44 protein-coding genes and 1 pseudogene are annotated in these 57,671 nt (G+C 36.7%); 29 read left to right on the forward strand and 16 right to left on the reverse strand.

All coding sequences use genetic code 11. The features are described from left to right. Nucleotides 1-237: 237 nt before the first annotated feature. The 10 genes from JEM65_RS22355 to JEM65_RS08050 all read right to left on the reverse strand — a co-directional run bounded on the left by JEM65_RS22355 (nt 238) and on the right by JEM65_RS08050 (nt 12,920). A complete protein-coding gene (locus tag JEM65_RS22355; protein WP_306465084.1) occupies nt 238-483 on the reverse strand; it encodes a DUF6095 family protein in 246 nt (81 codons plus the stop codon). A 146-nt stretch (nt 484-629) separates the two neighbouring features. Then, nucleotides 630-1,445 (reverse strand): DUF4249 family protein, encoded by an 816-nt coding sequence (locus JEM65_RS08010; protein ID WP_199598428.1) that lies wholly within the window; start codon nt 1,443-1,445, stop codon nt 630-632. A gap of 2 nt (nt 1,446-1,447) precedes the next feature. After that, entirely contained in the window at nt 1,448-3,823 is a 2,376-nt protein-coding gene (locus tag JEM65_RS08015; RefSeq protein WP_199598429.1) for a TonB-dependent receptor, read from the reverse strand. A gap of 109 nt (nt 3,824-3,932) precedes the next feature. Beyond that, nucleotides 3,933-6,170 (reverse strand): NADP-dependent isocitrate dehydrogenase, encoded by a 2,238-nt coding sequence (locus tag JEM65_RS08020; protein ID WP_199598430.1) that lies wholly within the window; start codon nt 6,168-6,170, stop codon nt 3,933-3,935. Between the two features lie 96 nt (nt 6,171-6,266). Next, nucleotides 6,267-6,839 (reverse strand): pentapeptide repeat-containing protein, encoded by a 573-nt coding sequence (locus JEM65_RS08025; protein ID WP_199598431.1) that lies wholly within the window; start codon nt 6,837-6,839, stop codon nt 6,267-6,269. A gap of 703 nt (nt 6,840-7,542) precedes the next feature. Continuing rightward, on the reverse strand, nt 7,543-7,893 hold the full coding sequence (gene rplS / locus JEM65_RS08030; RefSeq protein ID WP_199598432.1) for a 50S ribosomal protein L19: 351 nt from the start codon (nt 7,891-7,893) through the stop codon (nt 7,543-7,545). Between the two features lie 198 nt (nt 7,894-8,091). Then, complete coding sequence (trmD, locus tag JEM65_RS08035; RefSeq protein ID WP_199598433.1) at nt 8,092-8,769, reverse strand: tRNA (guanosine(37)-N1)-methyltransferase TrmD; 678 nt, start codon at nt 8,767-8,769, stop codon at nt 8,092-8,094. A gap of 101 nt (nt 8,770-8,870) precedes the next feature. Beyond that, nucleotides 8,871-9,488, reverse strand: a complete 618-nt coding sequence (locus JEM65_RS08040; RefSeq protein ID WP_199598434.1) for a tRNA (guanine-N1)-methyltransferase — start codon at nt 9,486-9,488, stop codon at nt 8,871-8,873. Nucleotides 9,489-9,630: 142 nt separating this feature from the next. Continuing rightward, a complete protein-coding gene (locus JEM65_RS08045; protein ID WP_199598435.1) occupies nt 9,631-11,079 on the reverse strand; it encodes a glyceraldehyde-3-phosphate dehydrogenase in 1,449 nt (482 codons plus the stop codon). Between the two features lie 419 nt (nt 11,080-11,498). Then, nucleotides 11,499-12,920 (reverse strand): trypsin-like peptidase domain-containing protein, encoded by a 1,422-nt coding sequence (locus JEM65_RS08050; protein ID WP_199598436.1) that lies wholly within the window; start codon nt 12,918-12,920, stop codon nt 11,499-11,501. Between the two features lie 182 nt (nt 12,921-13,102). Between JEM65_RS08050 and dapF the strand changes: the two genes are divergently transcribed. The 5 genes from dapF to JEM65_RS08075 all read left to right on the forward strand — a co-directional run bounded on the left by dapF (nt 13,103) and on the right by JEM65_RS08075 (nt 17,135). Then, a complete protein-coding gene (dapF, locus tag JEM65_RS08055) occupies nt 13,103-13,876 on the forward strand; it encodes a diaminopimelate epimerase (protein ID WP_199598437.1) in 774 nt (257 codons plus the stop codon). Then, on the forward strand, nt 13,876-14,400 hold the full coding sequence (locus JEM65_RS08060; RefSeq protein WP_199598438.1) for a GNAT family N-acetyltransferase: 525 nt from the start codon (nt 13,876-13,878) through the stop codon (nt 14,398-14,400). Before dapF ends, JEM65_RS08060 begins: the two co-directional genes overlap by 1 nt. Beyond that, nucleotides 14,401-15,444, forward strand: coding sequence for an endolytic transglycosylase MltG (mltG, locus tag JEM65_RS08065; RefSeq protein WP_199598439.1), 1,044 nt, complete (start codon nt 14,401-14,403; stop codon nt 15,442-15,444). A gap of 3 nt (nt 15,445-15,447) precedes the next feature. Then, on the forward strand, nt 15,448-16,362 hold the full coding sequence (locus tag JEM65_RS08070) for a DUF2279 domain-containing protein (protein WP_199598440.1): 915 nt from the start codon (nt 15,448-15,450) through the stop codon (nt 16,360-16,362). A gap of 104 nt (nt 16,363-16,466) precedes the next feature. Further along, complete coding sequence (locus JEM65_RS08075) at nt 16,467-17,135, forward strand: peptidoglycan-binding protein LysM (protein WP_199598441.1); 669 nt, start codon at nt 16,467-16,469, stop codon at nt 17,133-17,135. On the opposite strand, the gene JEM65_RS08080 is transcribed toward JEM65_RS08075, so the two are convergent. Together JEM65_RS08080 and JEM65_RS08085 are read right to left on the reverse strand one after the other, a co-directional pair. Further along, nucleotides 17,136-17,852 carry an SAM-dependent methyltransferase gene (locus JEM65_RS08080; RefSeq protein ID WP_199598442.1) on the reverse strand — a complete coding sequence of 239 codons (717 nt, stop codon included), beginning with the start codon at nt 17,850-17,852 and terminating at the stop codon, nt 17,136-17,138. Between the two features lie 393 nt (nt 17,853-18,245). Beyond that, entirely contained in the window at nt 18,246-20,087 is a 1,842-nt protein-coding gene (locus JEM65_RS08085) for a right-handed parallel beta-helix repeat-containing protein (protein ID WP_199598443.1), read from the reverse strand. A gap of 751 nt (nt 20,088-20,838) precedes the next feature. Between JEM65_RS08085 and JEM65_RS08090 the strand changes: the two genes are divergently transcribed. Beyond that, nucleotides 20,839-21,654, forward strand: a complete 816-nt coding sequence (locus JEM65_RS08090) for a phage integrase SAM-like domain and Arm DNA-binding domain-containing protein (protein ID WP_233530576.1) — start codon at nt 20,839-20,841, stop codon at nt 21,652-21,654. Here the strand turns inward: JEM65_RS08090 and JEM65_RS22360 are convergent. Further along, a complete protein-coding gene (locus JEM65_RS22360; RefSeq protein ID WP_233530577.1) occupies nt 21,643-21,906 on the reverse strand; it encodes a hypothetical protein in 264 nt (87 codons plus the stop codon). The genes JEM65_RS08090 and JEM65_RS22360 overlap by 12 nt on opposite strands. A gap of 72 nt (nt 21,907-21,978) precedes the next feature. Then, nucleotides 21,979-22,365: a hypothetical protein gene (locus JEM65_RS22365; protein WP_233530578.1), complete on the reverse strand. Its 387-nt coding sequence runs from the start codon at nt 22,363-22,365 to the stop codon at nt 21,979-21,981. A 905-nt stretch (nt 22,366-23,270) separates the two neighbouring features. Between JEM65_RS22365 and JEM65_RS08100 the strand changes: the two genes are divergently transcribed. The 18 genes and pseudogenes from JEM65_RS08100 to JEM65_RS23545 all read left to right on the forward strand — a co-directional run. Further along, nucleotides 23,271-25,574 carry a chondroitinase-B domain-containing protein gene (locus JEM65_RS08100; RefSeq protein WP_199598444.1) on the forward strand — a complete coding sequence of 768 codons (2,304 nt, stop codon included), beginning with the start codon at nt 23,271-23,273 and terminating at the stop codon, nt 25,572-25,574. A gap of 27 nt (nt 25,575-25,601) precedes the next feature. After that, nucleotides 25,602-26,651 (forward strand): polysaccharide lyase family 7 protein, encoded by a 1,050-nt coding sequence (locus JEM65_RS08105; protein ID WP_199598445.1) that lies wholly within the window; start codon nt 25,602-25,604, stop codon nt 26,649-26,651. Nucleotides 26,652-26,662: 11 nt separating this feature from the next. After that, nucleotides 26,663-28,546, forward strand: a complete 1,884-nt coding sequence (gndA, locus tag JEM65_RS08110) for an NADP-dependent phosphogluconate dehydrogenase (RefSeq protein ID WP_199598446.1) — start codon at nt 26,663-26,665, stop codon at nt 28,544-28,546. A 25-nt stretch (nt 28,547-28,571) separates the two neighbouring features. After that, complete coding sequence (locus JEM65_RS08115; protein ID WP_199598447.1) at nt 28,572-29,846, forward strand: Nramp family divalent metal transporter; 1,275 nt, start codon at nt 28,572-28,574, stop codon at nt 29,844-29,846. 367 nt (nt 29,847-30,213) lie between these two features. Further along, complete coding sequence (locus tag JEM65_RS08120; RefSeq protein WP_233530579.1) at nt 30,214-32,544, forward strand: chondroitinase-B domain-containing protein; 2,331 nt, start codon at nt 30,214-30,216, stop codon at nt 32,542-32,544. A 3-nt stretch (nt 32,545-32,547) separates the two neighbouring features. Further along, entirely contained in the window at nt 32,548-34,815 is a 2,268-nt protein-coding gene (locus JEM65_RS08125; protein ID WP_199598448.1) for an alginate lyase family protein, read from the forward strand. 110 nt (nt 34,816-34,925) lie between these two features. Next, nucleotides 34,926-35,300, forward strand: coding sequence for a cupin domain-containing protein (locus JEM65_RS08130; protein ID WP_199598449.1), 375 nt, complete (start codon nt 34,926-34,928; stop codon nt 35,298-35,300). Nucleotides 35,301-35,700: 400 nt separating this feature from the next. After that, nucleotides 35,701-38,895, forward strand: a complete 3,195-nt coding sequence (locus JEM65_RS08135; RefSeq protein WP_199598450.1) for a SusC/RagA family TonB-linked outer membrane protein — start codon at nt 35,701-35,703, stop codon at nt 38,893-38,895. Between the two features lie 11 nt (nt 38,896-38,906). Then, nucleotides 38,907-40,244, forward strand: a complete 1,338-nt coding sequence (locus tag JEM65_RS08140) for a RagB/SusD family nutrient uptake outer membrane protein (RefSeq protein ID WP_199598451.1) — start codon at nt 38,907-38,909, stop codon at nt 40,242-40,244. 260 nt (nt 40,245-40,504) lie between these two features. Continuing rightward, complete coding sequence (locus tag JEM65_RS08145) at nt 40,505-41,206, forward strand: FadR/GntR family transcriptional regulator (RefSeq protein WP_199598452.1); 702 nt, start codon at nt 40,505-40,507, stop codon at nt 41,204-41,206. A 190-nt stretch (nt 41,207-41,396) separates the two neighbouring features. Further along, entirely contained in the window at nt 41,397-42,698 is a 1,302-nt protein-coding gene (locus JEM65_RS08150; protein WP_199598453.1) for an MFS transporter, read from the forward strand. A gap of 30 nt (nt 42,699-42,728) precedes the next feature. Then, a complete protein-coding gene (locus JEM65_RS08155; RefSeq protein WP_199598454.1) occupies nt 42,729-43,493 on the forward strand; it encodes an SDR family NAD(P)-dependent oxidoreductase in 765 nt (254 codons plus the stop codon). A 25-nt stretch (nt 43,494-43,518) separates the two neighbouring features. Next, nucleotides 43,519-44,274, forward strand: a complete 756-nt coding sequence (locus JEM65_RS08160; protein ID WP_199598455.1) for an SDR family NAD(P)-dependent oxidoreductase — start codon at nt 43,519-43,521, stop codon at nt 44,272-44,274. Between the two features lie 31 nt (nt 44,275-44,305). Continuing rightward, nucleotides 44,306-45,328 (forward strand): sugar kinase, encoded by a 1,023-nt coding sequence (locus JEM65_RS08165; RefSeq protein WP_199598456.1) that lies wholly within the window; start codon nt 44,306-44,308, stop codon nt 45,326-45,328. A 33-nt stretch (nt 45,329-45,361) separates the two neighbouring features. Then, nucleotides 45,362-46,588, forward strand: coding sequence for a 6-phosphofructokinase (locus JEM65_RS08170; RefSeq protein WP_199598457.1), 1,227 nt, complete (start codon nt 45,362-45,364; stop codon nt 46,586-46,588). 1 nt (nt 46,589) lies between these two features. After that, nucleotides 46,590-47,258, forward strand: coding sequence for a bifunctional 4-hydroxy-2-oxoglutarate aldolase/2-dehydro-3-deoxy-phosphogluconate aldolase (locus JEM65_RS08175; RefSeq protein ID WP_199598458.1), 669 nt, complete (start codon nt 46,590-46,592; stop codon nt 47,256-47,258). Nucleotides 47,259-47,263: 5 nt separating this feature from the next. Beyond that, on the forward strand, nt 47,264-47,569 hold the full coding sequence (locus JEM65_RS08180) for a LacI family DNA-binding transcriptional regulator (RefSeq protein ID WP_233530580.1): 306 nt from the start codon (nt 47,264-47,266) through the stop codon (nt 47,567-47,569). A gap of 200 nt (nt 47,570-47,769) precedes the next feature. After that, nucleotides 47,770-47,996 (forward strand): annotated as a pseudogene (locus JEM65_RS23545) (IS91 family transposase); the annotation flags it as partial. Between the two features lie 440 nt (nt 47,997-48,436). Here the strand turns inward: JEM65_RS23545 and JEM65_RS08185 are convergent. Continuing rightward, nucleotides 48,437-48,826 (reverse strand): hypothetical protein, encoded by a 390-nt coding sequence (locus JEM65_RS08185; RefSeq protein ID WP_199598459.1) that lies wholly within the window; start codon nt 48,824-48,826, stop codon nt 48,437-48,439. A 451-nt stretch (nt 48,827-49,277) separates the two neighbouring features. After that, the gene (locus tag JEM65_RS08190; RefSeq protein ID WP_199598460.1) at nt 49,278-50,282 is read right to left on the reverse strand and encodes an alpha/beta hydrolase; all 1,005 of its coding nucleotides are present in this window, start codon (nt 50,280-50,282) and stop codon (nt 49,278-49,280) included. A gap of 548 nt (nt 50,283-50,830) precedes the next feature. On the opposite strand from JEM65_RS08190, the gene JEM65_RS08195 reads away from it, so the two are divergent. The 5 genes from JEM65_RS08195 to JEM65_RS08215 all read left to right on the forward strand — a co-directional run bounded on the left by JEM65_RS08195 (nt 50,831) and on the right by JEM65_RS08215 (nt 57,544). Then, entirely contained in the window at nt 50,831-53,215 is a 2,385-nt protein-coding gene (locus JEM65_RS08195) for a TonB-dependent receptor (RefSeq protein ID WP_199598461.1), read from the forward strand. A gap of 72 nt (nt 53,216-53,287) precedes the next feature. Further along, on the forward strand, nt 53,288-54,385 hold the full coding sequence (locus JEM65_RS08200; RefSeq protein WP_199598462.1) for a PepSY-associated TM helix domain-containing protein: 1,098 nt from the start codon (nt 53,288-53,290) through the stop codon (nt 54,383-54,385). Between the two features lie 227 nt (nt 54,386-54,612). Next, nucleotides 54,613-55,539: a quinolinate synthase NadA gene (gene nadA / locus JEM65_RS08205; RefSeq protein WP_199598463.1), complete on the forward strand. Its 927-nt coding sequence runs from the start codon at nt 54,613-54,615 to the stop codon at nt 55,537-55,539. Between the two features lies 1 nt (nt 55,540). Next, entirely contained in the window at nt 55,541-57,130 is a 1,590-nt protein-coding gene (gene nadB / locus JEM65_RS08210) for an L-aspartate oxidase (RefSeq protein WP_199598464.1), read from the forward strand. Between the two features lie 27 nt (nt 57,131-57,157). Then, nucleotides 57,158-57,544, forward strand: a complete 387-nt coding sequence (locus JEM65_RS08215) for a putative zinc-binding protein (RefSeq protein ID WP_199598465.1) — start codon at nt 57,158-57,160, stop codon at nt 57,542-57,544. Nucleotides 57,545-57,671: the final 127 nt, after the last annotated feature.

Below are 57,671 nucleotides of genomic sequence, written 5' to 3' on the forward strand. Positions count from 1 at the left end.
TATTGAAGCCTGAATAGTTACTAAACTTCTTAAGTTAGTTGACGTGTTGCAATTGTATAGATCGATTAAGAACCACTTTGATAATTGAATAGTTCAAATTGAGAGTTTTGGGTTGTGATTAGAAATGATGTAGACGCTATAAATCGAGGAAAAAACAGTGTTCGATTCAAAAATTTTATAGGAAAATTAATTTTTTAGTGTAGAAATAGGGTAGTCTAAGGATATGGAGCCTATGGATTAATTTTTAAATAGACTCTGCATAATAATGTGGATACCTCTAAATAGGAAAAAAATTGCACCAAGGCATAATACAATTGCGAAAATAAGGACTAGTATATAGGTAGGTTTATCTTGATTGCTAAATGCAATATGCAGCATTGTAGGGCCAGTGAGCATTAATATTAAACAGATGCCCATGTTTTGAATTCCCTTAACAAGTAAATTTTTATCTGTTTTTTTAGTTTCCATTGGTGTAGGATTCATTCTAATCCAATTGTTGAGGAGTTTAGTTTTTCCTCTATATTATTAATCTCAGATTTACAATAGTTTCAAAAGTACAAAATTTTGTTGATTACTTGTCCTTTCGATAAATAGTAAATTTCCCTTTTAAGTATGCCATACCAAAGTAGTTATTGAACGGTATAGTTTACCTCAGCAACTTCTGATAATCTAAAATATCCAAGTGGGAAATTCTCAGGATTTGTCTCATTAACACAATTGCCTTTAACTACTGCTGATTGTGTTTCAAACGGCCCGCCGCCGGAATCATTATTTTGTTGCAGTAAAATGAACATATAATTATAGAACCGTTCTGAGATGCCGAAATTTCTGATGGTGACTGTGTCTCCGGCTTTTAAATCTTCTTTGCTATAAAATCCGAATATTTCGTTACCATTGTTAAACCTATCTTCATACACCGATAACGAGGGGATGGCTGGAATATCGCTAATAAACTCGAAAAAATAAAAATTTTTCTCATCCGCAGGGTCAGTATAGTAGGCCTTTAATTCGATCTCGTCTCCTGAAAAACCACCTTCATTGTTTTGTCCTATACGGTCTATTGTCACAACTGATTTAAATATTTCTGTAGCCTTATACACTTCATCATTGTAGGCGATGTTGAGGGTATAGGACGCATTAATTTGAGGTACAAAATTGGTATTGCGATACATACCCGTAGTGCCTTCTTCAATAAACTTAAACACGGTATTGTATTGATTGGTTATGCTAACGACAGCGCCATTTGCGGGCGTAATGGTTTCTTCAAAGTAAGGTGCAGTCAGTGATAATTTAATGGCCTGTTCTCTACCTGAAGTACCCTTTGTCCAATTAATGGAGGCCTCTATCACCAATTTCGGATCAGCAGTATTCAAATCGACTTCAATAAGATCTTCACATGAGGTTAGAAGAAGTAGCAGACTTAAAATAAATATAAAATTTCTCATGTCTAAAATTTAAAATTATAAGAAACTGATGGAATAATTCCGAACAAGGCCAATCTGCTGGCTTCGTTGACGCCCGTATCTCTATTTTCGCTGAACCTGATGGAGGATGCATTTTTACGGGCATAGAGATTGTAAACACCAAACACCCATTCGCCCTTCCATCTTTTTTTGGAATTTGGGCTAGGATTGTAATTCGCTGAGAGGTCCAAACGGTGGTAATTTGTCAAACGGCTTGAGTTTCTAGCTTCATAATTAGGGATGCTTATGCCATTGTATTCATATTGACTATTTGGATAGGTTGTAGGCTGTCCTGTTTGAAAAACAAAAGTACTGCTGAAGCTCCATTTTTCATTGACTTCATAATTGGATGTTATGGAGATATCGTGCGTCTTGTCATGAGGTGTGCTATACCAATTACTGTTATTGATGCCTGTTTCCAAAGGTGTTCTACCTGAAGTTTTTTGTTCTGATTTTGAAAGTGTATAGGCAATCCACCCCGTTAATTTGCCTTCATTTTTTCTAAATAAAACCTCCAATCCATAAGCTCTTGCTTTTCCATTTAAAATAACCTGCTCAATGGCATCATTCGCAATTAAATTGGCGCCATCAATATAATCTATACGGTTTTTAATGTCTTTGTAAAAAGTTTCGACTTCCAGGGAGTACTTATTATCCTTAAAGGTCCTGAAGTATCCTAAAGCAACTTGATCCAATAACTGAGGTTTGATATACTTTCCACTAGGAGCCCAAATGTCTAAAGGCGTGGGGGAACTCGTGTTGGAGAGCAAGTGTAAATATTGACTCATTCTATTATAGCTGGCCTTAATAGAGGCATTGTCATTGAGCTGATAGGCCAGGGCCAATCGGGGTTCTAAATTCATGAATGATTCTATGACGTCAGAGCGCTCATAAGTCTTGACACCAGTAGGTTCTGCTTTTTCATAAATTTTAAGATCGTCATTGAAACTTACAGCCTGGTCATTCTCATAGATATTAAGCTCTGTTTGGCCAAGACGATGAAAACTGCTTAATCTCAATCCGTAGGATACAGCAATCCTAGAACTTAATTGATGTTCTGCATCAACATACACTGCATTTTCAAAAGCATATTTTTTAATCAGATTATATGCGTTAATGCCAGAATTTTCAGAAGTAGGTATAATCTCTCCGGGATTAAAAGTTAAGTACAGACTATTAAAACCATAATCTAATTTGAAGTTGGAACTGATATAATGTTTTAAATCGTATTTCAGATTGAAATTTTTAATTCCAGAAGTCCAGTCAAAGCCCACAAATTTAAGGGCAAGTCCGTAATAGTAATCAGAATAGATCAGAGATAGATTAGAGAACATTTTTTCAGAATAGAGGTGATTCCACCTAAAATTGATGACGGTATTGCCATAGGTGTTTTTAAAGCTGTCCGATATTTCAAAAACATCCCTTCCAAAATACCCGGAGAGGTAGATATTATTGTGCTGATTAATGTTATAACTCAATTTTGAGTTCAAATCGTAAAAATAGGCCTTACTATCAATATCAAATAACGGTAGGAAGAGATGCGCATAACTTGAACGCCCACCTACCAAGAAAGAACCTTTCTCTTTTTTTATTGGGCCTTCCGCTAATAGTCGGCTTGAAACGAGACCCACACCACCGCTCATATGAAACCCATTGCTGTTGCCTTCTTTTTGATAGATGTCCAAAACAGAGGATACGCGTCCGCCGTATTTAGCGGGAATCCCGCCCTTATAGAGTTTGAGATCCTTTATGGCGTCAGGATTAAATACAGAAAAAAGCCCGAACAGATGGGAGGAATTGAAAATGGTGGCTTCGTCCAAAAGAATTAAATTTTGATCTGCTGCACCACCTCTTACGTTAAAACCTGAAGAACCTTCGCCTGCATTGGTAACACCCGGTAGCAGAGTGATGGCTTTAAGCACATCAACTTCTCCTAAAATCACTGGCATTTGTTTTATGGTGCTTATGGAAAGCGAATTGACACTCATTTGAGGCTTCCGAATGTTCAATTTCTCCACATTTTCAGTAATGACTATTTCTTGTAAACTTTCGGTAGACTCGGTGAGTTTATAGTTGAGCGTTTTGCTGGCATCAATCGTAATCGTTTCTGAAATACTATTAAACCCTAAATAACTAATTTGAAAATTATACGTGCCTTTTTTCAGGGTTATGGAATAGAAGCCATATTCATTAGTAATGGTTCCTTTTTGGAGTTCTGGAAAAATAATATTGACCCCAATTAAAGTTTCGTTACTGCCTTGGTCTGTAATCTTACCGCTAAGCGTAAATTTCTCCTGAGAATTCATGAAGAGTGGCAAATATAAGATAAGCCATAGTGCAACCTTCAAGTGTGTGATCATCTGCAATTTTTCATAAAAATAGAAAAAGCTCCTCGATAAAAGGAGCTTTTTGTAGAAATTTTGTTTAATTATTTATAAATAAAAATAAACAAACTAAGAGCTGTAATATTTATACCGTGGCTACCTTGTTTTTAAGAATGGCATTGAAGGTGTCACTAGGTCTCATAGCCTCAGTTACCAACTTTTCGTTTGGTTCATAGTATCCACCAATTGAAACTGGTTTGCCCTGAACGCTATTCAATTCTTCAACAATAGTATTTTCATTGGTCTTTAATACTTCAACAAGTACTTTAAACTCCTCTTGTAATTGCATGTCTAAAGATTGGTTTGCCAATGCTTCAGCCCAATAGAGTGCCAAATAGAAATGACTGCCTCGATTGTCAAGTTCGCCAGATTTACGAGAAGGTGATTTTCCATTATCTAATAATTTACCAGTAGCCTCATCTAGAGTGTCTGCTAAAATCTGCGCTTTAGGATTGTCATTTTTTTCCGCTAAATGTTCTAAAGAGACTGCTAACGCTAAAAACTCACCTAATGAATCCCAGCGCAAATGATTTTCTTCAACAAACTGTTCAACGTGTTTAGGTGCTGAACCTCCTGCACCTGTTTCAAACAAGCCGCCACCATTCATTAAAGGTACGATAGAAAGCATTTTTGCACTTGTTCCCAATTCTAAAATAGGGAAGAGGTCGGTTAAATAATCCCGTAATACATTTCCTGTAACAGAAATAGTGTCTTTGCCATCTTTGAGACGCTGCAATGTGAAGGTAGTAGCTTCAACTGGAGATAGGATTTGTATATCTAAGCCTTGTGTATCGTGATTAGGAAGGTATTGATTTACTTTCTTGATCAATTCGGCATCATGGGCTCTATTTTTATCCAACCAAAAGACAGCTGGTGTAGCCGATGCTTTTGCTCTGGTTACCGCTAATTTTACCCAGTCTTGGATTGGTGCATCTTTAACTTGGCACATTCTCCAAATATCTCCTTTTTCAACATTATGTTCTACTAGGGTTTTTCCTTCAGAATCAACCACGATAACCTTCCCATCGTTGCTTATTTCAAAAGTTTTGTCATGAGAACCATATTCTTCTGCCTTTTGGGCCATCAAACCAACATTCGGGACTGTTCCCATGGTTGTTGGATCAAAAGCACCGTGTTTTTTACAGAAATCGATGGTCGCTTCATACAATCCAGCGTAACTGCTATCAGGAATAACAGCTAAAGTGTCTTCCGGTTTTCCTTGGGCATTCCACATTTTACCAGACGTTCTGATCATTGCAGGCATGGAAGCGTCAATAATCACATCACTAGGAACATGCAGATTCGTAATTCCTTTATCAGAATTTACCATGGCCAAATCTGGACCATTGGCAATTCCTTTTTCGATAGCTGCTTCAATTTCCTTACGCTTAGCCTCAGGAAGTTCTTGTAACTCATCATATAAATTGGCTAATCCATTACTTGGGCTAAAACCAATTTGTTTAAATTCCACTTGATATTGATCAAAGACATCTTTAAAAAATACTTCAACAGCATGACCAAAGATGATAGGGTCAGACACCTTCATCATAGTCGCTTTTAAATGCAATGAATATAGAATGCCTTTATCTTGTGCCTCCTTAACAGTATCTTTTAGAAAGGAGATGAGTGCTTTTTTGCTCATGATTGACGCGTCAATAATTTCGCCTTCAAGCAGGTTGAGTTTGTCTTTTAAAACGTCTTCCTTACCATCTGTTCCTACAAATTTTATACTGACAGTATCAGCTTTTTGAAGCGTCAAGGATTTTTCAGTATGAAAGAAATCGCCCTGCGTCATGGTTGCAACTTCCGTCTTAGAATTAGAGGACCATGCGCCCATGGAATGTGGGTTTTTTTTGGCGTAATTTTTGACTGCCTTAGGTGCACGTCGGTCTGAATTACCTTCACGAAGTACTGGATTAACCGCACTTCCTTTTATTTTATCATATCGAGATCTGATGTCTTTTTCTTCTACTGTTTGTGCGTCATCAGGATAATTTGGAATATTGAATCCTTGTGATTTCAACTCTGCGATAACCTCTTTAAGTTGCGGCACAGAGGCACTGATATTTGGCAATTTAATGATGTTGGCTTCAGGTTGTGTGGCAAGTTCGCCCAGTTCAGCTAGAGTGTTAGGTGCTTTTTGATCATCGTTTAAGAAATCAGGAAATACTGCCAAGATACGGGCTGCCAAAGAAATGTCTTTAGTAACAATGTCGATATTTGAGGATGCTGTAAATGATTTTATGATTGGTAATAACGAGCGTGTTGCCAACGCGGGAGCTTCGTCCGTTTTAGTATAGATAATGGTAGAAGTTTTTGCCATAAGAATTTTGAAATTTAAATGTTAAAGATTGGCCCCAAATTAGGCTCTGCAAATATACAAAATTGAGGTTAGCATATAAAACCGAAAAGCACTCAATTATACTATGTTAATTTGATAATGCTCAAGCAAGCCCAAAACATTTTCTTTAGAAAATTTCGCTTTTTTAATCACATTGTTTTCTGGATGGATGCTGAAATTTTCCGAAGTGCTCAGATCTGCGTTTTTGAGATTGGTTTGCTGAAAAATAGCGTGTTTGAAATCGCAGTTTTCGAATAAGGCACCTGTAAAATCGGTTTCTGAAAGATTTGAATCATTGAGATTGCAATTGATGAACCTAATATTTTTTAGTTTTAACTTATAGAAGGATGAGAATTGCAATTGACAATTGAAAAAGCTGAACGCTAATAAAAACGGGTTGCAATCTTGAAACTGAAGTCCTGTCAGCTTACAATCAATAAATTTGGCGTCCCTAAAAATGGTATATTTTACATTGGCATTGCTGAAATTACAGGTGTCAAACCGACATTCTAAAAACGTAATGGAAGAGAGGTCTGTATCCGTAAAATTACAGTTGGCAAAGCTGCAGTTGTCATATTCGGCTTTTTGAAGGGTGTCCTCCGTAAAATCTGTGTTGTTAAATTCCTTTGAATCGATAAAAGCTGGTGTCATTTAAGGTTGTAAATAGTATGAATGCGGAAAGTTAAGCCGAAAGTATCTAAATAACAAAAGCCATATCATTGTAGCGAAGCTACCTTGACATGGCTTTCTTTGAAATAGTAACGTGATCTAATTAACATTGCTGTTAAATCAGCCGACTAAAACTTACATTTTACAATCGTCTTTTTCAATTCAAGTTATGCTACTTCAATAAAACATTTTCTAACTTTCAAAATGTATTGACGTGTTAGTAAAATGTTTCAATGTGTTGTTTTTCTTGATGTATTATCTTTTGTTGTTCGTTTTTACAAACAACAATGTCCAACACATTACTTCCTACCTTGGTATTCACTTTAGTTGCTACCATCTTTGGAAACTTTCAACTCTACTAGTTTCACCCTACCTAAGCGTGGTGCACTTTTTAAAGTATCATGATTTTTTAATGTCCACATTTGCACGTAACTATTAAAACCTCTCGAAAAACAAACTAATAAAGAACGTTACTTTACGCAATTCAAATTAAGTTCAATTTTTTAGGTTGAAACCAACACAAGGTTGTTATCAAATCGTTATACTAAATTACAAAAATAAGTTGTAGAATCCAAGAATGGGAAGGATTTAGTTTTCAACGGGTTATGAACTTGAGTTGTTAACAATTGTTCATAAAAAAGCCTTGAAATTTTCAAGGCTTTTATATACTATAAGTTTAAGGAGTCTATCCTCTTCTCTCTTTAATTCTTGCTTTCTTACCAGTAAGACCTCTAAAGTAGAAAATACGTGCGCGTCTCACTTTACCTTTCTTGTTCACTTCAATTTTTTGAAGAGCAGGAAGGTTGATAGGGAAAATACGCTCTACACCAATTGTTCCTGACATTTTACGGATTGTAAACGTTTCTGAACTACCAGTACCTTTACGTTGCAATACAACACCTTTAAAGAACTGTGTACGTTTTTTTTCACCCTCTCTAATTTCGTAGTACACTGTGATCGTATCACCGGCGCCGAATTTAGGATATTCTTTTTTTTCTACAAATTCGTCTTGTACAAATTTTACTAAAGAATTCATTTCTTTTAATTTTAAAATTTAATCCAAACCAACATTCACGGAGATCGCCAGAGGTTAATATGAAATTGGATGCAAAAGTAATCAATAAATAATAATTGGCAATAGTATTGTGAAGAAAAGTTCGTGGAAATTGATGACGGATGACGGATGACGGATGATGGATGATGGATGACTGAGGACTGAAGACTGAACACTGAATTAATCTTCCAACAAATCTGGTCGTCTCGCTTTGGTATGTTCGTATGCTTTGTCTTCACGCCATTTTTCAATGTTCGCAAAATGACCGCTAAATAAAATCTCTGGAACTTTCATGCCTTTATACTCCCTTGGCTTTGTGTAAATGGGTGGCGCCAATAAATTATCTTGAAAAGAATCTGTTAACGCCGATGTTTCATTGCCCAGTACCCCAGGAATCAATCGTATCACCGCATCACATAGCACTGCTGCACCTAATTCGCCTCCAGAAAGCACATAATCACCAATTGAAATTTCTTTGGTGATCAATAGGTCTCTTACCCGTTGGTCTACACCTTTATAATGTCCGCAAAGAATAATAATGTTTTCTTTTAAGGACAGCGTGTTGGCAATGCCTTGGTTAAGCGTGTTGCCATCAGGTGTCATGTAAATAACTTCATCGTAGTTGCGAGCTTCTTTAAGCATAGAAATGCATTTATCAATGGGCTCTATCATCATCACCATTCCTGCACCACCCCCAAACTGTGTATCGTCTATGGATTTATAATTGTCAGTGGTATAATCTCTCAAGTTATGAAAATGGACTTCCACCAAACCAGCCGCAATGGCACGTTTTAAAATAGAGGCTTCAAACGGACTTTTAAGTAATTCGGGTAAAACGGTAATAATATCTATGCGCATGGTCTAATGTCTACGCTGCAAAGATGCGAAAAAAGTATTCAGCGTTCAATTTTCGGAGAACAGAAAAAAATCTGTAAGGTTAATTACAGATTTTTTGAGTTTTACTTTATGCTTTTTTGCTTGTTGATTTCATCCTGTAGCTGGCGTCTTACTTTTTGTTCGCGCTCCAACGCTGTCCGTCGATGCTCTTCAAATTCTTCTTCCGTTTCAACCAAGGATTTTTGGGCAAGTTTGGTGACAGAGTTACTGTTTCTATACTTATAAATAAACAATAGCAAAAGTGCAAATAGCGCGCCAATAATACTCCAGAGCAATACATTGTAATTGCTTTTGCTCATTTGTAAACCAAATAAAGCCATATTATCCTTCTCTTCGTTGGTGTCAGCCAAGGTTGATTTGGTCTGGGATAGATTGGTTTTTAATGTGGTGATTTCCTGTGCTAAACTGTCAACAGTGTTTTGTGACCTTGTTAAATTATGTTGAATGGCCTTTAAGGAATCTAGTGTGTGTGCCTTTAATTGATACAACCATGTTTTTTTAACATTTTTATATTCTTGATAATTGTAAGATTTTTGAATAACATATTCAAATTGGTTGTCAATGGTGCCTTCGGTCAAGGATAATTTGTCCTCTTCCTCTGTGGTGGTTTCTTGAGCGTTGGCTATTACAAAAAATAGGCAAGAAAGAAGGGTGAACGTTAGGGTTTTTAATGAATGCATTCGATTAGATTTTCTGATAAGGTTAAAATTTGCACAAGATAAAAAATTATATAGATGTCACTGCTACTATTTAAAACAAATAGCCTCACAATAAGGAGGCTATTTATATACGATTGAAGTATTATTTTAGATGTTCGGCCTACTAATAATATGTATAACGTCTGACTTTAGAGATATATTTTGCCAATCGGATAACTTGATGGCTATAACCATATTCATTATCGTACCAAATGTACAAAATTACATTTTTGCCATCAGGTCTGATAATTGTTGCTTTACTGTCATAAATTGCAGGTGCTGAGCAGCCAATAATGTCACTTGATACCAATTCATCACTTAACTCATATTTTATCTGCTCTACAAGATCGCCTTCTAAAGCATATTTTTTCATTGTGGTGTTAAGGCCATCTAAAGAGGTTGCGGTATCCAACTCTAAATTTAATATTGCCAACGAGCCATTTGGTACGGGAACACGAATGGCGTTAGACGTTAATTTCCCTTCCAAAGACGGTAATGCTTTTGCAACAGCACTTCCTGCACCTGTTTCTGTTATGACCATATTTAAACCTGCAGCGCGTCCACGACGGTATTTGTCATGAAAATTATCTACTAAATTCTGATCATTGGTATAGGCGTGAATGGTTTCCAAATGACCATAGGTTACACCAAATGTATCCTGTATAGCCTTTAAAACGGGCGTAATGGCATTGGTTGTACAAGATGCTGCTGAATAAATATCAACGGTATCAGGATCGTGTTCCAAATGATTAACCCCATGTACAATATTTGGAATGCCCTTGCCAGGAGCAGTGAGGAGTACTTTGCTAACACCCTTAGACTTGAGGTGTCTGCTCAAGGCTTCTTTATCTCTAAAAGCTCCCGTGTTATCAATTACCAAAGCATCTTTAATGCCATATGTAGTATAATCAATGTCTTCTGGAGCGTTAGCAGAAATTATATTAACAGTGGTACCATTAATTATGAGCGCACTATTTTCCAAATCTGCAATGACAGTTCCGGAGAAGTCGCCATGTACAGAATCATTGCGCAATAAGGATGCTCTTTTTTCTAAAACAGTTTGATCAATTTTTCCTCGCGTGACAATGGCTCTCAAACGCATTTGGCTTCCTTTTCCGGTTTTGGTCATCAATTCGCGCGCAACCAATCGTCCAATTCGTCCAAACCCATAAAGCACAACGTCTTTAGGTGTTATGGATTCATTATTGCTGGCGCTTTTAAGCTTGCCGGCTACAAATGCCGTGGCATTGGAATACTTCTGATCTTCTAAATGGTATTCGTAAGTCAGTTTTCCAATGTCCAGTTTTGCTGGTGGAACATCTAAGGTTTTGATAGCCTGTGCAATTTCAACAGAATCAAAAATTGAAATTGGCTTTTGAACAAACGCACCTGCATATTCATGCAAATTTAAAATCTCACTGACATTTCTGTCAATTAATTGATTTCTAAATAGCACCAGCTCAATGGATTTGTCATACCAAAGATCACTGACTATTTTGATAAATTCAACTGTGGCTTTTCGTCTGTCTGCTTGAAAAGCTAATTCGTTCTCATAAGTTCCATTCAAACCCATTGTTTCAAAGTTTAGTGTGCCTGCTTTTTAGCAGACTTGTTGTTGTGTTTAGCCCGACTATTCGGAAGTGCAAAAGTAACATATTTCAATCGTTTTCGTAAGCTTTTAAGAACTAAAAAACCCTTTGGAAAAGAATAGTTCCAAAGGGTTGAAATTTTAAAAAATGTTATAAGATTATCATCAGTGTCCGGTAAAACAGGTGAAAAGTTTGCAAACCCCCTTAAAGCATGATCTGGTTCGAGAACTTAAAAATGACACCTTGTTTTTGAAACCAATTTCACTTAGAGTGATTGGGCAAATTTAATTTAGAATAATGACTGTTTATCCGTCAGTTAAAATCAAGTCTTTGTTGTTTTCCCGATAGCTATCGGGACTATAAGCGCAGCGATCTTAATTCTTTATCGGACAATAATGTAAGATTATCTAAAAATAAAACTCTCTTTTTGTCCTGAACTTGTAATGACAGATAGTTTTTTAATATTCTTTTCCAAATCGTCGCCGTACTTGAGTTTTAACTTCATTACGTCATCTACGTTGTTTATTATCTGACCGTTGATTTCTGTAATTACGTAACCGGAGTTAATTCCCAAATTTTTATAAAGTGCGTAGTTGTCATTTTTGATTACGGCAACACCGTTGCTAATTTTACTACTTTCTTTAACATCGCTTGGGATATTTCTCAATTGCATATCCAAAAACTCAATGGTCATGATTTCACTCTTAGATAAGGTCACGGGGATTTTCTTTTCTGAACCATTTCTAATAATTGACAAATCCACCACATCATTAGGGCGCTTTGTACTCAAATACCCACTCAGATCTGAGAATTTCGAAATCGTAATATTGTCAATTTTCTTGATAATGTCTCCTTTCTTAACACCAGCTTTATCTGCTCCTGAGCGCTCTTCAACATCACTTACGTAAAATCCTTGGGTGGCATCCACCTCAAAAGATTCAGCCGATTTACTGTTCAGTTCACCACCTCTCACTCCTAAGATGCCATTTTGAACGTTTCCAAACTCCATAATATCTTCCACAACCTTTCTCGCAATGTTACTTGGTACAGCAAAGGAATACCCAATGTAAGAACCTGTTTGGGAAGTGATGGCAGTATTGATCCCAATCAGTTCTCCACGCGTGTTTACAAGGGCGCCTCCTGAATTCCCTGGATTTACCGCGGCATCCGTCTGTAAAAACGATTGGGAATTAATGCCCGACAAGTCTCTAGATTTAGCGCTAATAATTCCGGCAGTAACAGTAGAGGTTAAGTTAAATGGATTTCCAACGGCCAGAACCCATTCACCAACCTTAACCTGATCTGAATTTCCAAAAGTTGCAAATGGTAAATCTTCTCCTGCGTCAATCTTTAACAAGGCGATATCCGTCTTCTCATCCGTTCCAATCAGTTCAGCCTCGTATATTTTATTGTCATTTAAGGTAATGGCAAGTTGCTGAGAACCATTAATAACATGGTTGTTGGTAATGATGTATCCGTCCGGAGAAATAATAACACCACTTCCAGTCCCAACTTGGGCGCGCTCCGTGCTTCTGCCCATAAATAAATCTTGAAGTGTCATGGGTGCTCTGCTGAGTGTTGTGTTTTTAACGTGTACAACGGCGTGCACCGCATTTTCAGCAGCTTCAGTGAAATCAGGCGCATATAGGGTGCCGTAGGAAGTGACGGCTGTGTTACTTGTAGGGAAATAAGACGCACTGGAATTAGTGCTATTACTAGCAGCTGTACCATTGGTATGGTCTTCTTCTAAAAATATCTTGTAGGCAGAAAGTGTCATGATTCCACCTAACGCAGATACTAAAATTAGGGTTAAAATCTTCTTCATTTTAATTAGAGTTTAATAATGATTTATAAAATAAATAGTATAAATAGAATAGATAGGTACTTAACGTTTAAAATTAGAATTTTATTGATTCAAACGGTTTCTTTTAACGATTTTTAACGACAACTTTAACGCTGGATTAACAAGCCAAAAAACCATCCATATTTCCTATATTTGCCAAACCTATGAAACAGACTTTTTATAAATACCAAGGAACGGGCAATGATTTTGTGATGATTGACAATCGTCTCTTAACATTTGACAAAAATGATACCAAACACGTTAGTTACTTATGTGACAGACGTTTTGGCATTGGAGCTGACGGATTGATCCTGCTTGAAAGTCATAATGACGTGGATTTTAAAATGGTATACTATAATGCCGATGGAAATGAAAGTTCGATGTGTGGTAACGGAGGACGCTGTATAGTGGCCTTTGCTAAATTTCTGGGAATTGTAGAAAACACCACAACTTTTGAGGCTATTGACGGGTTGCATCATGCAACCATAGAAGCGGATAGTGTACACTTACAAATGCAGGATGTGGCGGCTATAGAACAGTATGAATCGCACGTGTTTTTAAATACCGGATCTCCACACCATGTGCAACTACAAGAAAATCTAGACCAACTTCAAATTAAAGAAATTGGTAGTAAAATTAGATATGGAGCGCCTTATTTTCAAAGTGGGACAAATGTGAATTTTGTCTCAAAAGTTTCCGATGATGTCTTTTCTGTTAGGACCTATGAGCGCGGTGTTGAAGATGAAACGTTGTCTTGCGGTACAGGTGTAACAGCTGTTGCGCTCGCCATGAATTATCTTGGAGAAACAGAAAAAAACCAAATTACTTTAAATACCCAAGGCGGGAAGCTTAAAGTCGCTTTTAAGAAAGCGGGTGATGGCTACGCCGATATTTGGTTGATAGGTCCTGCCATTCAGGTTTTTAAAGGCGAACTATAATGGAGACTCTAAAAGGAGAACATATCTATTTACGCGCTTTGGAGCCAGAAGATTTAAATTTTCTATTTTCCATTGAAAACGATGAGTACCTTTGGGAACTGAGTAACACGCAAACTCCATATTCGCGGTACATCCTTGAACAGTATCTTGAAAATTCCCATAGAGATATCTATGAGGTAAAGCAATTGCGATTGGTCATTTCAAACTATCAACACAAGGCCATCGGACTTATTGATCTGTTTGATTTTGATTTTAAAAACAGTCATGCAGGCGTGGGAATTTTGGTTCAGGAACTGGAAGATAGGAGTAAAGGTTATGGAAAGGAAGCCCTGCAATTAGTGATCGATTACAGTTTTAACCATCTGAACCTGCACCAACTTTATTGTAATATTACGGAAGACAATCAGGCGAGCATCAACTTATTTACCAATCAAGGCTTCCAAAAAGTAGGGGTCAAGAAAGATTGGATTTATACCAATAAAACCTATAAAAACGAATATCTTTTTCAACTTATCAACAACTAAATGTATTTCAAAAAAATCTTTGTCGCCATCGCCCTTATCGGTTTAGTAGTAGCAGCTTTTTTCGCCTATACTATTTACCAAACCATGTTTATATCCAACACAGCTTTTAATAATGATGAAGCTTATGTGTACATTCCCACCAATGCTACGTATCGGGACGTGAGAGCACAATTGCAGCCACTTTTAAAGGATATTGATAAATTTGATGCGCTTGCAGAGCGTAAAAAATACACTTCCAACATCAAAGCGGGTAAGTATGCCATTAAAAAAGGGATGAACAATAATGATATTGTCAACTCCATCCGAAGTAATAATATTCCTGTCAAACTTTCTTTTAATAATCAAGAGTCACTAGAACGTTTAGCAGGCCGTATCTCTACCCAAATTGAAGCCGATAGTTTGGAATTGTTTACCGTGATGTCTTCTCCTGAGTTTTTAAAGGCGAATGACTTTTCTTCCAAAACTGCTTTAGGGATGTACATCCCAAATAGTTACGAGTTTTTTTGGAACACGTCCGCAGAACAATTTAGAGAGCGTATGCTTAAAGAATATCATCGTTTTTGGAATGAAAATCGTATGGCAAAAGCTAAAACTATTGGTCTTACCCCAGAAAAGGTAATGACCATGGCATCCATTGTCCAAAAGGAAACTGCCAAGGTAGATGAGCGTAAACGAGTGGCAGGTGTGTATATGAATCGCTTAAATATAGGCATGCCGCTCCAGGCAGACCCAACGGTTATTTATGCTATTAAACTTACCTCAGGTAATTTTGATCAAGTCATAAAACGTGTCCTCTATAAAGACTTGGTGATAGATTCGCCTTATAACACTTATAAATATGCCGGCTTACCCCCAGGGTTGATTGCCATGCCAGACATTACGTCCATTGACGCGGTTTTGAATTTTGAAAAGCATGACTACTTGTATTTTGTGGCTGATGTCACCAACTTTGGTTATCATAAATTCGCAAAAACCTTGTCACAGCATAATGTCAACAGACAAGAATATGTGCGCTGGATCAATCAGCAAGGTGTAAACAGGTAACTGATGGCGCGGTTAACCTGTAGTTTGTTTTTTTTCCTAATCATTACCGCGCCATCCTTTTCCCAAACAAAACTAGAACAATTCCTTCAACCAAGTGATACGCTAAATACTTCAAGAAGGACTGCTGTCTATATCTCTGAAGGAGCTATAGGCGGGCTCACTTTAATAGGCCTCCACCAACTGTGGTATGCGGATTATCAGCAGTCCAATTTTCACACCATCAATGATAATTCAGAATGGTTGCAGATAGATAAGATGGGCCATGTGTTTTCATCCTATCAATTAGGGCGCTTAGGAGCCAACGCGCTGGCTTGGAGTGGCGCAAGTAAAAGCGAACAGTTGCCTTATGGCGCAACCCTGGGGTTTACATTTTTGAGCGCGGTGGAAGTTTTAGACGGCTTTAGCAAAGAATGGGGCTTTTCTTGGGGAGATATGTTGGCCAATGCATCTGGCGCCGGATTTTATATTGGACAAGAGGTGCTGTGGCACGAGCAACGGATCGCTCTGAAATATTCTTTCCATCAAACCAAATATGCCGAGGCGCAGCCGGATAAAGCATTAGGCGACGGATTTCTTGAGGAGCTTTTAAAAGATTATAACGGCCAAACTTATTGGCTCAGTTTTAATATGCATGCTTTCATTAAAAACGACCATATTCCCAAGTGGCTCAATGTTGCAGTAGGTTATGGCGCGGATGGCATGATGTTTGGTAATAGTGGGGTTATTGATAACAATATTACTGGTAAAAACAGAGCTCGACAATTCTATTTGAGTTTAGATGTAGACTTGTCGCGGATTGAAACAAAATCGCCTTTATTGAGGACGGTTTTTGACGTTTTAAACGTTATTAAGGTGCCTTTTCCAACTGTGGAGTTTGCTGGTAAAAATGGCGTAAAGCTCCATGGGGTCTATTTTTAGAGACTTAAACGATTAATTTTGAGGCTTTAATAAAAAAACGTATCTTTGCACGCTGAAATTTAAGTCTACTTAAAAAATAAAAGGCTTTACGAATATTAGGAAAAATGTTAAAAAAAATCACTAATTATTTTGTTATTCCTTTTGCAATTTGTGTCATATTAATGACGGCACTTTTTCCAAAAACGACTGTGGATATGACTAATTTTTCTACGGAAGGGTTAGAATTAAACTACACAGTTTCTGAAGACATCGCTATGTTGTCTCCAACAGAAGGAACTTTCCCAACAATTACATATGATAAGTATTTTCCATATTTAGGAAAATCGTATTTAGGATTCAAAGAAGCGCTTGCTTTTAAAGAATCGAGAGGTAATTATTTTACTGTAAATGATTTTGGGTATTTAGGAAAGTACCAATTTGGTGCTGAAACCTTAAAATTATTGGGGGTTTACAATCCGCAATTCTTTTTGTACACTCCGGAGTTACAAGAGAAGGCTTTTTTAGCCAATTCTGAGCGTAACAAATGGATACTCAGAAAAGACATTGCGCGTTTTGTCGGTAAAGAAATTCATGGAATTACCATTACGGAATCTGGAATTCTGGCCGCTGCCCATTTGGCGGGACCAGGAAGTGTAAAGAAATTTCTAAGAAGTTTTGGCGGCTACAATTACTCTGATGCTTATGGTTCTTCTATTTCACATTATATGAAACGTTTTTCCGGTTATGATACGTCGTTTATCAAACCAAACAGAAGAGCTAAAGCTGTTTTGTAATCAGTCCTTGTGGATGATAAAGATGGCGGGTCGTTTGTGTAAATCCACTTTGATGTGCTTCCAGTCTTTGGCAGGGTGAGTTTTGATATATTCTGTAGGCAGAGTTAAGTCGCACGCCACACAAATTCTGGTTTGCGGTTGCAGCGTTCCCCACAAATCTTCGAGCATTTTATTGTTGCGATAAGGCGTTTCTATAAATAATTGACTCTGGTTCTGATCATGGGAAAGTTTCTCAAGACGCTTTAATTCTGCTTTGCGTTCTTGTTTATCAATAGGTAAATAGCCATTAAAGGCGAAGCTTTGTCCGTTCATCCCAGACCCCATGAGTGCCATGATTATGGAAGAAGGACCAACCAACGGTACTACTTGAATGTTAAGCTCATGTGCCAACCTGACAATATCTGAACCTGGATCGGCCACTGCAGGGCAACCTGCTTCAGATAAGAGCCCCATGGGTTTGCCTGCTTTACACGCCTCTAAAAACGTCGATTTTTCAGATTCTTCCGTATACTTGTTTAAAACCTTAAAGTTCAATGAAGGTTGGGGTTTTTCAGGTTGGGTTTCTTTAATGAAACGCCGCGCTGTCCTTTCGTTCTCAACAATATAATCGTCCGTAAACTCTATGATTTTTCGTATCGATTGAGGCAACACATCCCACACTGGATTGTCGCCTAAACCTGTAGGTATTAAGTAAAGTTTACCAAATTGATTTTCCATGTGTTTTCTTTTCAGATTGTGAGAGAGGTGTTAACTACGGCGTTTGAATAATTCATAATTAGTAGTGTCCGATTAAACCTCTTTAAAAGCGGGATTTCCATAAAGGATTTCCCGCTTTAGTTTTATATCTTGTTTTTACCACAAAATCGAGAGATATGGACAAAAGTAAGAACTTTAGCGGACAGCCCATTATTAAGCCACTATTAAAATTACTTCCCTCCAATATAATCAGCTGGACAGGTCAGTTGAAACCATATAAAACAAAAAAAACTTATTAATTTTTTGATTAACAAGTTTTCTAAAATATGATAATTGCGCAGAAAGCTTTGAGGTCAATTTTTTATTGGAGCCTCAAACTTGAAGTTCAAACAGTATGAAAATTTAATTGCGTTGCTATTCTCTATTCAGCAGATCTATGGTTTTTCCGTTTAGTGTGTTATCGGTCACTTCCGCATTCAGCACTCGTTCAAAAAGAATTGCATTCGTATTGGAATGAAATGGGGGATATTCCTGGTTGGTAATCACTGTGTTGTTTTTAAAGATTAGCCCATTCACTGATTTAGCATAAAGAATCGGATGATCAAACGTTTCAAATTCATTATTTTCTATACGAATGCCCGAGTGGAAGTAGCTTGTTTGATTTCCCAAATCTGGAATTTCCGGATAGATGGAAATGATGGCTGATGTAAATTGATACATACTGGTAAGCGCATTCACAAACTTATTATCGCGAATTGTGACATCCGTGGAAGCACCAGTCTCATACCAGCCATTGCTATCGCCACACAATAGAATGGCACAACCTGAGGTATGGTCAAATAAATTGTTAGCAATAAGCGTTGGTTTAGGGGTGCTAAACAATGCGCCTCTTGCTCTGTTGTTCCGAATGGTATTGCCCGTAAAGATTACTGAAGGGGTCCAGGTAAGATTTTCAATGCCAATATCAAAATTTGCAGGATCAATCTCATTACCGAGATCCTCTGCAAATTCAATTCTGAATTCCTTAATGGGCTCATTTTTAGTGGTACGCACTGGCGTTATGGAAACGATGGTATTCTTATGGTCCCAGAGATCCATGGTTTTGGACTTTATAAATTGGACAGAGTCTCCAGCATAACCCCAATCAAATCCGTAGGCTTGATGATGCATATATTTCGCTATTACCGTATGTGCATCAACTTTTTTTAATAGTTTAAGATAGGTGCCATGAATGTTGATTGCGTCATCCATCATACCTTCATAGAGTCCGTCTGTGGAGGTAATTACGCCTTTACAACTGGAAAAATGGGTTGCATCTGCTTGTGTTGTAAAGTATCTCGGGTCATCTTTACCTCGGAGCGCTACCTCAAAACCATCCAATGATATGTTTTCAGTGAGCTGAGCTAACAGGCCCATGCCTTCAGCATAATGTACTTTCACATTTTCAAAATTTATATTTTCACCTTTATGGATAAAGATCCCTGGTGTTGGGCGGTGATAGCTTCTCATGGCAACCACGGTTCCCGGTATCAATTTGCTGTTTTTCCAATGATGGGCTTTAATTAGACCAGGGGATAGCTCGCTTACACCAGTTGTTCCGACTGCAATATCTCCACTATTATATACAATGCGTTTGGTTTGTTCTTCAAAGGCGATACCTGCAATAGGTTGCATTTCCCAACCCTCGCCTGCATTGTAAAAAATGCTATCTTTAATGGTGTAAGTAACCCAGGGTGCAGTTTCAAAAATGATGCTTCCGGCTATAGTATCATTTTTCACAACTTTCACTTGGGCTATATGAGGCTTTTCAAAATCGATACTTAAATTTTTAATCTTAACATTATTGTTTTCAATCAGTGCCAAAGGAAGCATGCGTCCGTGAAATATCAGGTCAGAACCATTCCCGTCAATTGTAATATTCTTGAAACCTTCCAGTTCAATGCCTACAATTTTAGGATTATCTTGGTCATGGTTTGAAATGTAGTATTCCCTTCTAACCGCTCCGTCAGTATGAAAATCATATCTACCCTTTTTGAATTGAATGACGACCGAATCAGCAGTGACCATTTCGCTCTTAATTTTCTTAAGTGCCGCCTCTAATAATGGAGCGCTATTTTCTCTTTGGTCCGGCAATACACCATAAGATTCCAATTTAAAGACCTTGGTCTTCTTCTGTGCCTGAATTGTAGAGGTTAAGCCAAATACTAACAAGATTAATAGGGAGATTTTTTTCAACATGGTGGTTTTAAATGTCATATGCTTTGACGGTATTTTTAAGGATACAAAATAATGAATAAAGCCCATAGAACAATAAATACCATATCATTCTTATTTCATTCTCTCAGTAAATCTAAAAGTGCACGTGCTAAAATGATCATTCAATTTTCATAAAAATTCGTCATTGTGGGGAATATGAATTTAATTAGTGAAACTCAATTTTTAAAAGTTGCGAAGCAATGAATTAAAAATTGTTAGTTGAACTAATCCCGCTTTTTAGCGGGATCCTTGGGTTTTATTCCCCGACGCTCTGCGTCGAAATAAAAAAGGAACTTCTACTTGATACCTCGTACCCTTGGGTCGAGGTTGTTCATTTTTTACATGAAATTTGTAGAAAATCCAGTTCTTAATACATTTTTTTATAAGGGTTGCTGTAAATTACAAATGCTGGTTAGAATGCCATTTTGTGTAGGTTATAAAAGATTTACAGGAAGTGTCTTGAAAAGATAAAAAACCTAGCTAATTTTTTGTTCTTGATCCATATTGTACCATTATAAAAAAAGCAGTTACAAATTAATGTAACTGTCTGATTATAAAGTAGCGATAAGGGGCTGCGATCCCCTGACCTCCGGGTTATGAAAATTCAGAATTGAAAATCGAAATCACATAAATATACTGATTTTCAATTGGTTACATTTAATTTAGGCTCCCTTGATATCATCTAATATCAAGGAAAATGGCCATTTGTTGTACCTAAAATGTCGCACCTTAATAGTCTAAAAATCAGGTTATGGCATCAATTCAAACAGTACTTAGAAACAAGCCAAATGGTCGAATGTTTTACCCAATTGCAATAAGAATTACCAAAGACAGGAAAACTTCCTACATTTTTACTGGACAATATATAGATAAAATGGAATGGAATGAGCAAAAAGGTCTCGTCAGGAAATCTCATCCAGACGCCATGTCTATTAACCAATTAATATTTATTAAACTAGGCGAAGCCAGTAGGCGTCTACTCAAAGTGCAGTCTGAACGAGAATATCAATCTGTGTCCACCATCAAAACTAACATTGTTAAAAAAGAGCGATTTGATTTTTTTAGTGCCGTTAAAATTCAATTGAGACGATTAGAGGAGCGAGGTCAATACCATCAACGTGATGTTGTTAAAAGTAGCATGGATAAGTTTAAAACTTTTTCGAAATCTGAAAAACTACATTTTAATGAGCTAACTGTTGATCTGTTGAAACGTTTCGAAGCTTATTTAAAGAATAATAGAGGATTGGCTCACCGTACCATAGTTAATTATATGATTGCCATTAGAACGATTTACAATATAGCTATTGGTGAGAATTGGGCAGAACGTAATTACTATCCCTTTGGTAGAGGCGGTTATACAATAAAACTTTTGGAGTCTCAAAAGATCGGACTGACAGTGGAAGAAGTTAAATTGCTTGAAAAAGCCGAAGCTCTAACACCTTTCCAGCAGCACGCTCTAAATATTTGGTTAATAAGTTTGTATTTTGCTGGTATAAGAATTGGGGATGTAATACAGCTCAAATGGTCAGATTTTATTGATAATGCGAATCAAGGGTTAAAAAATTAGTGTTATAAAAGCCGCCGTCAGTCTTCCATATGCATGAAGGGTCAAACCTTTTGTGGACCTGACCTTACTTGCTTTCTGTATATCGAATTTTTCAATAAGCCAACTGAACAATGCCTCTATGGGCTGTCTGATTTTAGACACAGCTCTTGAATATAGGTCGTTACAGGCTCTGTCAATTTTTCTCAGAACATCCGCCATTCCCTTTACGGCCTTTACGGGAGTTAGCATTTCAGAGTTAAAGTTGGCATTCATATTTTGAAAAAAAGCAGTGTCATTATATATTTTATCCCCAAAGAAAGTACGGTCTCCAATTTCGGACCAGGGCTATTTAAATAAGGTTAAGTCGTTTACGGAAGCTGGTGTAAATATAATTTGCTCTGGATGTGGCAATTTGTTTGGATTGCAAAACCCCAAAGCATGAAGTTTCATTCCATAATAGTACATACCCTTTGTAGAACAATATCCCTTGCTCGTTATTTCGGGTGCAACTTTACCTGAACGTTTTCCAGAACAGGTGATAATTGGCATAGAATCCAATACGCTTAACTTGTTGGAACAGCCCTTTGGGCCAAATTCGGTTAAAAGCATGCCTGCTAAAGTGCTCATGGCACCAGAGAGTCTGTTTATTCTATAATTAAAGGCTTGGTAAATTCCCAGATCAAAAAACCAGCTCATTAAATATTCACTTGCAAATTGATGTATCTTGTTCATTTTAATAATCCCTTGGTGCTGCATCACAAATAGATAAATGGTTATAATTTCCTGATCTGTAAGTTTTGGTGCATTATTATTGCTAAAGCGTTCGCATTCAAATTGTAAATGTGTTTCAAATTTTTCACAGACATAGTCATATTATTTTTATTAACTTGTAATCCTTGTTATTGCTATTTGTATCCAAAATAATCTTGTTGAAATTGACTATTAAGATACTGGTAATCAATAACTTAAACAAGTTTAAGGCGTTGTTTTTCAACTAATTAAGCTTGTTTTTTTGTTTATTTTCTACCCTTGATTCGCATTAATAATATTACAGTTTCAGAACTTTCATTCCAAATCAATGTTCTGGACAAATAGAATATAAAAAAGAAAGAAAATAGAATCGGTTATTGAAAATATATTATTAATGTGCAGTTTATTTCAATGACAACGGAATTGAATGTTTTGAGTTAAATAGCTCAGTTCAAAATGGATGAACTTATAAAAAGTGTATAAATTAAAATTCTCTTTCCCCATCATCATTACGGGTTTTCTTCTTTGATGCTGTTTTTCTGATAAAATCAATACGTAAACGCAAGATTAATATAACGCTACGCACTTTCGAATCCAAATAGCCAATACTTCTTCATTTGGCTAAACGCTCCCATTCGGATTAACAAAATTTGAGCATAAGAATAAGATAGGTTTACCTCTTCATAATTGCTGATTCAATAAAATTTTGAAGAAATATTTGATAATGCAACAGAAATATCTATATTTGGTAAACCAATCTGGTAAACCAATTTAGATTTATGTGATATCATCCAAATGTCCTTTTGAAAATTATTTTAAAACGGGTAATTATCTAGTCACAACAGATGCTAATGCTTTTGCTGAGGTGAAATATTATAATTTGAACTATGAAAAAACTCATATCCGTTGCATTCTGCCTTTGTATACTTTTTGGATGCGAAAAACCCGTTACGACAAACTCAATTAATGTTAATGATATTGCAGCTTTAACCCAAGCGATTAAAGACTGCAAACCGGGGGATGATATTATCATGGCCAATGGTATTTGGAAAGACGTCCAAATCGAGTTTTTAGGAAATGGCACCAAAGACAAGCCAATCATTTTAAGAGCGGAAACGCCTGGGAAAGTTACGATTGAAGGTGCGTCCAATCTAAAGCTAGGAGGTAGTTACTTGATTGTAAAGAACCTTTATTTTAAAAATGGTCATACCCCCACCAAAAATGTCATTCAATTCAAAATTGATGAAAAAACCGTCGCAATGCACTGCAAAGTGACCAATTGCGTTATTGAAGAATTTACCCAACCCAATCGCGATGATACGGACCATTGGGTGGAATTTTGGGGCAGACATAACGAGTTGAGTAATTGCTATATTGCCGGGAAATCAAATTTTGGGCCTACAATTAGGGTGCGATTAGATGGCAACGAAAATGTTAAGAATTACCATAAAATCATCAACAACCATTTTGGACCAAGACCTCGTAAAGGTGGGCCACATGGAGAGACTTTACAAATAGGTGACAGTGGAACATCCATGACACCATCGCATACCATTGTTCACAATAATTTATTTGATCGTTGCAATGGCGAAGTTGAAATTATTTCAAGTAAATCTAACTTTAACGTGTTTACCAGTAATGTGTTTTTTGAGAGTGAAGGCTCGTTGGTGTTGCGTCATGGAAACTATGCTAAAATCGATGGCAACGTTTTTATCGGAAATGACAATTCAGAATTTATTGGTGGCATCCGGGTCATAAATACCGGACATTGGATTACGAATAACTATTTCTACAAGCTAAAAGGTTTAACATTTAGAGCGCCTTTGGCAGTAATGAACGGCATTCCGAAATCTCCTTTAAATCGATATAATCAGGTTACTGATGTCGTTGTGGCATACAACACTTATATCGATTGCATATCGCCATTTCAATTTGGTGTTGGTTCTAATGTCAGTCAAAGCGAAGTATTGCCAAAATCTGAAATCCGTTCTGCCAGAGCCGAACGCATGATTCTTGCCAACAACTTAATTTACAACCAGAATCCAGATAATTATCCAATTGTGGCCCATGATTCTGTGGATGGTGTTCTGTTTGAAAAGAATATTTTGAATAGTGAAAATAAAAGCGGAGTCACTTCGGGTGGTCTTATCAGAAAAGATTTTAAGATGAAGAAATTAACCGATAATCTATTCGTGCCTATCGAGAATTTTGAAGATGTCTATCGAGGATTTGATTTCGAAACGATCAAAACAGATTTTTTCGGAACTGAAAGAAGTAAGCAAAACGCAGTCGGTGCCATGATAGTTCCCGTTAAAAATAGACCTGTTTTAATCGACAAAAAAAAATATGGAGCCGATTGGTTCGAAACAGAAAAGGAAGCTTACAAACCACAAACACTCCAAGTTTCTAATGCTGATGAACTTAAAGTTCAACTATCAAAAGCAAATTCTGGTGATATTTTGGCTTTAAAATCTGGAGTTTATACGATTGATAAAAAACTAATCATTAATAAAAACATCACAATTACTTCATTAGATATCAACACAAAAGCTGAATTGCAGTTCACTTCTGATAGTATCGCATTTGAAATGCAACCGAAAGCAAGACTTCAAATAAATGAGGTCATTTTGAAAGGGAATGGCAACCAAGATGCATTTGCAACCTTGGATAAAAACATGACCAAAGCATACGATTTATTTTTGGAAAATGTAGAATTGGATAATTTTAACAGCGTGCTAAGAGTCTCTAAAGGTTCTTTTGCAGATACAATTTCTGTGGTTAATTCAGTTATCAAAAACTGCAATCGTGGTTTCCTTTTGAATAAAGAAATAAATGATGGTGGCGATTATAATGCCGAATTTGTGATCATTAAGAACACTGAATTTACCGATATCAAAGAAACCATTCTCGATTATTACCGTGGCGGTTATGACGAGTCGACCATTGGTGGGAATTTAGTGTTTCAGAACAACACCGTTACCAATTCTGGAAAGCTGGAATCAGACCAAATTCTCATAAAAAACAGGGGCATCGTGAATGTCGATTTTTCTAATAACACATTTAAAAACAATCCTGTAAAACTGATTGCCGTGCTTTGGGGCGAGAAAGACCAAAAACCTGTGGATAATACCATTGAAAATTCAGGAAAGATTGAAGTGGTTCAAAACTTGAAACTTAAATTAATGTATTAATAGTTCTCTTATAAAACCAATTTATAAATGAAAAAAATAGTATATACCGTAGTCACACTTTTAACAATTGTTGCTTGCAAAAATAAATCAAAAACGACCTTAGACGCAACCACTAAAAGCAAAACTGAAAATGTAACAAAATATCCAAGTGATGTTCTTCCATTTTTAAATGAATGGAGTATTCTTTGTGGAGATGGCACGCACTCTGACGAATTAGTAAATTTTGAACACAAAGATTTTTTTTATGTTGAAAATGATGCAAACACTAATTGGGTAGTCTATAAAACACCGAACTCTGGAATTACCTCACAAAATTCGAGCAATACCAGGACAGAATTAGGACAAAGAGAGAAATGGACACCAGAAGAAGGTGGTAAATTAACTGGCACATTAAAAGTGATGCATGTGTCAACTTCCGGTGATGCTAGAGTTGCTGCTTCATACTCGGTAGTTGTTGGACAAATTCATGGTAAGGAAGGTCACGAAAACGAACCTTTAAAAATATTTTATAAAAAATTCCCTGGACATACCAAAGGGGCTGTGTATTGGAATTACGAAATCAATACTGAAGGTGATAATTCGGGAAGATGGGATTTCTCAACAGCAGTTTGGGGGTATGATATGTCCTTAATTGGGACAAGTCCTGATACCGCTCCTCCAGAACCTGAAGACGGGATTGCTTTAGGCGAAGAATTCAGTTATGAAATAAACGTTTACGAAGGTGTTATGTATCTGACGTTTACAAGTGACGGTCATGAAACTAAAACGTTTACAAAAAATTTATTAAAATCAGACTTTGCAACAAAAGAAGCTATTCCTCAACAAATATGGACTTTATATGCCTCTATAGGTCGTGACGGCATTGAACGCAAAAATGCCTATGCTGGGGAGACGCAAAATTTCAAACAAGGTGCTTATAACCAAACCAACGGAAAGAATCCTGAAGATAATATGGTGTGGAGTACTGGGTCAGAAACTTATGATGGCGATATCGCCAAACAATATGCAAATGGAGATTATGCCGAAGTATGGTTTAAGGAAGCGACCGTAGGCGAAGGTACAGCTCCTAACAAATAAAATAGAAAACATTGAAGAAAGTCATATTTATCATTGGGGTTTCTGGTGTTGGAAAAAGCACCATAGGTCAATTATTGGCAAAGGAGTTGAACATTCCTTTTTTCGATGGAGATGATTATCATCCCAAAGAAAATATTGCTAAAATGTCTAATGGACAGCCATTGAACGACGCCGATAGAGCAGGTTGGTTGGCTATTTTAAATCAGTTGGCAAAGGACCAAATAAAAAATAATAGTTGTGTTATTGTCTGTTCAGCTTTAAAACAAAGCTATCGAGACCTCTTAAATTCCGGTTTGGAAAAGAACTACAAATGGGTGTATTTGTCGGGTAGTTTTAAACAAATCATTAAAAGAATGAAAGCTCGCGACAATCATTTTATGCCCGCAAAATTATTACAATCTCAATTTGACATCTTAGAAAAACCTAAAAATGCCATTGAAGTTGATATCCGTTTAACGCCAAAAGAAATAGTGAAAAAAGTGAAAGATGCATTAGATCATAAATCGGAATTTGGACTCTTCGGCCTTGGAGTCATGGGGAAAAGTTTGAGTCGGAATTTAGCCAAAAAAGGGTTTAAGATTTCCATTTTCAATAGAGAACTAAAAGGAACTGAAGAAAATGTTGCCATCAATTTCAAGCATGAATTTCAAGAATTATCGTCAGCACTTCCATTTAACAACATTGAATCTTTTGTAAACTCTTTGGAAGTCCCACGTAAGATAATGCTTATGGTCAATGCAGGTAAAATTACCGATATGGTAATTAAAGATTTGATGCCGTTTCTATCGGCAGGCGATATTTTAATTGATGGAGGTAATTCAAATTATAATGAAACAAAAGAACGGTTCGATTATTTAAAATCAAAAGGTATTCATTTTGTAGGCGCTGGTGTTTCAGGCGGCGAAGAAGGCGCATTGAATGGACCATCCATTATGCCTGGTGGCGATAAAGAAAGTTATAAAGCTGTTCATCCATTTTTAGAAGCCATAGCGGCAAAAGATGAAAACGGTTTACCATGTTGTACTTATATAGGAACTGAAGGTAGTGGACATTTCGTGAAAATGGTTCATAATGGCATTGAGTATGTAGAAATGCAATTATTGGCAGAAGTGTTTACGATGCTACAAGCATTGGGAAATAATCCTGACCAAATTGCTGATATTTTAGAATCGTGGAAAGCGCATAGCAATAGTTACTTGTTAGAAATCACTATTGATATTTTGAGGAAAAAAGAAGGCGATGATTGGTTGGTAAATAAAATTATGGACAAAGCTGGCAATAAAGGTACAGGCAACTGGACAACTATTGCAACAGCTCAATTGGGAGTACCAAGTACCATGATAGCGTCCGCTTTGTTTGCTCGTTATTCCTCATTTTATAAGGAAGAACGAATAGTTGCAAGTGGAAATTTTCAATCCAATGAAAGTTCTAAATTCGATGTGACGAATGATGAAATTCTAAAAGTATACCAATTTGGGCGGTTGATAAACCATTATCAAGGTTTTAAATTAATAGATGAAGCTTCAAAAAGCTATAAATGGGATTTAAATTTGAGTGAACTGTCACGAATCTGGACAAATGGCTGCATCATCAAATCTGACCTGATGGTTGAATTGGTAACGGTATTCAAATCAACCAACAACATGTTGACCAATGAGCACATCATCCAACAGATAAAAAAATCAAAACCAGCCGTTAAAAAAGTAGTTTCCCAATGTGTTTTAAATGATTTGCCAATTCCAACCTTAAGCGAGTCTGTTAATTTCCTAAACAATTTCGCCATAGCAAAGTCATCTGCAAATTTAATACAAGCACAACGCGATTATTTTGGAGCACATACCTTTCAACGATTGGATGATGATTCTGGAAAATTCTACCATAGTACTTGGAAATAAAGAACTAAACTAAAACCACCACACCATGCCAACATCCGAAAATAAAAAGTCCTTACTTAAAAAATTTATCGCGATTATTTTGGGCTTTGGTCCTGGAATTTTTGCCATTGGTTATACCATAGGCACAGGTAGCGTAACGGCAATGATTGTTGCCGGAAGCAAATTTGGAATGCAGTTATTATGGGTGCTATTATTGAGTTGTTTATTTTCAGGAGTTTTAATGTTTGCCTATGGTAATTATGCTTTGATTACTGGCGAAACGGCGCTCTACGGATTTAAAAAGCATTTAAAGTTTGGTAAGGTTTTAGCCCTTTTAATTATCGTAGGGATCACTTTTGGACAATGGAATTCCCTGATGGGTATTTTAGGCATTTCAGCCAATATTATTTTTGAAATATTAGCGGCAAATTTTGAAGGCTTGATTCCCTATAAATATGAAACGGTTTTAATTACAGCCATTATCATCATCGTTATTTTCTACTTGCTAATGCTCGTGGGAAAATATACGTTTTTCGAAAAGATTCTGGTCATATTCGTAACACTTATGGGTTTGTCATTCGTTCTTTCATTATGTTTTGTACAGCCACTTCCGGCAGATGTCATTCAAGGGTTAATACCTACCATTCCAGATGTGCCTGGTGGTAAAATGTTAGTTGCTGCTTTTGTTGGGACTACGATGGCCTCGGCTACATTTTTGTCGCGACCTCTTTTTGTAAAAGGAAAAGGATGGACTATAAAAAATTTAGGTCAGCAAAAAAAAGATTCTATAACCGCTGCTATTTTAATATTCTTAATAAGTGCTACCATAATGGCAGTGGCAGCAGGTGCGTTGTTTCACCAAGGAAAAGTGGTTACTCAAGTACTCGATATGGCAAATACTTTAGAGCCAGTTGCGGGTAAATGGGCAGTTTCTATTTTCTTTTTCGGAGCGTTAAGCGCTGGTTTATCCTCTATTTTTCCTTGTTTATTGATAGCGCCATTATTGGTCGCTGATTATCAGTCGGGAGTTTTGGATACCAACTCGAGACAGTTTAGAATTATTACGGCCATCGCCTGTTTAGTGGCGTTAATTGGACCTGCTTTTGGAGCAAACCCAATTGAAGTCCAAATTTTGTCACAAGTATTTAATGTGTTTGTCTTGCCGATTGTTATTCTTGGAATCATATTAATGGTAAATAGTAAGAAAATAATGCAAGGCTATAAAACGGGTGTTTTTGTCAATATTGGGCTGTACGCGTCACTTCTTTTTGCATGTATCATTTCGTACAATGGGGTATTGGCATTAATGGATTATTTTTAAACATCCTCTTCATTAAAAATCATATTGTTGCAATAGAGGACGCTCCGATGGGGCTTAAGAGTCATGATGAGGTTATCTACTACAAGGACTACGCTCCTCTGGAACTGAAAAATCCGTAGGTATGTCATCTTAGTAATATGAATTATCAGATAAAATAAAGGCAAGAGGCGACGCTTTGAGATGGCAGCTATGGACGACATTTTAAAATTTGTTTTTAGTTTAATTTTCAAAATGTTTAATTGAGCAGTAGTATTTGATAATCAATTGAATATAGATTTATGTTAAATGTCTATATATTTTTTGGATAACACCAAAAATCGAGTATATTGGTAAACCAATCTGGTAAACCAGTTTAATGTCGCTAAATATGATGAATTTAAAACAGCTTTCCTTACTACTAATTAGTCTTATTTTTTCCTGGTCCCAATCACAAAACAACGATTTGGTCAGTACTATTTCAGAATTCAATCAAGCAGTTTTAAATGCAAAGCCTGGTACCACAATTACGCTGGCAAATGGGGTTTGGAAAGATGCTGAACTGGTTTTTGAAGGCATAGGAACAAAAGATAACCCCATCACACTTACCGTCGAAAAAAAAGGAAAGGTAACGTTAGAAGGCGCTTCAAATTTACAAATGGCAGGCGACTTTTTAATAGTAGAAGGTTTGGTGTTTAAAAACGGATATACACCAACCAACGCCGTCATTTCATTTAGAAAAAGCAGAGAAGAAATGGCGAACAATAGCCGACTGACAGAATGTGTGATTGACAATTACAACAATCCTGAACGTCAGGTGCAGGATTACTGGATTACCATTTATGGTAAAAATAATCGGATAGATCATAATCATATTTCTGGTAAAAAGAATTTGGGTGTGACAATGATCGTTGGTTTGGATACAAGAGGGAGTATAGAAAACAACCATAAAATTGACCATAATTATTTTGGACCTCGACCAACCTTTGGAAATAATGGAGGCGAGACCTTGAGAATTGGAACAAGTCATAATGCATTGGAAAATTCGAACACGTTGGTAGCGTCCAATTATTTTGATAGATGTAATGGTGAGCACGAAATTATTTCAAACAAATCATGTCAAAACACCTTTAAGCACAATACTTTCTTTGAGTGTACAGGGACGTTGACCATGCGTCACGGCAATGAAACCTTAGTGGACGGTAATGTGTTTATAGGTAACGGAAAACCTAGTACAGGTGGCGTTCGTGTCATCAACGAGACCCAAACAGTCATCAATAATTATCATATTGGCCTAACAGGATATCGTTTTAGAGGTGCTTTTGTGATGATGAATGGTGTGCCAAATTCACCACCCAATCGCTATGTGCCAGTCATAGACTCCAAAGTGAACCATAACACGTTTATCAATTGCGATCATATCTTATTTGGTGCTGGCAGTGATGCTGAAAGAAGTCAAGCACCTAAAACGTCTGAATTTTCGAAAAATATTATATATAATGAACACAAGAAAGACATTATTACGGTTTACGATGATATTAGTGGGATCACATTTAAGGATAATATTTTAGGTCGAAATTCAGAGACGAGTATTAAGGAAGGTTTTATAAATGCCGATATAAAATTGGTAAAAAATGAACAAGGGTTTTTAATTCCTACATCAAATGAAATAAAAACAAAGGTGACGATAAGTCCAAATATTGCCACCAAAGAAAACACAGGAACAACGTGGTATTCAAAGAAAGATAACAACGTAGCCTTAAATTCTGGTAAAATACTTAAAGTAAAAGCTGGAATCAATACCTTATTTGAGATTGTAAATACATCTAAAGCTGGCGATATTATAGAATTGGAAGCAGGAGGAAATTATCTATTAACGAAAGCGGTTCAAATAAATCATCCATTAACATTTAAATCTTCTGGACAAGAAAAAGCAACCATTATGTTTGAACGCATGATGGCTTTTGAGATTCAAAATGGCGGAAGTTTATCTTTAGAAAATATCACGTTTGATGGCGAAAAATCCCCAGATTACGCAGGCAATTCGGTCATAAGTACGAGTAAAAATTCGATGTTGGAAAATTACAAGTTGTTTATTGATAACTGCACATTTCAAAATATGGTCGTCAACCATTCGTTTGATGTATTGCGCGCTTCCAAAGGTACATTTGCAGATACCATCAGCATTCAAAATTCGACATTTAAAAACATCACCGGTAACATTGCGGCTTTGGATAAAGAAACCGATGATATTGGTGCTTATAACGTCGAGTACCTTATCATGAAAAATAATATAATTACCGATTTGCAAGGCGCAGCTTTGAGATTGTACAGAGGCGGGAAAGATGAAAGTACCTTCGGACCATTTCTCGAAATGGATCATAACGTGTTTGATAATGTAGGTCATGGTGCAAAAAACAAATACGATGTTGCAATATCTTTGTATGGTGTTCAGGTAAACGACATTGAAAATAATATTTTCAATGATTCGAAAGCACTTCATATGCATTTGGTGGTTGGTGAACCTATTGTAAATATTTTGAATAACAATTTTTACAATACCGATGCCATTGAGGTTACCGGCGACGAGAAATATACCGTTAAAAATTCATGGAATTTAAATCCTAAATTCAAGGATGGTACCTTTCAATTATCCGATGCGTCAGAATTGAAAGGAAAAGCCACAGATGGTTCAGACCTTGGAATTATACGTAAAAAATAAAGCATGTTTATAAAAAACAACATCCTACTGATTTTTCTGGTTCTAGCTATGGCGACGTCTCCTAGCCATGCACAATCAAAATCACTGTCTAAAGGAAAGAAATCAAATTCAAAAGAACATCCAAATTTGATTCTGACAAAAAAGGGTGTTTCTGAAATAAGGTCAGCATTGGGAACGATTCCAATTTTTGATGCGTCTTTAGCAGAAACTAAAGCAGAAGTTGACGCCGAGATTGCTTTAGGAATAGAGACACCCATTCCAGTAGATTATTCCGGTGGTTACACACATGAACGTCACAAACAAAATTTCTTAATCTTACAAAAAGCAGGAGTTTTATATCAAATTCTGGATGACGAAAAATATGCGAAGTATGTCAAAGATATGTTGATGCAATATGAGGAAATGTACAAAACATTACCATTGCATCCAAAACCAAGATCGTATGCGAGAGGTAAATTGTTCTGGCAGTGTTTGAACGATTCTAATTGGTTGGTCTATGTGAGTCAAGCGTACGATTGTATTTATAATTATTTAACGGAAAAAGAACGGAACAAACTAGAAAAAAATCTTTTTAGACCATTTGCCGATTTTATTTCTGTAGGAAATCCGCAATTTTACAACAGAGTGCACAACCATAGTACTTGGGGGAATGCCGCTGTTGGAATGATTGGTTTGGTCATGGATGATGAAGAATTAATACAACGTGCTTTATATGGGATTAAAGGTCTTGAAATAGACAAAACCGCTAAAGATGATGATGGAGGCTATATCAATAAAGATGGAAAAGCTGGTTTTTTGGCTAATGTAGAACAACCGTTTTCACCTGATGGGTATTATACTGAAGGACCCTATTATCAAAGATATGCGATGTATCCATTTTTGATATTTGCTGAAGGCTTGCAAAATGTAAGACCAGACTTAAAGATTTTTGAATTTAAAGATGGTGTGCTTTTAAAATCTGTAAATGCATTATTAACTTTATCTGATGCAGATGGGGAGTTTTTTCCGCTAAATGATGGTCAAAAAGGGATGTCTTATTATTCTAGAGAACTAGTGACAGCGGTAGATATAGCCTATCATTATGGAAATCGGGATCTTGGTTTATTAAGTATCGCAAAACAACAAGATAAAGTGTTGTTAGATGATTCCGGATTTTCTGTAGCACTGGGTATCAAAAATGGAAACGAAAAACCGTTCGTTAAGAAATCAATTAATTTATCCGATGGTGCTGATGGGTCAGAAGGTGGTGTTGCAATATTAAGAAATGAAGACCTAGAACTTGTTTTTAAGTATGCTGCACAAGGATCCAGTCATGGGCATTATGATAAATTATCATTTTCCTTATACGAAAAAGGCGAAGAAATCATTCAAGATTACGGATTGGCGCGCTTTGTAAATATCGAACAAAAAGGTGGAGGAAACTATTTAAAAGAAAACAAAACTTGGGCAAAACAAACCATTGCTCATAATACAGTAACACAAAATGAAACCTCTCATTTTAATGCAAAATATGATATAGGAAGTCAATATCATTCCGTTTTAAATTATTTTTCTTTTGAAAATGAAAACGTTCAGGTTGTAAGTGCAAAAGAAGCAAACGCATATCCTGGAACAGAAATGCTTCGCACAATGGTGCTAATTAAAGACGAAGATTTCGAAAAACCATATCTGTTGGATATTATGAAGGTAACATCCAATGAAGCCAATCAATACGATTTTCCGTATTATTTTATGGGTCAATTACTTAAAACCAATTTTAAGTACAACACACCAGAAACTCTAAAAGCTTTGGGAACTGATAATGGATATCAACATTTATATCTTGAAGGTTCTACAAAGGCAGAAAGTGAAAACAGTAAGTTGTCATGGTTAAATGAAGGTAAATTCTACACCCTGACTTCTGTTACCAATACGGGCGACGAAATAGTATTCACAAGAATCGGAGCAAACGATCCAGAATTTAATCTGCGACGTGATGCAGCATTAATGTTGAGACGCAAAGACACCAAAAACACACTTTTTGTTTCAGCCATTGAAGCACATGGCGGTTATAGCCCAGTGTCTGAATTCGCTGTAAACTCTAACAGTAGTATCACAGACTTAAAAGTGATTTTAGAAACAGAAGATTACACGGCAATTGCAATAACCAATGTCAACGGAAACACAAAACTATTTATAACGGCTAATACAAACGCTTCAAAAGAAGCAACACATAACTTAAAAATCAATGATAATAATTACCAATGGTCAGGTGCTTATTATTTCAAATAAAAACAAATTAATTAAAAATTATGAAACGAGCTAGTTCGAAATTTCATCATTCATCGGAATGGTTTATAGCGAACAGCATATGACCATTAAAAAATAATAAATATAAACATATGAAAAGATTTAGCGAAAAGTACGTCATCACAAAAGAAATACAATGGGAAGAACTTGGCGGAGGAGTATCAAGAAAGTTCTTAGGTTACGATAACCAAATCATGATGGTAAAAGTAAAATTTGAGAAAGGAGCATTAGGTGCCCCACATCAACATTTTCACACGCAAGCTACCTATTGTGTTTCAGGTAAATTTGAATTTGAAATTAATGGAGAAAAGAAAATTGTAGAAGCAGGAGATGGAGTATATATTGAACCTAATTTATTGCATAGTGCAGTTTGTTTGGAAGAAGGGATGCTAATTGACACATTTAGTCCTGTAAGAGAAGATTTCTTAAGTGGAGGTAAGGTATCTTATTTTGGAGATAAACAGTGATAAGAAAAAAACTGATAGTCCTATCCGTGAAGACCTTATGAAATAGTAATAAAACTCTTACAGGCTGATTACACATTTGCTATATTAACCTAAACATTTACTTTTTTAACATATATAATTTACGAAAACGTTGTAATTAACAATTATTTAATATATATTTGGTAAACCAATCTGGTAAACCAATTTTATCAGGTTGATTTTAAGGCATAAAAAAAAGGACAGGTGCACGCCTATCCTTTCTAAATAAATACTTCTTTGGAGGGAAGTAGTTTTATGACATGTCAACTTTATGATGACACGCTTGGCAAAAGTACAAAAATTATTGTACTATGTCCGTGTTTTGATAGAGTGAATTAGCGTGGTTTATCCATATACACTTTAAACAAAAACAAAACGAATTATGAATCCAAAAATTAAATTGACATTGTTGCTTTTTGCGATATTCAATGTCTCGCTATTTGCTCAGGATGGCTTTACGCTGAAAGGTACCGTTGTTTCCGGTGCTGATTCTCAGCCAATACCAGGAGTAAATGTTCTTATTAAAAACACCACCAGAGGAACCAGTACTGACTTTGACGGCGCCTACCAAATAGAGGTGACGTCCGGAGATGTGTTGAGTTTTTCTTATGTAGGGTACACAACTCAAGAAATTACTGTTACAAATCAAAGTGAGTTAAACGTGTCATTGGCTGAAGATGCTGCCAAATTAGATGAAGTAGTCGTTGTAGGTTACGGTACTCGAAAAAAATCACATCTTACTGGAGCGATAGCTAAAATAGGAGGAGATGAGGTTGCAGCAGTACAGGCTGCGCGTGTGGATGAAGCATTGGCAGGGAAACTACCTGGAGTTAACATTCAAAATCAGAGTGGGGAACCTGGTTCAGATTTAAAGATTCAAATTAGATCAGGGTCATCACTTTCGAGTAATTCAGATCCGCTAATTGTTGTTGATGGGTTTCCAATTTCAGGAAATTTAGCAACGGTTAATCCTAACGATATAGAAAGCTTGGAAGTATTAAAAGATGCTGCTTCTGCTGCCATTTATGGTTCTTTGGGTGCAAATGGTGTTATCTTGGTGACTACTAAAAAAGGGAAATCAGGTAAACTTAATTTTAGTTATAATGCCTACACAAGTATTTCAAGAAAGTATGTAAAAGATATTGAAATGCTTAAGACTGCTGGAGAGTGGGCAGAAGATTTACAATCAGGGGCTTATGATCTTACTCAAACTGATCCACGATTGTTACAATATAGATTGGATGCCTATGCAAATGCACCAGATGTAGTTAGTATGGAAGATTGGCTTTTTAAGTCAGGGAGCAGTACGAGCCACGATTTTAGTATGAGTGGTGGATCAGACAATATAAAAGCGTTTGCTTCAATTGGATATTTAGATACTGAAGGTATTGTTAAAGGGCAAGGTTACGAAAGATATAATGGACGTGTGAATATTGATGCTACTTTAAATGATAAATTTAAGGCAGGAATCAGTATGAATGGATTTTATGGTAATCAGGATATTGTACCATGGGAAATGAGGGATCTTTTAAGAGCGTATAGTATTAGTCCTATATACCATACACAAGCGTCTATTGATTTTGTTCAACAATTGGATATTAAAAGACAAGCATTATTCAATTCAGGGTATACAGCAAACAATTTCGGTCGCTCTTTTGACCAAGACTATAGAGGCGATAAATCTTTAGGTTTAGATCCACAAAGCATCTATGATTTGCAACCAGGTGACGTTGTTCACGATTGGCAGTATGGTAGAAATCTTAATGGTATTGGAGGAACAGGTGATGCAGGTGTAGGTGCCAAATTCGACAATTCAAAAAGGTATAAGAAAACCCTTTATGGAAATGTTAGCACTTACGTACAATACGAAATTTTAGATGGTTTAAATGTAAAAACCATTTTTGGGGCAGATTCACGTGATGTGAATGAGTACTACTATCGTGGTATATTAACAGATGGTCAACAACGTTCCAATCAAACTGATTTGGACATATCAAATATCAAAAAATCTACCATATTAAGTACCACTACTTTAGATTATGCAAAAGTGATTGCTGATAAGCATGATATCTCCGCTGTTATTGGTTTGGAGTTTGTAAACACTAAGTTTAATGGATTGTCATCGCTTGGATCAAATGTGCAAGTTGGCTTGCCTTTAAACTACTCTTATTTTGGGGCTGAAGACGTTATTTCTCGCAGAATTGAAGAAAAGCAGGCTAGAAGAGGTGTTTTTGGACGGTTAGCTTATGCGTTTGATGATCGTTATTTAGTATCGGCTTCCATTAGAAGAGATGGGGATTCACGTTTTGGAGCAAATGAGAGATACGCCGTATTTCCAGCAGTATCTATAGGTTGGAATATTCATAATGAATCATTTTTAGAAGATAACAATGTTATAAGTCTTTTAAAGCCCAGATTTAGTATGGGTTCTTTGGGGACGTCTTCAGATTTAGGATCATACAGTGCCTTAAGTATTTTAGGTACTACGCCAACTGCTTTTGGACCAGGGTTCTTAATCCCGGATGATGTTGCAAATCCGGATTTAACCTGGCAAACGAACAAGGAAACTAACTACGGTCTTGATACAGGATTTTTAAATAATCGATACAGATTTAGTGTAGATTATTATACTTCGGATGTTGAGGATATGTTGATTAATCAAAGTGTTTCCGAGGTTCTTGGTACACCTCAAGTGAGACTTAACCGTGGTGATATTACAAGTTCTGGTCTAGAGTTTGAGCTAAATGCAAATATTATACAAAACGATGGTTTTTCTTGGAGTGTGAGTGCTAATTTATCTACGGTTAATTCAGAAATCACTAGCCTAGGTGATTTAGATGAATTACCTCGTCAAATTTACGGTGGACCCGCAGATAGAGGTGCTGAGTTTAGAAATTATGTTGGCGGAGAACTTGGTGAAATGTGGGGCTATGAAAGCGCAGGCCAAGTTGAGTCCATATACATTGCAGATCCAACTAGAAATGTTGGATATGGAAGTGGCGTTCATTATGTGGTAGATCAAAATGGAGATGGTGAAATTACTTACGAGGATGATTATGTTAAATTAGGATCAGCAACTCCAGATTTTTATTGGGGATTGTCAAGTAATTTAAACTATAAAGCTTTTGATTTATCATTTCAATTCCAAGGATCGCAAGGAGCGGAAGTATATAATATTGATCCAATTTACTGGCAATCATTATTCCGCGACGCTACAGGACCAAATTTTGATGCTAATAATGATGGCATTGCTGATGCTAACGGTCTACATTATTTAGAATCAAGAAACGTACATGGCGGATTTGTTCAAGACGCCTCTTACGTTGCATTAAGAAATATTACTTTAGGGTATACACTTGATTCAGATTTCATCAGTAAAGCCGGTATTGGTTCTATGAGAGTTTATCTTGCCGCTACTAATTTATTATATATCATGGGTAAAGACTACACATCATTTAACCCTGAAGGTATAGAGACCGAAAATAATGGTTATGCGGGTCCAACAACTTATGGATATCAAGAAGGTGCGAGCCCGATTGTTAGAAGTTTTACGTTTGGCCTTAATGTTAATTTTTAATTGAGAAACAGATGAAAAATATAAGATTTATATACGTAGCAATAGTGTCCTTTGTGCTGGTAACAGCGTGCGACAATGATTTGGATCAATCACCTGCTTTAGATTTGGAAGCAAGTAATATAGAGGATTATGCACCCGTTTTGAATGCAGCATATTACTATCATACTGGGGTTGCAATGCCACAATTGGTTATGGGCGATTTTAGAGCTGACAATATGTTAATGATTGAAAGCCCGTTTACCACAATGGATACGTATAATGCGGATTTAGAAGGAGGGGATATGTCTGGAGCATTTTTTAGCCCGGTTTATAGTAATTTGTACAAGTCAATTTTAAGTGCAAATAATGTTATTGATAATTCAATGAACGCTACGCAAGTAGCTGAGGCTAAATTTTTAAGAGCTTTATCTTACTTCAAGCTTGTATTGGTTTTTGGTGATGTTACAATTAATTTATCACCTTCACCAAGCATCTCCGATACTTCAATTTTAGTGAGACAGCCAGCGAATGACGTTTATAATGACGTAATTATTCCTGACTTTAAAGACGCCATAGCCGGTTTAACTAATTCTGGATTAGCATCTGGGCGCGCATCTCAAATTGCTGCACGAGCATTTCTTGGTAAAGTATATATGCACAGAGGTGATTATACTAGTGGGGTAACAGAGTTTGCAGCTGTTGTAAACGGAGCTGCTGCTGCAGGGATAACCTTAGAAGCCGATTTTGCAAACGTTGTAACGGATGTAAGTTCAGAAATTATATTTGCTACTCAAATTGCAGCTTCTATTCCAAATGCAGATGGTTCTACTTCTGCTTCTACGTTCGTAGGATGGTTTGGTGGCGCTGATACAAAAACGCTTACCCCTTTAGATCCACGCTTAACTGCTGCTTTTGATGCTAGTAGTGCTGCTGGTGGAGGTCCAGATTTAAGAAAAGCACTATCTATTGATGTGGCTAATAGAAGAGGTGTGAAATATACAGGAGGTCTTGATCAGGACTTTATAGAAATGAGATTATCAGATGTGATTCTATTGTATGCAGAAGCACTTAATGAAACTGGCACGCCTGCAGCAACTGTACTTACTTTATTAGATCCAATAAGAATGAGAGCAGGTTTAAATAGTTTAACGGGCACCGCAACGACTCAAGCTGATGTTAGAACAGCTATTGCTAATGAAAGAAGAGTAGAGTTAGCCATGGAAGGTCACAGATGGTTTGATTTGGTGAGAACTGGTGCAGTTGATGCTGCAATGGGTGAAACAGTTAATAGTAATTATTATGTGTTTCCAATTCCAAATTCAGAAATTCTTGCAACTAATGGGGTAATTACACAAAATCCTGGTTACTAGAGTCAAGTCAGCTCATAAAAACGCGTGATTATTTTCACTCGAAAGATAAAGGTGCTTTTGTCAAAGTGAACTATTACGGATTAAAAGTAAATCATTAGATTATTTGAGTTAGTCCAAATTAATGCCTTTGTTGAGTTTTACTGATCTTTATAGATTAGTAAAACTAGCAAAGGAAAAAAAATTAAAGTTTTTTTAAAATTTTTAACAGCCATTCTGGTTAACCAATTGTGTAATTTTGATTAAATCATTAAAATTAGTATATGAAATTAGACATACCTACAAAAGGCGATAACGAAAAGATAGCAAAGGATATTATTTCTAAAATAAGAGATTTTATAAATCATAAAAACTTAGAGCCTGGTGATAAGTTGCCCTCTGAGAGAAGTCTCTCAGAAAAATTTGGGGTATCACGAGGTAACGTAAGGGAAGCAATCCAAAAATTAGAGCTATATGGACTTTTGAAATCCATTCCCCAAAGCGGCACTTTTGTTGCAAATATTGGTATCATAGCACTTAATGGCATGATTGAAGATATTTTGCGTTTAGAAAAGCCAGATTTTAAATCTCTGGTTGAAACAAGGATTTTATTAGAGTTAAAAACAGTCAGACTTGCAGCAAAGAGAAGAACGCCCGAAGATTTAATTCAAATGAGGGAGGCATTGGATGCTTACACCAAAAAAGTTCTCAATGGAGAAAATGCTGTGCAGGAAGATTTGTTGTTTCATTTAGCGATTGCAAAAGCTTGTGGGAATAGTACCATGAATACGTTTATGCTTACTATTACACCAGAGATTATCACAAATTTTGAAAAACACCATGTTTGTGATATAAATGTACGGGTAATTGGTATTAAGGAGCATGAGGCCATTTTTGAGGCGATAAAAAATCAAGATCCAGAAATAGCAAAACAAAAGATGAAAGATCACTTTAGAGAACTTTATAAGTATTGTTACAATATTTAAAAAATTAGAATGAAAGTATAAATGCACGCTTGTGTTTTCATTGGGTAAAATGGAGGGAAGTAAGTAGATTCATAAATAATTTCATCCGAAATTATGAGGTAATCAGCTCACTTTTATAGATAAAAAATAGTTCTGTCACATTAATGGTTAATGGTGACACAGGAAGATTTTGTTTTAAATCGAAAAAATTATGAAAGTTAAAAATTTAAGATGGTGGGTAGTGGCGTTGATCGCTATTGCTACTGTAATTAATTATATCGATCGTACATCATTAAGTGTTCTTTGGCCAGAAATCGCTAAGGAACTGTACCCTGGACATTCAGCCGATGAGACCAAGTCCATTTACGCTCTTATTTCAATCATTTTCGTATTTTCTTATGCTTTTGGGCAAGCGATATTCGGTAAAATATTCGATTGGGTAGGTACCCGAATAGGATTTGTACTTTCTATTGGCGTTTGGTCCATTGCCACTGCGTTACATGCTTTAGCTCAAGGGGTTTTAAGCTTTGGTATATTCCGCGCCATATTAGGTGTTGCGGAAGCTGGTAACTGGCCAGGAGCTACTAAAGGTAATGCGGAGTGGTTTCCAACCAAAGAACGTGCTCTCGCACAAGGGATTTTTAACTCTGGGGCTGCAATAGGAGGCATTATTTCCATTCCATTAATTGCATTTTTAACCATCTATTTTAGCTGGAAATCTATATTCATCTTGATTGGTCTAGCAGGTTTGCTTTGGTTGATACCATGGTGGATTTTAGTAAAAGCGCCGCCTAAAAAACATCCTTGGATTACAGATAAAGAAAGGGAATATATTTTAACAGGCCAAAAAAATGAAGATTTTGACGGCGATGGAATCGAAGATCAGGAATATAATCCAAACACTAAAGAACTCCTTGGTCATAAACAAAGTTGGGGTGTAATTCTAGCATCAGCAGCTATTGATCCAATATGGTGGTTATTTGTTTTTTGGATACCCATTTATTTAAATGAAGTCTACGGTATGGATGTGAAATCTATTGGCCTTTATGGTTGGGTACCATATGCAGGGGCTATGTTGGGGGCTTGGTTTGGAGGACTATTAGCACAGAATAGATTAAAGGCGGGTTGGAGTGTTAACAAAACTCGAAAAATGGTCATTACCCTAGGATGCTTAATTATGTTACCAGCATTGTTGGCAATGGCAAGTCCGGGTGGTCCAACGACAGCAGTTATTATCATGGCAGTGATCTTGTTTGGATTCCAAACAGCGATTGGAAATATTCAGACTTTACCTAGTGATCTTTTTAGTGGAAAAACCGTAGGGACATTAGCAGGATTCTCTGGTATGGCGGCTAAACTTACCGCAGCCGGTCTAACGTATCTAGTGCCATGGTTAACGAGCGGAGGAAACTATACTCCAGCATTTATTATCGGAGCTGCGTTAGCTATTTTAGCGTTGGCTAGTGTGTGGATATTTATTCCGAAAGTTAAACCTATGATTAAAAAAGTATAGCATAATTATAAATTTAAAAAATTATTAAAGATGAGCAATTCAAAAGAAAAAGTAGCAGTAGTAACAGGCGCAACAGGCGGTATAGGTTTTGAAGTCGCAAAAAGATTAGGAAAAGATGGCTACACGGTAGTATTGAACGGTATTGACGATGCTGCTGGTGCTGAAAGGTTAAAGGAACTTAAGAAAGAAGGAATTACCGCCGAGTATTATGGTTTTGATGTGACAGATGAGAAACAGGTAACGTCAAACATCAAAAAGATTGGAGAAAAATATGGCAAAATTGATGTGCTCGTTAACAACGCTGGTGGATTAGGCGGAAGATCAAGATTTGAAGAAATGACCACTGAATTTTATAGATCTGTCATGGCGCTTAACCTTGACTCTGTGTTTTTTGCTTCAAGAGCTGCGATACCGTTTCTAAAAAAGGGTGATCATCCTTCTATTATTAACTACACTTCAAATGCAGGATGGACCGCAGGTGGACCGGGAGCAGGAGTATATGCAACCTCTAAAGCTGGTGTGCATGCCATTACTAGAGCCTTAGCAAAAGATTTAGCTGAATACGGCATTAGAGTAAATGCAGTATCTCCAGGGACTATTGACACACCTTTTCACGCCCAAATTAAAGCAACCAAGCCAGAAGTTTTTGCGTCTTGGGCAGATAATATCATGTTGGGAAGATTGGGTCAACCAGAAGATGTAGCTGGTGTTGTGTCATTTTTAGCAAGTAAGGATGCATCTTTTATAACGGCTGAAACTATCCAAATTGGTGGTGGACAAGCTTTAGGTATCTAATATTACAATTTTAATAAAAGAAGAAATGAATAAATTTAAAGGAAAAGTTGCCGTTGTAACGGGAGGTTCAAGAGATATTGGTAGAGCAATTTCTATTAGACTTGCAAAAGAAGGTGCTAAAGTAGTTGTCAACTACAATAGTTCTGAAGCTGGAGCTCATGAAACTGTAGCTGAAATAAAAGCTTTTGGAGGTGAAGCTATTGCAGTTAAGGCAGATGTCTCTAAATTAGATCACATTAAAAATTTAAAGGCAAAAACGGTTGAAGCATTTGGAGATAAAGTCGATATTCTGGTTAATAATGCCGGTGGTCTTTTTGCCCGTAAAACCTTACAAGAGTTAGATGGGTCATTTTATAACTTAGTTATGGATGTCAACTTTAAATCTACTGTTTTTGTAATGCAAGCATTTGAACCTTTAATGGGTAAAGGAAGCTCAATCGTCAATCTTTCATCTCAAGCATCAAGAGATGGTGGTGGAGGTGGATCTTCATTATACGCATCTTCTAAAGGAGCGGTAACGACCTTTACCAGAGCAATGGCAAAAGAACTTGGGCCTAAGGGCATTCGGGTTAACGCAATCTGCCCTGGTTTGATAGGAACTAAATTTCATGATGATTTTACTAAAGATGAAATTCGTACTAAAGTGGCCGCAGGTACACCTTTAAAAAGAGAAGGTAAAGCTGCTGAAGTTGCTGATTTGGTGGCGTATTTATGTTCAGACGAAGCTTCGTTTATCACAGGAAACAACGTGGATATCAACGGAGGACTTGCGTTTAGTTAAATTATGATTATAGTTCATAAAAGTAAGAAATATGGGTAAAGTAGTCACCTTTGGAGAAATTATGTTGCGGTTATCAACAGAACGGCATTTGCGTTTTTCTCAAGCAAATTTCTTTGCAGCGTCTTATGGCGGTGGCGAATTTAACGTCGCTGTTTCTCTAGCTAATTATGGTATTCCCACAGCGTTTGTAACACGTCTTCCTGATAATGAAATTGGTGCTTGTGCCTTAAAAGAAATGCGCAAGTTTAATGTGGAAACTACTAATGTCATTTATGGCGGCGACCGTTTGGGCATTTATTATCTTGAAACCGGTGCAGGTACTCGAGGAAGCAATGTCGTTTATGATAGAGCCAATAGTTCTATGGCCACCATTCAAAAGGGAGCAATAGATTGGAAAGCTGTATTGAAAGATGCCACTTGGTTTCATTGGAGTGGAATTACACCTGCCATATCAGAATCAGCCGCACAAGAATGTTTGGAGGCTGTAAAAGCAGCTCATGAATTAGGGATTACGATCTCATCAGATTTGAATTATAGATCAAAATTATGGCAATATGGAAAATCGCCAAAAGAGGTCATGCCAGAACTGCTGAAATACAGCAATGTCATCCTTGGCGATCTTGACACCGCATTTTTTATGCTTGGACAGGATAAAGTCAACCCAAATTATCAAGATGAAAAATCACTTCCGGTTTTATATGATAAATTGTTTGAAATTTGCCCAAATCTGAATACTGCAGCAACCACATTAAGATATTCTATTAGTGCATCACACCAACAAATTGGAGGTGTTTTATATGATGGTAAACGCTTGTTAACTGCTGATATTAAAGACGTCACTCCCGTAGTTGATCGCGTTGGAAGTGGTGATGCCTTTATGGGTGGATTGATTTACGGATTAGTTAATGATTCCAATGACAAAAAAAGAGCTTTGGATATTGCCGTAGCTGCATGTTGTTTAAAACATACCATTTCAGGGGATATTAATTTGACAACCCTTGATGAAATAGAAAAATTAATAAGTGGAGATGCTTCAGGAAAAGTGTCGAGATAAGTGATTATCATCTTCTTTTGTAACAAATAGCAAATGACAACAAATAAAAAATCAGTTTTGATTTTATGCGGTGGTGGTCCTGCACCTGGTATCAATTCTGTTATAAGCACTGTTGCAAAGGTTTTTCTAAATGATGGTTATCGTGTTATAGGTTTGCACGAAGGCTTTAAAGGGCTTTTTACTGAAAATCCAGAGCTAAAAGAATTTGATTTTTTTCACGCCGATAGAATATTCAGTAGAGGTGGTTCAACGCTGATCATGAGTCGTTTTAAGCCTAAAGATGAAAAATTAAATTTGAAGATTTTTAAAGATTATAATGTCAAATTATTAGTTACTATTGGAGGGGATGATACAGCATCGACCGCAAATAGAATTACCCAATATTTACAAAAGGAAAACATTTTAATTTCCAATATCCACGTTCCCAAGACCATTGACAACGATTTGCCGTTACCGGATAGAAACCCGACTTTTGGATTTCATTCTGCAAAAGACGAGGGAGTTAGAATAGGAAATACGGCTTATGAAGACGCAAGAACCAGCCAAAACTGGTTTGTGATGTCGGCCATGGGACGGTCTGCAGGCCATTTGGCATTTGGAATTGCCGCAAGCTGTCATTTTCCAATGATGGTCATTCCTGAAATGTTCAATAAGACTGAAATAACTTTGGATAAGGTAGTTCGCTTGGTTATTTCATCAATAATTAAAAGAAAACTATTAAATATCAATTATGGTGTAGCCATGATAAGTGAGGGTATTTTCCATAATTTATCAAAATCAGAACTTGACAAAAGCAGAATTAATTTCACTTATGATTCACACGGCCATCCAGAATTGGGAAATGTGAGTAAATCCCATATTTTAAATGTGCTGGTTGAAAACAGACTGAAGGAAATAGGATTGGATGTTAAAACACGACCTATTGAACTGGGTTATGAGCTCCGTTGTTGCAGGCCCATCGGTTTTGACCTGACTTTGTGTACCCTTTTGGGGATTGGAGTCAAAAAATTGTTTGATGAAGGAAAAAGTGGGTGTTTGGTATCTGCAAATTCACGAGGAGAAATACTTCCTCTATATCTCACCGATTTGCAGGATGAAGAAGGAAAAATTAGACCCCGGTTGGTTGAAATAGATTCTGAATTTGCACATTTATGTTTTCAGAATCTACATTATTTGAAAGCAAGTGATTATGGAATATTAAAGGATTTTAATATAAATCCTGAAGACTATGATTTTGATAAAATACTAATAGAAAAATAAAATGGCACAATATTCAAGAATTGAAGTCGCAACAGTAATGGCGAAAACTGGCTTAGTGCCATTATTTTACCACGATGATGTTGAGGTAAGTAAAAAAGTTTTAAAGGCATGCTATGATGGTGGTGCACGTTTGTTGGAATTTACAAGTCGAGGAGATTTTGCTTATGAGATCTTTGCAGAATTAAACAAATATGCCATTGCAGAACTTCCAGGAATGGTGTTGGGCATTGGGTCTGTTACGGATGCAGCGGCTGCGTCATTATATATGCAGCTAGGAGCCAATTTTATTGTTACTCCTGTGTTGAGGGAAGATATTGCATTGGTCTGTAATAGGCGCAAAGTACTCTGGTCCCCTGGTTGTGCTACCTTGACCGAGATTGCCAAAGCGGAAGAATTGGGCTGTGAAATTGTTAAATTATTTCCTGGTGATGCGTATAGCCCAGGTTATGTGAAAGCAATGAAAGGGCCGTGTCCATGGACAAGCATCATGCCTACAGGTGGCGTTGCGCCAACAAAGGAGAGTTTGACCTCATGGTTTGATGCTGGGGTTACTTGTGTAGGGATAGGATCTAAACTTATTGTGAAGCATAGCAGTGGCAACTTCGATTACGCCGAAATAGAACGATTGACGGCATTTTCCATAAAATGCATAAAGCAAATTAAAAGTTAATACTCATGCATCAAGCGGCAATCACACTTAAGAAAATTTCTAGACTCTCAGGGTATTCGGTTTCTACAGTGTCAAAAGCGCTTAATGATAAGAAAGACATGAGTACTGAAACTAGGGAAACTATTTTAAATATTGCCAAAAAGTACAATTATGTGCCGAATTATTACGCCATTGCTCTGCGTAAACAGCAAACAAAAACCTTGGCTGTCATTATTCCGCATAGTTCCGAGCAGTTTTATGGCGATCTTCTGTCTGAGATTCAAAATATGACTCCGAGCTTATTCGGGGCTAAACTAACTGACAGTCACTAAAATGTTCGTCAGTTTCTAATTTCTGAATTCGGAATAAGATTCTTGCCTTTGCCTAAAAGTCTTTTAACTTTTTCAGCCATTTGTCAAATTCAGTTGTTTTCTCACTAAAGAACATATGTATTGTATCTACTTGGATACAAGTCTAAGTAGAATTTCTGAATAATATTAGTTTGGATGGGTTTTTCAGTAGAGTGAGTTTAATTCTGAGCAGCAGTTGGAAAAAAGAGAAGTTGCCAAAACTACAGGCAGAACTGGCCACGGCAAAGATGGCACCTGAAATAAGAATACAGCCACTTTTGCACCGCTGGTGTCCTATCCCTATCTGTAAAAAAGGGAGATTGCATACGATTCCTGTTCAATGATCGTGGGCGTCCCGAGAATTGGCGAGTTTTACTAAAAGAATAGGAAATTGAATCTAAGCAACTAAAGATTATTCTGCAAATGCGGACTGGCTCTGCTATGCCCTAATTTTAAAATTAAACCATAAAAACCAGAGATTGTTAATCAAAATCACTAAAAAGCGGCAGAAAACCTTAGAAAACAAGCAAGTTTTGTATGTTTTGTCTACATCAATCAGAACCCAACTTCAACTATCATTCCCTCAACTTAACGTTTTACCCATAGACGGCAAATCAACCGGATTCGTCAACACAGGAGTCAGCTCTAGCCTATCGGCGAGCCGAATCCTTAGTTATTGTAAACTGGGCTTTTTTTCTCAGTTTAGTTTTTTAATACGTTGCGATTGTCAGTCCGCTGTTCTTCCCCTAACTCTAAAAATTTGCTTTAAAAATCACCTTTTTGAGTGGTAAATCGGATTTTATGGTCAGAACTTACATTAATTTCTATTCTTCAGGTCGTAGCTCTATTTCATTTTATCATTTCTAAATGCTCTCTGATTTCTTGAAAGTTATTTCTTGTTTCAACTCTTTCCATTTGTTTTAGAATATTGTTTTCAAAAATAAACTCCGTGGTAACTAAAAAGTCCTTAATCTTCTCTGTGTAGTACAATTTTTCTACTTTTTTGGCTTGCGTTTGCTGATATAGTCCTTTGTTCGTAGGCTGACCATATTGTTTTATAAAATCTTCTTTAGCAATGCCCAGATTATCAAATGTTGAAAATTTGCTATTTTCTCGTGCATCGAATGAATATTGAAGTGGCGCGCAGGAAAATACAGAAATCAAAGCAAGTATTAAAAGAATAGAGCTGCATCTTGAGAGAATACTTTTTCCGTTATAATTGTGTTTTTTGTTTTTCATTTTATTTTGACTTTAATTGTTTCCTATGTTCATCTTTACTCATAATTAAAATTAGTATAGCAATTATTGCTGACCAAAAATGGCTTTTTTTTGCCTTGTTTACAACAAAGATGTATATATAACACAAAGTAACGTATATATTACCTATGTACCCCATGCCATTTCTGTTTGTCGTTCTCAAATGTACCCGATTCCTGTAAAGAATCCAAGGCTCATTTCTTATTGTTCATATCTCAAATGTATCAATTTGGAATCTAAATATCACTCCGAGCTTATTGGGGCTAAAGTAATCCCTACCCAAATCTATTCCTCCAAAGGCGGACAAGCTGTTATGCCTATAGACGGCAAATTAACCGGATGCGTCAACACAGAATGCAGATCTGGCCAACTTAGCGAAGCGATCTCATGACTGAAGGGAGTAATCGGCGAGCCGAGTTCTTAGTTATTGGCATTAGTTATTTTTGTTAATCCAGTTAATAATTTTGTCCATTGCAATATTGTCAATTTCCCTAATTTCACTCTTATTTGATTTACTCCACTCTCCGTTATTTAAAGTTAAATAAGGATCCATATTTTCCAAAACTTCGACGGTTATAAATCTATTGTCAAATTCCTCAAGTTTCATAACTACATATTTCGCATCAATAATTTCATCTTTATTTCCAATTATATACAATACAGGAATTTTTATGTTTTTGTAATAAAACTCTGTATCTGTTTTTATAATATCAATAAATTGAGAAGATAAATAAGCATCTGAAATATATTTTGGAAATTTTAATTTTTTCCTCACTTTTTCACACTCCTTTAGGATTTTTGAATAATCATCATATTTGTGTATAATGTAATTGAAGGTGTCAATTATTTTTTCCGTTTCTTCAATTGTCTTGTCTCTATTTTTGAAAAAGTCTAATCTCGAAACATTATTTTTAAATGATTCTCCTGGATTTACATGAGTAGACATCTGAATTAGAAAGTCAACTTTGATAGCATACTCAAAAACCCCAATCGACGCTATTCCTCCAAGACTGTGACCTAAAACCCCTATTTTTTTATGTTTTAGCACATCAATATTTCGTAAATACTGTATGCAAAAATTCAAATCATTTTTTAGTGGGCTAACTTTTTGAGTGTATTCGCCCTCGGATTTGCCAATACCTCTTTCGTCGAAACGGTAAACAGCAATATTGTTTTTTAAAAAATTTTCAGTTAGTTTAGGATGAGTATAACGTGTGTCTTTCCCGCTGCCTGAAACGATTATGATTACTTTGTCAAAATTTGATTTAGGAGTTATTAAAGTTCCAGAAAGTTTAATGTTTTCATTGGTATTTTCAAACTCTATATCCTGATAAATATAATTTTCCTTTTCATTTATTTCTCTTTCGTATTCCAATATAGTTTGGCCACTTATCTTAAAAGTCGAAATCCATAAAATAAGTAACAATGCTTTTTTCATAATTAATGTCAACAACGTTATAACAAACATGTGTTCATTATCCTGCCAATTTAAGATATATCGAACATCTGGTCAATTTATCTTTTATATTTTACTGAAAATCAAGCGGATTTTGAATTTGTTTGAAGCGGTAGCACTTAAGTGATAATTTAGAAGCTACCCAAGTGTACCGCCCCTTGTCCGTTTATTTCGAGCAAAGTGCTTCCCCTAAAATTCTTGGACATAATTCTAATGTTTCTGAGGTCCATTACGTGCCCCTCATTGGCGTAAAGTACCGGCAACCAGTTAAACGCTATTTCAACCTGCGACATTAAAACCTAGTCCGCTTTCTATCGCGCTACGAGACTCTACTATAGCGCTATAGGAGTGGGAGCAGGTTTGAAAAGGATATTTGCCAAACGTTTTAGGAATTTTCATGAACAGATGTCCGCTGATGAAAACAAAACCAATGGATCTTTAAAAAATAAAAAAAATATAAATTTTTCTTGGCATGGTAAAGTTCAGTATCTATATTTGTCCTCTATTTTTAACTAATCTAAATAAGAATAATGAAATACTTTTTCCTGTCGGGTCTTCTATTCCTTAGTCTCCATACATTTTCCCAATCTCAATTAACTGGTCAAATTAGAAGTGAATCGAACGAACCACTCCCAGGCGCTACCATATATCTGGAAGAATTACAAAAAGGGACCACATCAGATTTTAATGGGTTTTATACCTTACAGGATATTCCGGAAGGCACATGGACCGTAACAGTAAGAATGTTGGGTTTCCAAACCACAACCGAAAACTTAAAATTCACTTCTAAGGGTAATGAAACTTATAATTCGACTTTAAAAGAGCATTACGGTAGTCTGGACCAGATCGTCATTTCTGCCAGTAGGCAACCGGAATACCTCTCAGAAATTCCTGCGTCGGTTACCGTTGTAAATGCGGTAAAACTTAAAGAATTTGCGCAACTCACCTCTAATATCAATGATATCCTAGCCTTTACGGTTCCCGGGCTTGCCGTAAGTACAGGTACGTTTTCCAATTGGGGACAAACTTTAAGGGGCCGATCTTTATTGGTGATGGTGGATGGAATTCCTCAATCCACCCCTCTACGAAACGGACAATTGGGCATTAAAAGTGTCAACTCTAATGATATCAGTAGGGTTGAAGTCATAAAAGGTGCTACATCTATTTTCGGGAACGGAGGCAGTGGGGGCTTTATCAACTATATCACCAAAAACCCAAATACGTCAAAAAAAATAAGTGGGACCACCAATATTTGGGGCACTTCCCAACTTTCAGATGCTACTGATGCATTAGGGTTTGGGGCTTATCAATCTCTTACTGGGCAACTGGATAAACTAAGTTATTACGTGAGTGGAAGTGTCGAACAAACCGGAAATAAATATGATGCGAAAGGGGTTCCGCTTCTTCCAACCTACGGTTTTGACAATACAAATAGTTATAGCACTTATGGTAAATTGGAATATTTACTTTCTGAAAACCAAAAATTAACTCTTAACGGCAACTTTTACAAATCGCTACAAGATTCTCCTTTTGTTCCAGTTTTCGCCGACGTAGAGGTGTTAAATGAGGAAGGAGATTATATCTTGGAGCCCGGTTACGGTATTAAAGGTTCAATCCCGGGAGAGCAGCCTACAGGTTCTGAATTGACAAATGGACGATTAAAATATAATTTAAACGACATTTTTTCTGGAACAACGGATTTTGAAACTGACATCTATTATTCCAAAGCCAAAAGTATTTTCTTTTATTCTGATAAATTTGAAAACGGAGGCCAGTCTGTGGTCAATTCAGAAAAATATGGCTTGAGACCTAACTTCAATACTAGAATCAATACCTATGGTAATATAGATCTATCCTTTATTTATGGCCTGGATCTATTAAGGGATAAAACAAATCAGGGGCTCTTGGATGGACGACTTTGGGTGCCAAATATTGAGCTTGTGGGCGTGGCTCCTTATGTACAGACAACCATGAAACTAGACAGTAAATGGGTTTTTAAAGTAGGTTTGCGATACGATGATTTACATATGGATATTGTAGATTATAGCACCTTACCATACTCGCCTAAGGGCGATGGTAACTTTAACCCGTCGGTGTTTGTTCAAGGAGGTGCGCTAGCCTTCAATAATCTTGCATTTAATATGGGTGTCAGATATATTGAACATCAGGAATTTATTCCGTACGTCAGTTATTCCCAAGGGTTTTCTATAGCTGATTTGGGTTCCATTTTACGGTCTGCAAGCGCTGAAAATATTAATGATATTCAGTTAGAACCAGCAGTGACTAACAATTATGAATTTGGATTTATTTCAAAATTCAATAATTTGCGTATAGAGGCCGTAGGGTACTACAGTACCTCAAATTTAGGTACTGGAGTCGTATTTAATGATGCGTTAAATTCTTTTGTACCTTCTGTGCAACCTCAAAAAATATTTGGTGGCGAGCTTTCTGTTGACTATGTTTTTGCTAACAATAAATTAATTTTGGGAACGTCCTATTCTTATGTAGAAGGGCTTAAAAACGAAAAAGACGATAAAAACAACTTAAGTTATGTGGGTGGAGATGTCATCTCTGCTCCCAAATTAACCGCCTATGTAACCTGGAAGCCTACCGAAAGGATCAGTACAACCTTACACATGATCAATTTAAGTGATCGAAAGCGTTTTGACCCGTTTCAGGATGCCAATGGAAACTATGCTTTTAGACACACTGAGTTTCCTGTTGAAGGTTACACATTGGTCAATCTAACGGCCACATACCAAATAAAGAATAATATTGATGTCTCGCTAGGTGTAAACAACCTATTTAACGCGTATTATTTACCTGCAAGATCACAATGGGCAGCCCCATTACGAACTTTTACTGCAGTAGGAGAAGGGGCTAATGCCCGTATGGGTGTGACTTATAATTTTTAGATGTACTAATGGCAGTTATTTATGGACTGCCATTTATAAATAACGGGATGCATACCTAATCAAACCAATTCCTTGAAGCCTTTATCAAAAATAGTTAAAAAAATACATCTTTATTTAGGGTTGTCTTGCGGTATATTGGTATCCATTTCAGGCTTAACCGGTGCAATGTATGTGTGGCAGCCAGAGCTGGCTGCCGCCCTAAATCCAAAATTATTACAGGTAGAGTCTATAGGTATGGTTTCTGAAGAAACACTATTAAAAACTGCTTTTGCACTTTATGAAAAGCATCAGGACTCCGTAGTGAAGCTATTTCTCCCTTATCGAGAACAGCAGACAATTTCAGTGGTCTATACTAATGGGCGAACTCTTTATTACCATCCTGAAAACGGGATGGTCTTAGGACAAAAATCTGCTTCTATATCCTTTTTTGAGAACTTACTAAATATCCATCGCACGCTTGGAGTCCCAAAAGTTGGTAAATATATTGTTGGCGGGAGTGCTGTTTTATTTTCTCTCTTTCTACTGACCTCTGGACTCTTCCTATGGTGGAAAAAATACAGATCTAATTTTGGAAAAGGTGTCAAAATTAAATGGAAACGAAATAAAAAAAAGTTAAATTATGACATTCATAAAACACTTGGAATTCTTTTTTTAGTCCCATTAACTTTTATGGCCTTTTCAGGTGGGTATTTTACTTATAACACTTACTATAAAAAGGGTTTTACAGTGATGGATGGTTTTGCAGCAAACAGTAAACTGGATACATTGCTTCAAGAAAACGACCATTTCAGTGTAAAGACCTTACTCAACAATCCAGATGAAAACTATGCACTGCGAGCAATTTACTTTCCCGAAAATTCAACTGGCACCTATCAATTTAGATATATAAAAGAGCGAAAAGTTGTTCCTGGTCTTAGGAAAACAAAGGAATTAAAACTAGGGAACAATGGCGTAATCAGCAGTACGACCTCTTTTGAAAGCGATCTTTTGAGTGCACAAATAGTCGCACAAATGTACCCCATCCATACTGGAGAAATTACAGGGCTTTTAGGAAGAATTTTAGTTTTTATTTCTGGATTTGTTCCCGTAATTTTATTTATAACGGGGTTTAGATATTACTATTTTAGAACCTATAAAAAGAACAACGGCAAAAAAGAAAGAAAGAATTGACCTATATTTTGTATATGGTTCAAGGCACCGTAGTTTTTATTTTGGGTGTCTTCCTATTATAAAACCTAAGCTCTCTCCATATTAAAGGGCATTAAAAAATAAACCGAGTGTTACTTTTTGGTCTTCAAGTGAATAAAAAAATATGTTTAAAGTTTTTTATGACTTTTATCATTTTTTAGAAGCGATGGAATAGTTACTTTTTCCGACTCAAATTCACTTTCGATCTTATGAGTTTAAAACAGAGAATCAACGCGTTAAGGCAAGAAAAGAATGCTGTAATTCTTGCACATTACTACCAGCGTGATGACATACAGGAAATCGCCGATTATGTTGGGGACAGCTTGGGGCTTTCACAAAGAGCCGCTGAAACCGATGCGTCCATTATTGTGTTTGCTGGGGTGCATTTTATGGCAGAAACCGCAAAAATCCTAAATCCGACTAAAAAAGTACTATTGCCCGACCTCAATGCAGGGTGTTCATTGGCAGATTCCTGTCCGCCCGAAGCATTTTCAAAATTCATAAAAGCACACCCAGAGCATCTGGTGATTACCTATATTAATTGTTCTGCAGAAATAAAAGCAATGAGCGATATTGTATGTACCTCTTCCAATGCTTTAAAAATAGTGGAGTCAGTGCCTAAAGATAGGCCGATTATTTTTGCACCCGACAAAAATTTGGGCCGCTACATCAGTAAACAAACGGGACGGGACCTCTTACTTTGGGATGGTTCCTGTGTAGTACACGAGGCTTTTTCTGTAGATAAGCTCTTGGCGCTTTATAAGATCTATCCTGAATCAAAAATAATAGCCCATCCTGAATCAGAGGCCCATATTTTAGATCTTGCCAACTATATTGGTTCCACTGCGGGTATGATCAATTATGTAAAAAGCCATCCCCAAGAACAGTTTATCGTGGCCACGGAAGCCGGGATATTACACAAAATGCAACTGGAAGTTCCGACGACCCTTCTTATTCCGGCACCTGCAGAGGAAGACAACACCTGCGCCTGTAGTGAATGTGCGTTTATGAAAGTAAATACCCTTCAAAAAATTTATGATTGTCTCTTAAATGAAACACCACAAATTGAAGTTCAAGAGGACATCAGGCTGCGTGCACTGCAACCTATTCAAAAAATGTTGGAATTATCTAAATAAAATGGTCAAAACAAATTTTCTTGTGATAGGTTCGGGAGTGGCAGGGTTGACGTATGCCATTAAGATTGCCCAGAGGTTTCCTGAAAAGAACGTACTTATAGTCACCAAGTCAGATGAGCAGGAATCCAACACAAAATATGCCCAAGGCGGTGTTGCCGTTGTATTGGATTTAGAGGAAGATTCTTTTCAGAAACACATCCAGGACACCTTGGTTGCAGGTGACGGATTGTGTGATGCCGCTGTGGTTGAAATGGTCATAAAGGAAGGTCCAAAACGGCTCAAGGAATTAATGCTGTGGGGTGCCAATTTTGATAGTAATGCTTCCGGCAAGCTCGATTTAGGAATCGAGGGCGGACACTCGGAATACCGTGTCGTGCATCATAAGGATATTACCGGGTTTGAGATAGAGCGGGCATTGCTGCAACAAGTTCATACATTGCCTAATGTTACCGTTTTATCCTATCATTTTGCATTGGACCTGATTACGGAACATCATCTTAATGTTCCCAAATCTAAAACTATATCATGCTACGGGGCTTATGTAATGGATCAAAAGACAGGAGCGATACTTACGATAAAAGCAGATCGTACGGTGTTGGCATCGGGTGGTATTGGTAGGGTATATGGCCATACCACAAATCCGATAATAGCAACGGGAGACGGTATCGCAATGGCCTATAGGGCTAAAGCTGAAATTAAGGATATGGAGTTTGTACAGTTTCATCCCACGGCCTTGTACACTCATAAGGAGGGGAGCTCATTTTTGATTTCCGAAGCGGTGAGGGGTTTAGGTGGCATTTTAAGAAATAAAAACGGACATAGATTTATGCCGGATTATGACAAAAGAGCGGAATTGGCTTCAAGGGATATCGTATCCCAAAGCATCGATAACGAGTTGAAAAAATCAGGGGATACCCATGTCTTTTTAGACTGCACCCATCTAGACATTGCTGTCTTTAAAAACCATTTTCCGAATATTTATCAAGAATGTTTAAACCATAATATTGCTATAGAAAAGGATTGGATTCCTGTTGTGCCTGCTTCACATTATCTATGTGGGGGTATTGTTGTGGATAAAAACGGTAAAACTTCGGTGGCCAACCTATTTGCCTGTGGTGAGTGCTCACAAACAGGATTGCACGGTGCCAATAGACTGGCATCCAACTCTTTATTGGAAGCTTTGGTGTACGCCCATAATATATTTGAATATCACGCTGCGCATCCGGCAGTTTCTCTCTACACCGCCATCCCAGATTGGAATGATGAGGGCACAAGCATCCCTAAGGAATATGTTCTGATTCAACACAATCTCGTACGGTTGCAGGCGCTAATGCGGGATTATGTGGGCATTGTAAGAAGCAACAGTCGTTTAACAAAGGCTGTTAGGCATCTCGATCTCATTTACAATGAGGTTGAAGAACTATATAGAAGTGTAAAAATCAACACTGAGCTCTGTGAATTAAGAAACATGGTGAATGTGGCACATTTAATTATTGGCCAATCCTTGCAACGAAAGCATAATAAAGGGGGGTATTACAATGTGGACAATGTACAAACGGATAAAGATAGTCTGATAAAAGAGCTGTTATAGTCTTTAAAAAAACCTAAAATTCTAGCAATGCAAAAACATAAGCAAAATATGCTGCCTTTAATTTATTCCTGTTCAGGTTGTAGTAATGTGGCGCAATTGGCGAATGATATTGCCTTAAAAATAAATTCTGATGGTCTCGCAGAGATGTCCTGTATAGCTGGGGTTGGAGGTAAAGTCAAATCACTTGTTAAAAAGGCCAAATCGAATAGACCGATAATTGTTATTGACGGATGCCCGCTTCAATGTGCCAAAGCGTGTCTGGAAAACATTGACATAGAACCTACTGAACATATCATTTTAACGGACTATGATCTAAAGAAAACATATAACTCCCGTTTAAATTTAGAAGATGAAAGCGCTGTTTTTGAGCAGATTGTGATAAAAACTAAAAATATTCATTTAAGTGGATCATAAATTACTTGTAAAATTTGGTAGCTAGCTGTTATCGATTTCCACGATAATGACGAAGATGATAACATCTTAACTTCGCTCTGTAATGTTTTTGAGGCCATTGCGATAGAAAAAGCAGGTTTGCCTGTAC

The sequence above is a fragment of the Gelidibacter salicanalis genome (genome assembly GCF_016469035.1).
GTDB classification, from domain to species: Bacteria; Bacteroidota; Bacteroidia; order Flavobacteriales; family Flavobacteriaceae; genus Gelidibacter; species Gelidibacter salicanalis_A.

Excerpts from the sequence above, each read along its gene's own strand:
- nadB (WP_199598464.1), top strand. The coding sequence starts at position 55,541 with ATGGTCAAAACAAATTTTCTTGTGATAGGTTCGGGAGTGGCAGGGTTG.
- JEM65_RS08045 (WP_199598435.1), bottom strand. The coding sequence starts at position 11,079 with ATGGGTTTGAATGGAACTTATGAGAACGAATTAGCTTTTCAAGCAGAC.
- JEM65_RS08145 (WP_199598452.1), top strand. The coding sequence starts at position 40,505 with ATGAAATTAGACATACCTACAAAAGGCGATAACGAAAAGATAGCAAAG.
- JEM65_RS08215 (WP_199598465.1), top strand. The coding sequence starts at position 57,158 with ATGCAAAAACATAAGCAAAATATGCTGCCTTTAATTTATTCCTGTTCA.
- JEM65_RS08125 (WP_199598448.1), top strand. The coding sequence starts at position 32,548 with ATGTTTATAAAAAACAACATCCTACTGATTTTTCTGGTTCTAGCTATG.
- JEM65_RS08060 (WP_199598438.1), top strand. The coding sequence starts at position 13,876 with ATGGAGACTCTAAAAGGAGAACATATCTATTTACGCGCTTTGGAGCCA.
- JEM65_RS08040 (WP_199598434.1), bottom strand. The coding sequence starts at position 9,488 with ATGCATTCATTAAAAACCCTAACGTTCACCCTTCTTTCTTGCCTATTT.
- JEM65_RS08080 (WP_199598442.1), bottom strand. The coding sequence starts at position 17,852 with ATGGAAAATCAATTTGGTAAACTTTACTTAATACCTACAGGTTTAGGC.
- JEM65_RS22365 (WP_233530578.1), bottom strand. The coding sequence starts at position 22,365 with ATGAACAAGATACATCAATTTGCAAGTGAATATTTAATGAGCTGGTTT.
- JEM65_RS08190 (WP_199598460.1), bottom strand. The coding sequence starts at position 50,282 with ATGAAAAAAGCATTGTTACTTATTTTATGGATTTCGACTTTTAAGATA.
- JEM65_RS08155 (WP_199598454.1), top strand. The coding sequence starts at position 42,729 with ATGAGCAATTCAAAAGAAAAAGTAGCAGTAGTAACAGGCGCAACAGGC.
- JEM65_RS22355 (WP_306465084.1), bottom strand. The coding sequence starts at position 483 with ATGAATCCTACACCAATGGAAACTAAAAAAACAGATAAAAATTTACTT.
- JEM65_RS08175 (WP_199598458.1), top strand. The coding sequence starts at position 46,590 with ATGGCACAATATTCAAGAATTGAAGTCGCAACAGTAATGGCGAAAACT.
- JEM65_RS08050 (WP_199598436.1), bottom strand. The coding sequence starts at position 12,920 with ATGAAGAAGATTTTAACCCTAATTTTAGTATCTGCGTTAGGTGGAATC.
- JEM65_RS08150 (WP_199598453.1), top strand. The coding sequence starts at position 41,397 with ATGAAAGTTAAAAATTTAAGATGGTGGGTAGTGGCGTTGATCGCTATT.
- JEM65_RS08195 (WP_199598461.1), top strand. The coding sequence starts at position 50,831 with ATGAAATACTTTTTCCTGTCGGGTCTTCTATTCCTTAGTCTCCATACA.
- JEM65_RS22360 (WP_233530577.1), bottom strand. The coding sequence starts at position 21,906 with ATGAATGCCAACTTTAACTCTGAAATGCTAACTCCCGTAAAGGCCGTA.
- dapF (WP_199598437.1), top strand. The coding sequence starts at position 13,103 with ATGAAACAGACTTTTTATAAATACCAAGGAACGGGCAATGATTTTGTG.
- JEM65_RS08135 (WP_199598450.1), top strand. The coding sequence starts at position 35,701 with ATGAATCCAAAAATTAAATTGACATTGTTGCTTTTTGCGATATTCAAT.
- JEM65_RS08085 (WP_199598443.1), bottom strand. The coding sequence starts at position 20,087 with ATGACATTTAAAACCACCATGTTGAAAAAAATCTCCCTATTAATCTTG.
- JEM65_RS08185 (WP_199598459.1), bottom strand. The coding sequence starts at position 48,826 with ATGAAAAACAAAAAACACAATTATAACGGAAAAAGTATTCTCTCAAGA.
- JEM65_RS08160 (WP_199598455.1), top strand. The coding sequence starts at position 43,519 with ATGAATAAATTTAAAGGAAAAGTTGCCGTTGTAACGGGAGGTTCAAGA.
- nadA (WP_199598463.1), top strand. The coding sequence starts at position 54,613 with ATGAGTTTAAAACAGAGAATCAACGCGTTAAGGCAAGAAAAGAATGCT.
- trmD (WP_199598433.1), bottom strand. The coding sequence starts at position 8,769 with ATGCGCATAGATATTATTACCGTTTTACCCGAATTACTTAAAAGTCCG.
- JEM65_RS08115 (WP_199598447.1), top strand. The coding sequence starts at position 28,572 with ATGCCAACATCCGAAAATAAAAAGTCCTTACTTAAAAAATTTATCGCG.
- JEM65_RS08165 (WP_199598456.1), top strand. The coding sequence starts at position 44,306 with ATGGGTAAAGTAGTCACCTTTGGAGAAATTATGTTGCGGTTATCAACA.
- JEM65_RS08015 (WP_199598429.1), bottom strand. The coding sequence starts at position 3,823 with ATGATCACACACTTGAAGGTTGCACTATGGCTTATCTTATATTTGCCA.
- JEM65_RS08105 (WP_199598445.1), top strand. The coding sequence starts at position 25,602 with ATGAAAAAAATAGTATATACCGTAGTCACACTTTTAACAATTGTTGCT.
- JEM65_RS08130 (WP_199598449.1), top strand. The coding sequence starts at position 34,926 with ATGAAAAGATTTAGCGAAAAGTACGTCATCACAAAAGAAATACAATGG.
- JEM65_RS08120 (WP_233530579.1), top strand. The coding sequence starts at position 30,214 with ATGATGAATTTAAAACAGCTTTCCTTACTACTAATTAGTCTTATTTTT.
- JEM65_RS08140 (WP_199598451.1), top strand. The coding sequence starts at position 38,907 with ATGAAAAATATAAGATTTATATACGTAGCAATAGTGTCCTTTGTGCTG.
- JEM65_RS08180 (WP_233530580.1), top strand. The coding sequence starts at position 47,264 with ATGCATCAAGCGGCAATCACACTTAAGAAAATTTCTAGACTCTCAGGG.
- mltG (WP_199598439.1), top strand. The coding sequence starts at position 14,401 with ATGTATTTCAAAAAAATCTTTGTCGCCATCGCCCTTATCGGTTTAGTA.
- JEM65_RS08075 (WP_199598441.1), top strand. The coding sequence starts at position 16,467 with ATGTTAAAAAAAATCACTAATTATTTTGTTATTCCTTTTGCAATTTGT.
- JEM65_RS08090 (WP_233530576.1), top strand. The coding sequence starts at position 20,839 with ATGGCATCAATTCAAACAGTACTTAGAAACAAGCCAAATGGTCGAATG.
- JEM65_RS08020 (WP_199598430.1), bottom strand. The coding sequence starts at position 6,170 with ATGGCAAAAACTTCTACCATTATCTATACTAAAACGGACGAAGCTCCC.
- JEM65_RS08070 (WP_199598440.1), top strand. The coding sequence starts at position 15,448 with ATGGCGCGGTTAACCTGTAGTTTGTTTTTTTTCCTAATCATTACCGCG.
- JEM65_RS08100 (WP_199598444.1), top strand. The coding sequence starts at position 23,271 with ATGAAAAAACTCATATCCGTTGCATTCTGCCTTTGTATACTTTTTGGA.
- JEM65_RS08025 (WP_199598431.1), bottom strand. The coding sequence starts at position 6,839 with ATGACACCAGCTTTTATCGATTCAAAGGAATTTAACAACACAGATTTT.
- JEM65_RS08010 (WP_199598428.1), bottom strand. The coding sequence starts at position 1,445 with ATGAGAAATTTTATATTTATTTTAAGTCTGCTACTTCTTCTAACCTCA.
- rplS (WP_199598432.1), bottom strand. The coding sequence starts at position 7,893 with ATGAATTCTTTAGTAAAATTTGTACAAGACGAATTTGTAGAAAAAAAA.
- JEM65_RS08170 (WP_199598457.1), top strand. The coding sequence starts at position 45,362 with ATGACAACAAATAAAAAATCAGTTTTGATTTTATGCGGTGGTGGTCCT.